The sequence below is a fragment of the Paraburkholderia guartelaensis genome (assembly GCF_004353905.1).
Lineage (GTDB): Bacteria > Pseudomonadota > Gammaproteobacteria > Burkholderiales > Burkholderiaceae > Paraburkholderia > Paraburkholderia guartelaensis.
The window spans coordinates 1-57,208 of record NZ_SMOD01000047.1; the positions used below are offsets into that span (position 1 = coordinate 1).

The 57,208-nt window shown below is 64.3% G+C and carries 53 protein-coding genes and 1 pseudogene (1 of these 54 cut by a window edge); 38 read left to right on the forward strand and 16 right to left on the reverse strand.

The genetic code is table 11. The annotated features are described in order from the left end of the window. On the reverse strand, positions 1-161 hold a 161-nt coding region (locus E1N52_RS36480), incomplete at its 3' end, for a helix-turn-helix domain-containing protein (protein ID WP_246089378.1). Between the two features lie 136 nt (positions 162-297). Here E1N52_RS36480 and E1N52_RS36485 point away from each other — a divergent pair. The 6 genes and pseudogenes from E1N52_RS36485 to E1N52_RS36510 form a co-directional block, all read left to right on the forward strand. Continuing rightward, positions 298-1,461, forward strand: a pseudogene (locus tag E1N52_RS36485) (amino acid permease); the annotation flags it as partial. Positions 1,462-1,522: 61 nt separating this feature from the next. Continuing rightward, positions 1,523-2,773 (forward strand): MalY/PatB family protein, encoded by a 1,251-nt coding sequence (locus tag E1N52_RS36490; RefSeq protein WP_133188985.1) that lies wholly within the window; start codon positions 1,523-1,525, stop codon positions 2,771-2,773. A 12-nt stretch (positions 2,774-2,785) separates the two neighbouring features. Continuing rightward, complete coding sequence (locus tag E1N52_RS36495; protein ID WP_133188987.1) at positions 2,786-3,118, forward strand: carboxymuconolactone decarboxylase family protein; 333 nt, start codon at positions 2,786-2,788, stop codon at positions 3,116-3,118. A gap of 478 nt (positions 3,119-3,596) precedes the next feature. Next, positions 3,597-4,379, forward strand: coding sequence for an H-NS family nucleoid-associated regulatory protein (locus E1N52_RS36500; protein WP_133188989.1), 783 nt, complete (start codon positions 3,597-3,599; stop codon positions 4,377-4,379). A 71-nt stretch (positions 4,380-4,450) separates the two neighbouring features. Beyond that, positions 4,451-5,077, forward strand: a complete 627-nt coding sequence (locus E1N52_RS36505; protein WP_133188991.1) for a DUF429 domain-containing protein — start codon at positions 4,451-4,453, stop codon at positions 5,075-5,077. 83 nt (positions 5,078-5,160) lie between these two features. Further along, the gene (locus E1N52_RS36510; RefSeq protein WP_133188993.1) at positions 5,161-5,676 is read left to right on the forward strand and encodes a gamma-glutamylcyclotransferase family protein; all 516 of its coding nucleotides are present in this window, start codon (positions 5,161-5,163) and stop codon (positions 5,674-5,676) included. 61 nt (positions 5,677-5,737) lie between these two features. Here E1N52_RS36510 and E1N52_RS36515 read toward each other — a convergent pair whose 3' ends face one another. After that, positions 5,738-6,508, reverse strand: a complete 771-nt coding sequence (locus E1N52_RS36515; RefSeq protein ID WP_246089377.1) for a TetR/AcrR family transcriptional regulator — start codon at positions 6,506-6,508, stop codon at positions 5,738-5,740. Positions 6,509-6,604: 96 nt separating this feature from the next. Between E1N52_RS36515 and E1N52_RS36520 the strand changes: the two genes are divergently transcribed. Genes E1N52_RS36520 through E1N52_RS36530 form a run of 3 tightly spaced genes read left to right on the forward strand, consistent with a single transcriptional unit; the run spans position 6,605 to position 9,753 of the window. Continuing rightward, a complete protein-coding gene (locus E1N52_RS36520; protein WP_133188995.1) occupies positions 6,605-7,933 on the forward strand; it encodes an NAD(P)/FAD-dependent oxidoreductase in 1,329 nt (442 codons plus the stop codon). A 30-nt stretch (positions 7,934-7,963) separates the two neighbouring features. Beyond that, entirely contained in the window at positions 7,964-8,335 is a 372-nt protein-coding gene (locus tag E1N52_RS36525) for a hypothetical protein (RefSeq protein WP_281282814.1), read from the forward strand. A gap of 17 nt (positions 8,336-8,352) precedes the next feature. Further along, complete coding sequence (locus E1N52_RS36530) at positions 8,353-9,753, forward strand: amino acid permease (protein WP_133188999.1); 1,401 nt, start codon at positions 8,353-8,355, stop codon at positions 9,751-9,753. A gap of 306 nt (positions 9,754-10,059) precedes the next feature. Here the strand turns inward: E1N52_RS36530 and E1N52_RS36535 are convergent, their stop codons facing one another. The 3 genes from E1N52_RS36535 to E1N52_RS36550 form a co-directional block, all read right to left on the reverse strand. Then, the gene (locus E1N52_RS36535) at positions 10,060-10,776 is read right to left on the reverse strand and encodes a hypothetical protein (RefSeq protein WP_133189001.1); all 717 of its coding nucleotides are present in this window, start codon (positions 10,774-10,776) and stop codon (positions 10,060-10,062) included. An 804-nt stretch (positions 10,777-11,580) separates the two neighbouring features. Beyond that, positions 11,581-12,087: a GNAT family N-acetyltransferase gene (locus E1N52_RS36545; RefSeq protein ID WP_133189003.1), complete on the reverse strand. Its 507-nt coding sequence runs from the start codon at positions 12,085-12,087 to the stop codon at positions 11,581-11,583. 338 nt (positions 12,088-12,425) lie between these two features. Next, entirely contained in the window at positions 12,426-13,211 is a 786-nt protein-coding gene (locus tag E1N52_RS36550) for an IclR family transcriptional regulator (RefSeq protein WP_133189005.1), read from the reverse strand. Between the two features lie 184 nt (positions 13,212-13,395). Here E1N52_RS36550 and E1N52_RS36555 point away from each other — a divergent pair, with 184 nt between their 5' ends. The 14 genes from E1N52_RS36555 to E1N52_RS36620 all read left to right on the forward strand — a co-directional run bounded on the left by E1N52_RS36555 (position 13,396) and on the right by E1N52_RS36620 (position 28,179). Then, positions 13,396-14,679: an MFS transporter gene (locus tag E1N52_RS36555; RefSeq protein WP_133189187.1), complete on the forward strand. Its 1,284-nt coding sequence runs from the start codon at positions 13,396-13,398 to the stop codon at positions 14,677-14,679. Between the two features lie 4 nt (positions 14,680-14,683). Then, on the forward strand, positions 14,684-15,130 hold the full coding sequence (locus E1N52_RS36560; protein WP_133189007.1) for a type II 3-dehydroquinate dehydratase: 447 nt from the start codon (positions 14,684-14,686) through the stop codon (positions 15,128-15,130). Between the two features lie 221 nt (positions 15,131-15,351). Then, the gene (locus E1N52_RS36565; protein ID WP_133189009.1) at positions 15,352-16,770 is read left to right on the forward strand and encodes an MFS transporter; all 1,419 of its coding nucleotides are present in this window, start codon (positions 15,352-15,354) and stop codon (positions 16,768-16,770) included. Next, positions 16,767-18,011, forward strand: coding sequence for a metal-dependent hydrolase family protein (locus E1N52_RS36570; RefSeq protein ID WP_133189011.1), 1,245 nt, complete (start codon positions 16,767-16,769; stop codon positions 18,009-18,011). The genes E1N52_RS36565 and E1N52_RS36570 overlap by 4 nt, the downstream gene beginning before the upstream one ends. Before the next feature lie 84 nt (positions 18,012-18,095). Beyond that, positions 18,096-18,995 (forward strand): LysR family transcriptional regulator, encoded by a 900-nt coding sequence (locus E1N52_RS36575; RefSeq protein WP_133189013.1) that lies wholly within the window; start codon positions 18,096-18,098, stop codon positions 18,993-18,995. A 95-nt stretch (positions 18,996-19,090) separates the two neighbouring features. Continuing rightward, positions 19,091-19,768 carry a histidine phosphatase family protein gene (locus E1N52_RS36580; RefSeq protein ID WP_133189015.1) on the forward strand — a complete coding sequence of 226 codons (678 nt, stop codon included), beginning with the start codon at positions 19,091-19,093 and terminating at the stop codon, positions 19,766-19,768. A gap of 25 nt (positions 19,769-19,793) precedes the next feature. Then, a complete protein-coding gene (locus E1N52_RS36585; protein ID WP_133189017.1) occupies positions 19,794-20,810 on the forward strand; it encodes a phosphotransferase in 1,017 nt (338 codons plus the stop codon). Between the two features lie 46 nt (positions 20,811-20,856). Further along, on the forward strand, positions 20,857-21,621 hold the full coding sequence (locus E1N52_RS36590) for an SDR family oxidoreductase (protein WP_133189019.1): 765 nt from the start codon (positions 20,857-20,859) through the stop codon (positions 21,619-21,621). Positions 21,622-21,684: 63 nt separating this feature from the next. Continuing rightward, the gene (locus E1N52_RS36595; RefSeq protein WP_133189021.1) at positions 21,685-22,929 is read left to right on the forward strand and encodes an acyl-CoA dehydrogenase family protein; all 1,245 of its coding nucleotides are present in this window, start codon (positions 21,685-21,687) and stop codon (positions 22,927-22,929) included. A gap of 133 nt (positions 22,930-23,062) precedes the next feature. After that, positions 23,063-23,923 (forward strand): MurR/RpiR family transcriptional regulator, encoded by an 861-nt coding sequence (locus E1N52_RS36600; RefSeq protein WP_133189023.1) that lies wholly within the window; start codon positions 23,063-23,065, stop codon positions 23,921-23,923. A 221-nt stretch (positions 23,924-24,144) separates the two neighbouring features. Continuing rightward, positions 24,145-25,209, forward strand: coding sequence for a C45 family autoproteolytic acyltransferase/hydrolase (locus tag E1N52_RS36605; RefSeq protein WP_133189189.1), 1,065 nt, complete (start codon positions 24,145-24,147; stop codon positions 25,207-25,209). Between the two features lie 28 nt (positions 25,210-25,237). Next, positions 25,238-26,584, forward strand: coding sequence for an aspartate aminotransferase family protein (locus E1N52_RS36610; protein WP_133189025.1), 1,347 nt, complete (start codon positions 25,238-25,240; stop codon positions 26,582-26,584). Positions 26,585-26,699: 115 nt separating this feature from the next. Next, positions 26,700-27,266 carry a carboxymuconolactone decarboxylase family protein gene (locus tag E1N52_RS36615; RefSeq protein ID WP_133189027.1) on the forward strand — a complete coding sequence of 189 codons (567 nt, stop codon included), beginning with the start codon at positions 26,700-26,702 and terminating at the stop codon, positions 27,264-27,266. Between the two features lie 625 nt (positions 27,267-27,891). After that, the gene (locus E1N52_RS36620) at positions 27,892-28,179 is read left to right on the forward strand and encodes a YodC family protein (protein WP_133189029.1); all 288 of its coding nucleotides are present in this window, start codon (positions 27,892-27,894) and stop codon (positions 28,177-28,179) included. A gap of 93 nt (positions 28,180-28,272) precedes the next feature. On the opposite strand, the gene E1N52_RS36625 is transcribed toward E1N52_RS36620, so the two are convergent. Continuing rightward, positions 28,273-28,905 (reverse strand): LysE family translocator, encoded by a 633-nt coding sequence (locus E1N52_RS36625; protein ID WP_133189031.1) that lies wholly within the window; start codon positions 28,903-28,905, stop codon positions 28,273-28,275. Between the two features lie 210 nt (positions 28,906-29,115). Continuing rightward, positions 29,116-29,436, reverse strand: coding sequence for a superinfection immunity protein (locus E1N52_RS36630; protein ID WP_133189033.1), 321 nt, complete (start codon positions 29,434-29,436; stop codon positions 29,116-29,118). A gap of 172 nt (positions 29,437-29,608) precedes the next feature. Between E1N52_RS36630 and E1N52_RS36635 the strand changes: the two genes are divergently transcribed. Continuing rightward, positions 29,609-31,069, forward strand: coding sequence for a M20 family metallopeptidase (locus tag E1N52_RS36635; RefSeq protein WP_133189035.1), 1,461 nt, complete (start codon positions 29,609-29,611; stop codon positions 31,067-31,069). Between the two features lie 4 nt (positions 31,070-31,073). Here E1N52_RS36635 and E1N52_RS36640 read toward each other — a convergent pair whose 3' ends face one another. Beyond that, positions 31,074-31,559 carry a Cd(II)/Pb(II)-responsive transcriptional regulator gene (locus E1N52_RS36640; protein WP_133189037.1) on the reverse strand — a complete coding sequence of 162 codons (486 nt, stop codon included), beginning with the start codon at positions 31,557-31,559 and terminating at the stop codon, positions 31,074-31,076. Positions 31,560-31,596: 37 nt separating this feature from the next. Continuing rightward, a complete protein-coding gene (locus E1N52_RS45050; RefSeq protein WP_246089379.1) occupies positions 31,597-31,977 on the reverse strand; it encodes a hypothetical protein in 381 nt (126 codons plus the stop codon). 78 nt (positions 31,978-32,055) lie between these two features. On the opposite strand from E1N52_RS45050, the gene E1N52_RS36645 reads away from it, so the two are divergent. Beyond that, positions 32,056-34,239: a heavy metal translocating P-type ATPase gene (locus E1N52_RS36645; protein ID WP_342777940.1), complete on the forward strand. Its 2,184-nt coding sequence runs from the start codon at positions 32,056-32,058 to the stop codon at positions 34,237-34,239. Between the two features lie 51 nt (positions 34,240-34,290). Here E1N52_RS36645 and E1N52_RS36650 read toward each other — a convergent pair whose 3' ends face one another. Next, a complete protein-coding gene (locus tag E1N52_RS36650) occupies positions 34,291-38,901 on the reverse strand; it encodes a DEAD/DEAH box helicase (protein WP_133189041.1) in 4,611 nt (1,536 codons plus the stop codon). A 242-nt stretch (positions 38,902-39,143) separates the two neighbouring features. Between E1N52_RS36650 and E1N52_RS36655 the strand changes: the two genes are divergently transcribed. Continuing rightward, a complete protein-coding gene (locus E1N52_RS36655; RefSeq protein WP_133189043.1) occupies positions 39,144-40,196 on the forward strand; it encodes an aldo/keto reductase in 1,053 nt (350 codons plus the stop codon). 94 nt (positions 40,197-40,290) lie between these two features. Here the strand turns inward: E1N52_RS36655 and E1N52_RS36660 are convergent, their stop codons facing one another. Continuing rightward, positions 40,291-40,638: a BON domain-containing protein gene (locus E1N52_RS36660; protein WP_133189045.1), complete on the reverse strand. Its 348-nt coding sequence runs from the start codon at positions 40,636-40,638 to the stop codon at positions 40,291-40,293. Positions 40,639-40,976: 338 nt separating this feature from the next. Here E1N52_RS36660 and E1N52_RS36665 point away from each other — a divergent pair, with 338 nt between their 5' ends. Next, positions 40,977-42,509, forward strand: a complete 1,533-nt coding sequence (locus E1N52_RS36665) for an RNA polymerase factor sigma-54 (RefSeq protein ID WP_133189047.1) — start codon at positions 40,977-40,979, stop codon at positions 42,507-42,509. 213 nt (positions 42,510-42,722) lie between these two features. Then, a complete protein-coding gene (locus E1N52_RS36670; RefSeq protein ID WP_133189049.1) occupies positions 42,723-43,358 on the forward strand; it encodes a TetR/AcrR family transcriptional regulator in 636 nt (211 codons plus the stop codon). A 51-nt stretch (positions 43,359-43,409) separates the two neighbouring features. Here E1N52_RS36670 and E1N52_RS36675 read toward each other — a convergent pair whose 3' ends face one another. Together E1N52_RS36675 and E1N52_RS36680 are read right to left on the reverse strand one after the other, a co-directional pair. Further along, positions 43,410-44,696 (reverse strand): cation:proton antiporter, encoded by a 1,287-nt coding sequence (locus E1N52_RS36675; RefSeq protein WP_133189051.1) that lies wholly within the window; start codon positions 44,694-44,696, stop codon positions 43,410-43,412. Between the two features lie 177 nt (positions 44,697-44,873). After that, a complete protein-coding gene (locus E1N52_RS36680) occupies positions 44,874-45,701 on the reverse strand; it encodes a DUF72 domain-containing protein (protein WP_133189053.1) in 828 nt (275 codons plus the stop codon). A 184-nt stretch (positions 45,702-45,885) separates the two neighbouring features. Between E1N52_RS36680 and E1N52_RS36685 the strand changes: the two genes are divergently transcribed. Next, entirely contained in the window at positions 45,886-46,290 is a 405-nt protein-coding gene (locus E1N52_RS36685; RefSeq protein WP_165979533.1) for a transposase, read from the forward strand. A 49-nt stretch (positions 46,291-46,339) separates the two neighbouring features. Here E1N52_RS36685 and E1N52_RS36690 read toward each other — a convergent pair whose 3' ends face one another. Then, positions 46,340-48,019, reverse strand: coding sequence for a bifunctional aminoglycoside phosphotransferase/ATP-binding protein (locus E1N52_RS36690; RefSeq protein WP_133189057.1), 1,680 nt, complete (start codon positions 48,017-48,019; stop codon positions 46,340-46,342). A gap of 27 nt (positions 48,020-48,046) precedes the next feature. Next, the gene (locus E1N52_RS36695; RefSeq protein WP_133189059.1) at positions 48,047-48,226 is read right to left on the reverse strand and encodes a hypothetical protein; all 180 of its coding nucleotides are present in this window, start codon (positions 48,224-48,226) and stop codon (positions 48,047-48,049) included. Here E1N52_RS36695 and E1N52_RS36700 point away from each other — a divergent pair. After that, on the forward strand, positions 48,225-49,202 hold the full coding sequence (locus tag E1N52_RS36700) for an acetyltransferase (RefSeq protein ID WP_133189061.1): 978 nt from the start codon (positions 48,225-48,227) through the stop codon (positions 49,200-49,202). The two genes, E1N52_RS36695 and E1N52_RS36700, sit on opposite strands and share 2 nt — an antisense overlap. A 13-nt stretch (positions 49,203-49,215) precedes the next feature. Here the strand turns inward: E1N52_RS36700 and E1N52_RS36705 are convergent, their stop codons facing one another. Further along, on the reverse strand, positions 49,216-51,654 hold the full coding sequence (locus E1N52_RS36705; RefSeq protein WP_133189063.1) for a phosphoketolase family protein: 2,439 nt from the start codon (positions 51,652-51,654) through the stop codon (positions 49,216-49,218). 331 nt (positions 51,655-51,985) lie between these two features. Between E1N52_RS36705 and E1N52_RS36715 the strand changes: the two genes are divergently transcribed. From E1N52_RS36715 to E1N52_RS36745, 8 genes are all read left to right on the forward strand, one after another. Continuing rightward, positions 51,986-52,972, forward strand: a complete 987-nt coding sequence (locus tag E1N52_RS36715) for a zinc-dependent alcohol dehydrogenase family protein (protein ID WP_133189067.1) — start codon at positions 51,986-51,988, stop codon at positions 52,970-52,972. Positions 52,973-53,163: 191 nt separating this feature from the next. Then, a complete protein-coding gene (locus E1N52_RS36720) occupies positions 53,164-53,625 on the forward strand; it encodes a universal stress protein (protein WP_133189191.1) in 462 nt (153 codons plus the stop codon). A gap of 399 nt (positions 53,626-54,024) precedes the next feature. Next, on the forward strand, positions 54,025-54,576 hold the full coding sequence (locus tag E1N52_RS36725) for a hypothetical protein (RefSeq protein WP_133189177.1): 552 nt from the start codon (positions 54,025-54,027) through the stop codon (positions 54,574-54,576). Further along, positions 54,566-55,312, forward strand: coding sequence for an acetoacetyl-CoA reductase (gene phbB / locus E1N52_RS36730; RefSeq protein WP_133189179.1), 747 nt, complete (start codon positions 54,566-54,568; stop codon positions 55,310-55,312). Before E1N52_RS36725 ends, phbB begins: the two co-directional genes overlap by 11 nt. 248 nt (positions 55,313-55,560) lie before the next feature. Further along, a complete protein-coding gene (locus E1N52_RS36735) occupies positions 55,561-55,992 on the forward strand; it encodes an Hsp20/alpha crystallin family protein (protein ID WP_133189193.1) in 432 nt (143 codons plus the stop codon). Positions 55,993-56,227: 235 nt separating this feature from the next. After that, on the forward strand, positions 56,228-56,440 hold the full coding sequence (locus E1N52_RS36740; RefSeq protein ID WP_133189181.1) for a hypothetical protein: 213 nt from the start codon (positions 56,228-56,230) through the stop codon (positions 56,438-56,440). Between the two features lie 159 nt (positions 56,441-56,599). Beyond that, positions 56,600-56,761, forward strand: a complete 162-nt coding sequence (locus E1N52_RS44370; protein WP_165979534.1) for a hypothetical protein — start codon at positions 56,600-56,602, stop codon at positions 56,759-56,761. 187 nt (positions 56,762-56,948) lie between these two features. Beyond that, positions 56,949-57,208, forward strand: partial view of a hypothetical protein gene (locus tag E1N52_RS36745; protein WP_425468194.1) — the beginning only. Its footprint extends 787 nt past the window's final position; 260 of the gene's 1,047 nt are visible here — the first part of the coding sequence; the start codon lies at positions 56,949-56,951; its stop codon lies off the right edge, out of view.

The following is a 57,208-nucleotide window of genomic DNA, read 5'->3' on the forward strand; positions in this document are numbered from 1 at the left end:
GGCACCGTGGGGGAATTTGCCTGCGCCGCCGCGAATTGCTCCTGGTACTTACGGATCGTCTTCCGGTCAACGCCCGTAATCCGGGCGATCTCCCGCTGACGTTTGCCCGCTGCGACGAGCGTGGCGATGGTTGTTTGCAGATGCGGCTTCAAGACATTCACTCCAACAACCCCTCTTCTTCATTCGAGGGGTGCAAGGTAACGTCCTGCCAGACCGCGCCAGCATCATGCTCCGCGTGTCTCTAGGTGGGGGATTTTGAGGTGCCCACAGGTGGGGGAATTTGCCCGCCCATCGGGGTGCTATGCGGAGTTCGCGTCGTCGGTGCCGGTGGCCGGTTCGATCTACACCTACAGCTACGCCACGATGGGCGAACTGGTCGCGTGGATGATCGGTTGGGACCTGATGCTCGAATACGGTCTTGCGAGTTCCGCGGTGTCGGTGGGGTGGTCGGGCTACTTTCAGTCGCTCATCGGCGGGTTTGGCCTCCATCTGCCCGCAGCGTTGTCGGCGGCGCCGGGCGCCATTCCCGGCGTCCAGACATGGTTCAACCTTCCCGCGTTCCTCGTCATGCTGGTGTTGACAGCACTGCTGTCGTTTGGCGTGCGCGAATCGGCCCGGCTCAACAACGTGATGGTCGGGTTGAAGATCGGTGTCGTGTTGCTGTTCATTCTGGTCGGTGTCCGCCATGTTCAACCGGTGAACTGGCATCCGTTCACGCCCTTCGGTTATTCGGGCGTGTTCAGCGCAGCGGCACTCGTATTCTTCGCCTTCATCGGATTCGACGCGGTCACGTCCGCCGCCGAGGAAGTGAAGCGGCCGGCACGCGACCTGCCAATCGGCATCATCGGTTCGCTGGCCGTTTGCGCGGTGTTGTACGTTGTGGTGTCGGCGATTCTGACCGGCATCGTTCCTTACCAGAAATTCCTCGGCGTCGACCACCCGGTATCGCTTGCCCTTCAATACGCAGGCGAGAACTGGGTTGCGGGCTTTGTCGATCTCGGCGCGATTCTCGGCATGACCACTGTCATTCTCGTGATGACCTATGGTCAAACGCGCATCGTCTTCGCGATGTCGCGCGACGGCCTGTTGCCGAAGAAACTGTCGAACGTTCATGCCAGTTTCGGCACGCCGTTTATCGCGACCTGGATCGTCGGCATCCTGTTTGGTCTGGTCGCGGCCGTGGTGCCGCTCAATGTGCTGACCGAACTCATCAACATCGGAACGCTGGCGGCGTTCAGCCTGATTTCCGTCGCCGTTATCGTCCTGCGAAAAACGCGCCCCGATCTGCCGCGCGCCTTCCGCTGCCCAGCCGTGCCGATAGTGCCTCTGCTCGCGATCGCATTCTGCGTGACGCTGACCGTGTTCCTTCAAGCCACGACCTGGATCGCGTTTCTCGTCTGGCTCGCAATTGGGCTCGTCGTGTATTTCACGTACGCGCGCCAGCGCTCGCTCCTCAACTGACTTCGGGACATGGCCGAGGGTCTCGGCCCGGTCCGCTTTTTGACTGAATGACTGAACGCCTATGAGTTACGACTTTGATCGTTTGATTTCCCGCCGCGGCACCAACGCTCTTGCGGAGGACGGGTTCGAAAACTATTTGTTCGGCGTCGATGCGCCCGTGCCCGCGCTCGAGGTGCCGAGGGAAGAATTGATCTCGATGTGGGTGGCGGACATGCAGTTCGCCGCACCGGATGCGGCAATCGATGCGATCGCCGAGCGCCTGAAGCACCCGGTCTTCGGCTACACGATGAACTTCGACGATCAGCTCTATCAGGTTTTCCATGCCTGGTGTGTCGAGCGCTACGACTGGCGTTTCGCCCGAGAGGACATGCTGGTCGCGCTGGGCGTGATACCCGCGCTCTTCGGGCTCGTCGAATATATTTGCCAGCCCGGCGACAAGGTGCTCAGCCTGACGCCGGCCTACGGGTACTTCAAGCACGCGACGGTGCAGCGCGATCGCGAATTCATAACGTCGCGCCTGCTCGCGTCCGAGGATGGGCGCTACACAGTCGACTTCGCCGACTTCGAAGCAAAAGTCAGCGATCCGGCCGTGAAGCTCTTTTTCCTTTGCCATCCGCACAACCCGACCGGCCAGGTCTGGACGGACGACGAACTGCGCGGCATGGGCGAGCTCTGTATCGCCAACGGCGTCAAGATCGTTTCCGACGAGATTCATTGCGATCTGCTCAGAACCGGAAGCCGGCACACGCCGTTGGCCAGGTTGTTCCCGGGCAGCAAGGACGTCATCACCTGCATGGCCGTCAGCAAGACTTTCAATCTGGCGGGGATGATGATCGCGACCGTGATCATCCCCGACCCCGTATTGCGTGCGGAATGGAAACGGCGCCACTACCCGTTCGTGAACCCGCTCAGTCTAGCTGCCGCCACTGGCGCGTATCGGAACGGCGCGCGGTGGCTGGACGCGTTGCGCTCGTATCTGGACGACAACTTCGCGTGGACCCAACAGTTTCTGAACGAACACTTGCCGAAGGCGAGGTTCCGCATTCCCGATGCCACCTATCTCGCTTGGGTCGACCTGCGGGCCTATTTCGACGAGTCGGTCAACCTGACACGGTTCTTTCTGGAAAAGGCCGGCGTCATCCTCGAAGGCGGCGAGATGTTCGTCGAAAACGGCGATTGCCGGCTCCGGCTCAATCTCGCATGCCCGCGAGCGCAGGTGCAGCGGTCGCTGGAAAAGATACGCGATGCGATCGTTGGCTTTCACGAATGCCGAAACATCAGTAGTAGTCACCCCTCCCATCAACTCTCGTAACAAAGGAAATCCATGAACGACTGGAACGAGTATCGCGAGCAACTCACGCTTCGACTGCGCGAATTCTCCAAACTTGCCCCGGAAACCATGAAAGGCATCGCGTCACTCGGTCAAGCAGGGGAGAAGACGAATCATCTCGACGCGAAGACCCGCGAGCTGATCTCTCTTGCCGTCGCCGTGACCACGCGCTGTGATGGATGCATTGCGTTCCACGCGAGTGAGGCGAAGAAGGCGGGCGCGGCAGTGGAAGAACTTTCGGAAGCGCTTGGCGTTGCCATCAACCTGAATGCCGGTGCTGCGCTGGTCTATTCTGCGCGCACGTTGGACGCCTTCAGTAAAGCCTGATTAGTAACGGAAAATTACCTGCGGCAATCCTGGTTGCAGGCGGTGGGACGTGCATTGCCGCGAAGGTAGGAGAATGGCGCCGGGCGCGAGTCGTGCGGCCTTCATTATCCCCATCGGTCACGCAAATCACTGTACGTTTTTACAGTGTCTTGCCGCATGTTCCCGGCCGTGCCGCTAACTTCCTTCAGCAAAAAAAGACGTAGTGTCGTGCCAGGTATCGCGCGGAGCCTGTTGGTATTCTTAGGTCAATTCTTGGACGCACCCGATTTCGGATAACAAGTAAGAACGCGCTGGATTGAAGTGGAGCAGCGAAAAAACGTGATGAAGCGTCCTTGTCGATAGTCAGACAACTTACCGGCTTCGAAATAGACAGTAATGTTTTTCAGTGCCCAGCGCAAACTAATTCGACACCAAATGTTGTATTCGTCGTCCGATGTGGCATAGTGCGAAAAACTAACTTGTTAAAGGAATACCACGAATGGCTACGCTCCAATCGATTCAGGCACGAATCGCAAAGCTGCAGGCTCAAGCAGAATCGCTGGCGTCAACGAAATCGTCGGCGGTGCTCGAGAAGATTCGCGGTCTGATGGACAAGCATGCAGTGACGATCGCCGACATTGAGGCTTTCGTCGGCAAGCGGCGCGGCCGCAAACCGGGAACGACCGTTGCGGCGAAGCAGGGCGCGTCGGCTGCGAAATATCTCGATCCCAAAACGGGCGCGACCTGGACCGGCCATGGTCGTGCACCGGCGTGGATTGCAAATGCCAAGGACCGAAGCAAGTTCCTGATTGCAGGTGCGGCGCCGAAATCGGCTGCTGCCGTGAAGGCGCCTAAGGCAGGTAACTATGTGCGCGGACCGCAGCCGCCGAAGTATCGCGACCCGAAGACCGGCGCGACCTGGTCCGGTCGCGGCACCGCACCGGCGTGGCTCGCCGGCGCGAAGGACCGGTCGAAGTTCCTGATTGAAAAGGCCGAGCCTGCAGCGAAGACGGCCAAGGCGCCGGCAGCGAAGAAGGCCGCTGCCAAAAAGAACACGGCTAAAAAGAACGCTGCAACGGGTAAGGCTGCTGTCAAGAAGGTATCTGCGAAGTCGACTGCGTCGCCGGCGCGCAAAGCTGCATCGAAGAACGGCGCGGCGGCAAAATCGCCTGTCGTTCGAAAAGCCCGTGCGCCGAAGCTGGTCGTGAAATCGACGGCGCCTGTCGAAGTTGCCGCGCCTGCGGCAGCCACGGAAGTTGCGAGCACGGCCGCTGCAGCCTAAGTGACGCACACCGGGCTCCGGAAGCTTGCTTCCAGCCCGGTTCAGCGCTTGTTACTCGTGGCGGGGACCGCTTGAACACTAAGACGGTTGCTGGCATTGACGTAGGCGGTGACAAGAAGGGCTGCCATCTAGTCATTCTGGAAGGCAGTCGAGCTTTTCGGCCAGTCGATACGAAAACCCCGCAGGAGATGCTGCAAGCGTGCCTTGAGTACGGCGTCCAGGCCGTCGGGATCGACGCTCCTTGCCAATGGGGTGTCGAAGGCGAAGGGCGGCGTGCGGAAAGGGAACTTGCGCGTCAACGCATCTTTTCCTTCGCCACACCAACTCGAAAGCGGGCGGATGAAAATCCGGGTCACTTCTACCGGTGGATGTTCAACGGAGAAGCCATTTACCAGGCCTTTTCGTCTGCCTTCCCGCTGCTGACAGCTCGCGATTTCCAGGGTGGGCGTGTTAGCTTCGAAACGTTTCCCCATGCTGTGACCTGTGCTCTGCGGGGCCAGGAGGGAACGTCTGCGAAAGAGAAACGCCGCCAACGACCCGAAGTACTGGAAAACGCGAAGATCGACATCTCAGGCTTGAAATCGATTGACGACTTCGATGCCGCGCTGTGTGCGCTGAGCGCGAGATATCTGGTTGAAGGGCGCACCTACGCATACGGCAACGTGGAAGGCGGCTACATTCATGTGCCGATTCCGTAGTAGCACTTCCAGATGTTATTGTGATTCGGAGCGGGTCGCGCGTATCTTGTTGCGCCGCAGTTGTCACGAGGGCAATAACAGCTATGGACTCGAGCAACGAATTTTCCTATTTCGCGTACGGCTCCAACATGTCGGTACGACGCCTCGTCGCGAGGCTGCCGTCCGCGAAGGTTGTCACCACGGGGTTCGTGACTGGCTACAAACTCGCGTTCGACAAACTGAGCAAAAAGGACGGCTCGGGCAAGTGCGATTGTGAGCACACGGGAAACACCGGTGACAGAGTCTACGGCGTCATTTTCTCGGTGGTGCATCGCGAACGGGAGGCGCTCAACACGTTCGAAGGAGCAGGTAAGGGGTACGAGCCTTTGAGTCTCCGGGTTGAGACCGTCAATGGCGGAATGTATGCACTGACCTACGTCGCTACAAAAAAACAGCCTGGTCTTCAGCCATACCACTGGTACAAGCAGCATGTATTGGTGGGCGCGAAGGAGGCGCACTTGCCTGAAGATTACGTGCGTGCCATCGAAGCGGTCGTCTCCATCGACGATCCGGATTCGATGCGAACCGCGATGGAGCTTCGGGCTTACTCGGCGATGTGATTAACCGGATCGATTCGGTTGAATTCGTTTCTGGGCCGCCGTTTCGCATCGAGAGTTGGGGCTATCTTCGCGCAGCGGCCTTTTTACGCTGACGCTCCGGTTCCGCCGGCGCGTTTGCGGGCATGGAGCAGGCTCGCACGATGGATTCGATGAGCGCCTCTAGCTCCTCGTGCTTTTCTCTGGACGACACGTCGAAGAGTTCAAACACCCCAAAACCACGAAGAGTAGCGAACACCGACGCAGTAAATCCCTTTGGATACGGATGATGCGCGTGGAGTTCGGGGAACGTCTCCATGAATCTCGAGAAGAACTGCTCGTCTTCAAAAGCGCGCTTTGCATCGATGCGGCTGAAGATCGATGGCGTTGCCTTGCAGCCGAAGAACAGGCTCCACGCCGTCAGGTAACTCTGCGCGCCGAATATTTCCTTCCATGCGTGATGCACGAAGCGTTCGGCGCGTTCGCGCAGCGGAAGCGCCGGATCCGGCCACACGCCGCCCTGGTCACCCAGAGGCGCCATGGCTTCGTCGACCAGGCGTTCAATCAGCGCATCGCGACTTTCGAAGTGGTGCTGCAGGGCACCGAGCGAAACATTGGCGCCGCGCGCAATGGCCTGCAGGGTCGCGCTCTTGAAACCTTCTTCGCGCAAAAGGCGTTGCGCAGATTCGATGATCTTGCGCTGGGTGGTCTCGATGCGCTCGCTTTGCGGAGTCCGTGCGCGCGTACGCGGGCTGGTGGTTGCCATGGATGTCACGTCGGTCGTCATATGTAAAACAATAATAAATACTTCTTGTTCGATGGGGAACCGTCGGTTGCGTTCCAGCCCGAATTTCATCCAGGTACAAACACTAACAATAATAAATTATTGTTGTTATATAGTTCGGGTGTCCGCCGCAGCTTCGCGGCGCTTCTCAAGTCACACGGATTTGACATGCCGCGCTTCATCGACCGCCTGCCCAACGATGACCACACAAACGGCTGGAGCACGTTGCTCCCGCCGCGCACTCCACGACTGCCGCTCGCGGGTGAGCACGACTTCGACTGGGTGGTAATCGGCGGCGGCTACGCCGGTCTCGCGGCCGCACGCCGGCTGGCCGAGCTTCGGCCCGACGATTCGATAGCCGTGGTCGAGGGCGGCGAGGTTGGCGAAAACGCCTCGGGGCGCAACTCCGGGTTCGCCATCGACTTGCCGCATGCGCCTTCGACTTCGCCTGCGATGGTCGAACAGGGCCGCCGCGCCATCCGGGTGGGGCGTTTCGCGATCGCGGAACTGGAGCGGCTTATCGTTCAGCACCGGATCGCCTGCGACTGGCAACGCAGCGGGCGCTACCATGCAGCCGTGAGCCCGGGCGTTGCCGAAAAAGTGCTCGAGACCTATGCCGAGAATCTGTGCGCCTGGGGCGAAGCGTTCGAACCGCTTTCGCGCAGCGCATTGGGTGACCGGCTCGGCACGCGCTACTACCACAGCGCCATTTACACACCGGGAACCTGCCTCATGAATCCCGCGGCGCTCGTACGCGGCCTCGCAGACAACCTGCCAGCGCAAGTCGAGCTGTTCGAGAATTCGCCCGTCGTGGAGGTCGAGTTTGACGGTCCTCAGCGCTACGTTCGCACGAAGGGTGGCCGGATTCGCTACGGCAAGCTCATTCTGGCAGTGAACGCCTTTTCACAGTCGTTTGGCGTTTTCCGCGACCGGCAGGTGCCGGTTCTCCTCTTTGCGAGCCTCACGAAACCGCTCACACCTGACCAGCAGGTGAAGCTCGGCACGGACGCCAGTTGGGGAATCACGCCCGCGCATGGCGTGGCGGGTTCGACGCTGAGGCTCACCGCCGACAAGCGCCTGTTGATCCGTGAAGGCTTCGAATATTCCCCGACGCTGAGCACGAACGAGGCGCGGCGCGAGGCCGCGCGGGCCACGCATCGCAAGCTGCTCACTCGGCGCTTCGGCCATCTTGGCGGCAAGCTCGAAATCGAACACTTCTGGATGGGATGGCTTGCCGTCTCGCGCAACCATGCACCCGCTTTTGGCCAGGTCAGCGAGAACGTCTTCGCTGCGGCCTGCTGCAACGGCGCTGGCATCGTGCGCCACACCGCGGCAGGGATGCTGATCACGGAGCTTGCGCTCGGCCGACGCGGCGAACTCGCTGACGACTTTCTGGCCCAAGGCACGGCGAGCTATATCCCGCCGCGGCCGCTGCGCGACATCGGCGTGCATTTCGCGCTGATGCGCGAGCGCGCATCCGGCAGACTCGAACGGTAGCGCGAGCGCCGCTACCGTCGCTGCTTCCTCATTACGCAACACTCATATCGACAGAGACAAGGAGACGAGGCTATGCAATCAGTACGACTGATCAAGGGCGAAGCGATCCGCAACGAAAATCGCGGTGGCGTCGCCGATGGCGTGGCCGAGATCGCGTGGGCGATTTCGGACAAGGAGGGTGCGAAGCTGCCCTGCGGTTTCGGCCGTTGGCACGAAGCGCTGTGCGAACCGAAGACCCTGACCTACGATGAAGTCATTCTCGTGCTGGAAGGTGTCTTCGGCGTCGAGGCGAGCGACGGCGCGCGAGTTGAAGGTCGTCCCGGCGACGTGATTGAGCTTTGCAAGGGGGCCACGGTCAAATACTTCGGCACGCACGCAAAGCTGTTCTTCGTGACCAACTGAGACGTCGGGAGAACGCCATGCAAACCAATTCCACCCACGGACACCTCGAGCGCAAGCTCCGGAACCGGCACATCCAGCTGATCGCGCTCGGCGGCACGATCGGCACCGGCCTCTTTTTGGGCTCCGCCGGCGTCCTCGAGCTTGCCGGACCCTCAATGCTGCTCGGCTACGCAATCGGCGGACTGGTGGCATTTCTTATCATGCGTTTTCTCGGCGAGATGCTGGTCGAGGAACCGATCGCCGGTTCGTTCAGCTACTTCGCAAATCGCTACGGTTCGCGCTTCGCGGGCTTTCTCTCGGGCTGGAATTGTGTCGCGCTGTATGTGCTTGTCGGCATGCTCGAACTGACTGCAGTTGGCAAGTTCGTCCAGTTCTGGTGGCCGGGCATTCCGACATGGGTCACCGCGCTCGTCTTCTTCGTCATTATCAACGGCGTGAACTTCATCAACGTGAAGATTTACGGTGAGGTCGAGTTCTGGTTCGCGCTGATCAAGATCGTCGCGGTGATCGCGATGATCGTGGTGGGCATCTACATGATTGCGAGCCCGGGTCACCGGGGGCAGTCGGTCAGCAATCTCTGGTCGCACGGCGGGTTCTTCCCGCACGGGGTTTCCGGTCTGGTGATGGCGATGGCGTTCATCATGTTTTCGTTCGGTGGCGTCGAAATGCTTGGCTTCACCGCAGCGGAAGCCGACAAGCCGCGTCAGGTCATACCACGGGCGATCAACCAGTTGATCTTCCGCGTGCTGGTGTTCTACATCGGTTCGATGGCGGTGCTGCTCATGCTGTCACCGTGGGACCATTTGCTCGCTCAACTTAAGTCGGGTGGCGGCATCTACAGTAACAGCCCGTTCGTGCTCGTGTTTTCAGGCATCGGCGCAAACCTGGCGGCAAACGTTCTCAACTTTGTGATTCTGACCGCGACGCTGTCTGTCTATAACAGCATGGTGTATTGCAACAGCCGGTTGCTTTACGGCATGGCAAGCGAAGGCAACGCGCCTAAGTCGTTGATGCGGGTGAATCGCCGTGGCGTGCCCGTGCGCGCGATCGTCTATCCCGCCGTCTTTACGGGGCTGTGCATCGTGCTGAACTACGTAGCGCCGGCGAGCGTGATCGAAATCTTGATGTCGCTGATCGTGGCCGCACTCGTCATCACGTGGGTCACTATCATCGTGACGCATCTGCGCTTTCGCAAGGTGCGCATGACGAGTGACGCGAAGTCCGGCTTTTTGGCGCCGTTTGCGCCCGCCACGAATTATCTTTGCCTCGCGTTCATGGCATTGATCATCGGCGTCATGCTGTTGACGCCGGGCATACGGGCTTCCGCGTTTGCGATTCCCGTATGGATCGGCGTTGTGTATTTCGCATACCGATGCGTTCGGGGCCGTCACACCGAACTCGTCGTGGCTTCGTTCTGATCTTGCCGCTCGAAAAGATGCGCTAGGTTCGGCGTTTGCTGCGAAATACAAAAAATATCGTACGCTCGTGTTGTTTGCGCCCTCTGCCTATGATGCCACCAGGGCGTTGACGGCTTCTGATTTGACATGAACGCTACGGGTCAACGCCGGTGGCTAGCTTCGGACAGCCATTGTGTGGGGGCCGTAGCAGGCCTTGGCTGTTTTCAGAATTTCCACCTCGATCCGGCGTAAGTGAAGCTCGAACATGGTCCGACTAATTAGCTTTCCGACCAACAAATCCAGTAGAGCATTCACCTTTTCCGGCACTCACTGATATAGCAAGTCGGTTCGATAGTTACCGCCGGAGGGATAGTTGACGTACAGCCGCCATTGACCACCACGCTTGATACCGAATACGCGTGCCCGGTCGCCGTACTGCTGCGCGCTCAATAGCGTGCCACCGGTGATGCCCGGATGTGAAGCAACAATATCCTGCGCCAGGTTTAGCAGAGTCTGTGTCCGAACATCAGAAACGTGAGCGGCTTCGCGCCGTTGCCGCGCTGCGGCGCTTTCAAAGACCCACTGCATAAAGGTTTGAGGAACAGGTGGGACCTGGACGTTGTGATGAACTACGATTGTCTTACTTGGTGCCTTAAAGACCATGATTCCGCAACCGGTAAGTTCGGCAGTGAAAAACAACTGCGCATCGAAACCCAGATCGACCGCATAGGCGCAATCAGGCGCCCACTGCAGATAATAAGCACGATCCCGCTGATATATGCCGTTCGGCTGATTACGGCTGATCCACACCGCCGATGTAGCCGAAATCCCGGTGTCGTCATAGCGGAGTGTGACTGGTGTTACGCGAGCTGCGGAATATTGGTAATGCAAAGGAACCGCGCCAGGGTTTTGAACCGTTCGGGAAACGCTGTTCGGGATCTCCCGCGTCATATTGCTTTCGAGCCGGATCTGACGTACGTTTCCCAGACTGTTGAGCAAGGCCGCCGGATCGGCAAGAAACTGCCTATATTGCTGTGGATTCATGCTTAGTCTCCGACCAAAGATGAAATGGATACGCTTCCTCATCCGGTAAGGCGATTGGTGTGGTAGCTTTCCGATAGCCCCCGCTACTACCGGGCTACTTAACCAGAACAATTCTCCACGCGATGTTATTCCATGAAGCTCACCGAATTGGTCCTGGCTGCTTTGGTCGTAATGATGGACAAGTCCGCGTGTCCACAATTGCGGGAAGATCCCTGCGGCCCAAGTCGCTGAATTTGAAGAGAAGCGGAGCGAGATCAATCAATGCTGCCCTCCGGATCAAGAGTCATCCGCCTTCAAAGCACAGTGGCTGACAGCACATAGTCATCGCCGGCTAGCCAGCGTCAATTGGTTATGCGCTCTCGGCGCGGGGCATACGATGCGTGTGAAGAAACAGATCGCGAGCCTCGCGCCGAATGTGCGATGCCGCGACTGCGACACCCCGTGAGAACTCACTTTAGTTGCGCGGCTGCGGATCGCAATATTCCCAGATGACCATACCCCACGACGTGCTCTGAGGCCCGGGCATGGGGTCGCCCGCCTCGACGTACACCGAATCCTTCGTCGCCGGACTCTGCCAGTGTCCAGTGCGTGGGCAGGGCTCTCCGGGCAAGGCGCGTGGCTTTGATTGTGCGATGGGCTGTGGGAGGTAGGTGTCTTCCTCAGCGGGGAGACTACCGTCCCGGTAACGTTGGAGGATCTCCTGCCTACGCTGTCATGAAAAAGGCATGCGGCCACCCGAAGCGGCGAATCAAGCGAGCCGGAAGCGGTCGCTCAAACCTTCAGAGGGAGAAGTCGCTATGACACTCAGTCAACGCACTTCCATTCCATTTTCTGCACGCTGATATCGGGCTGATTAGCCAGCGCTTCTCGTTCGGGCAAGAACTGGAAACCATGTCGGCGATAGAGACCTACCGCGCGGGTGTTGTCTGGCGAGACTTTCAACACGACTTTCCGCTGTCCGCGTTCGATCGCGCGCGTCTGGATTGCGTTGACCAGGCGACTTGCAATTCCCAAGCCTCGGCACTTCGAGTGAACCCACATGGCAATCAGGTTGTATTCATGCGAGCGGCTTATCGCGTCGCCGATAAGACCGACTGCTTGCCCTTGCACCATGGCTACCAGATATTGCGGTTGCGTCTGACCTGAAGCGCATTCGCGCCATTGCTGCTCGCTATACGCGGCAGCGGTGGCGTAACGCAGGCCGAACGCCGTTGGGCTGTCAAGCAGCGCGGAAAGGAGGACCGTCTTCAAGATTTGCCAGTCTTCTTCCGCGGTCGGGCGAATGAGAACAGGGCTCGACACTGTGGCCATAAGGATTCTCGGGAGTCGGGGTTCTCCCTTCTAACATTGCAGCTTTCCCCGGATACGTCGGACACTCCGTCCGTACCCGAACATAGGGCGATCACTCTCGCTCTACGGCAACTGAGCGTGAAACTTGAGAGGGCGACTGAACGGCTGCTCCCGGAGTGTCGATGACGCCTGACACGCCCGGCGCAAGCCGATCAGCAGCAGGGATCCGATTAAAGGTCCACTACTGCGGCAAACTCGCGCTCATCGTTGGACGTATCAAAGCGAGTGCCTGGCTGTATTACGGTTGCATTTCAGTGCGACTTTAGATATTTCACTAAAGTCGACTGAACTCCGAGTCCTCATCCCTTCCCGAGTGGCGGCCGACGTGGAAATCCCGCCATATTGCTCAACTGGGCAAGCTCATTGGCCGCCTCGCGTAGCAGTCCAGAGTACTCGTGAATTTTCTCAGTCGTCAGTCGTACCCGAGGACCGGCCAGGCTGATGACGCCGACGCAGCGCGAGCCGCTCACTACGGGCGTCGCCACTGCCGACATCCGCGGGGCGAACACCTCGTCGATCATCGCGTAGCCTCGCACGCGCGCGGCATGGACGAAACCCAACAGCGCTTTCAACGTCGTCGGCGCATTGGGTCCGAACTCATTTGGTTGTCCGAAGCCTTGCTTCAAGACTAGCTCGGCTGCCCGTTCATCGGTCATCGTCATGAGCCATGCGTGTCCGGTCGACGTGCATGAAAGTCGTGCTGCCTGGCCCATGTCGGGGTCGTAGCGGAAGCCGGTGCGCTGTCCGTCCGCCTTCCCAACCCAGATGATCGCTTCGCCATCCACCAGCGACAACCGCGCAAGTTCGCCGGTCTGTGCCGCGACGCGTTCGATGATCGGCTGGGCGATATCTGCGATGCCCGTGAGGCTCAGGAATTCGAGTCCGTTCGACGTCATGCGCATGGTCAGGATGTAGCGGCTGTGATCGGCCAGTTGCCTGACATACCCGCCTTCAACGAGTTCGGTGAGCAGGCGGTGGCACGTGCTGCGCGGCAGGGACAAGGCATCGGCAATGGCCACGAGGCCTGCACCTTCGCCTTGCGACGCCAGCAGATCGAGAATTCTCAGGCCGTTTCTAAGCGACATCTTTCGCTTCCATAATATGAAATGCAATTCCGGTGTGGAACGCCCCGCCTCGGCAGCGCAAACAATAGCACCTGTTCGTCACCAGAAACGAACGTTTCACCAAATCAAGAATTCAGGAGACACCATGTCATTTTTCGCTGATTCGGACCTTGCTGCAGAAGGGCGGTCTGCGCAGGCTCACTTGATGGCGCGTCGGGCAGTAGCTGGGGCAACCGTCGGCACAGCGCTCGAATGGTTCGACTTCGCGCTGTATGGCGTGGTCGCGGCGACGATCTTTCCCAAGCTGTTTTTCCCGTCGCTCGACCCCACCGCCTCGCTGCTCGCGTCACTGGCAAGCTTCTGGGCAGGGTTGGCCGCCCGCCCGCTCGGCGCGGTGATCTGCGGAATGCTCGGTGACCGTTGGGGACGTCGCAAACTGATGCTGATCACCGTGTCGGTGATGGGCGCGTCGTCCTTCCTGATGGGCGTGCTGCCCACCTACGGCCAGGTTGGCATCCTCGCGCCGACGTTGCTGGTGTCGCTGCGCATCATTCAGGGCTTCGCGCTCGGTGGCGAATCGACGGGCGCGCAACTGATGGCGGTCGAGCACGCGTCTGCTAACCGGCGTGGCTGGTATTCGGGCCTGCTCGGCATTTGCTCGCCACTGAGCCAGATTCTCGCCAACTTCTCGCTCTTCACGCTGGCCGCGTTGCTTTCGTCGGACGACTTCGATGCCTGGGGATGGCGCGTCCCGTTTCTCGCGAGCTTTGTTCTGGTGCTGCTGGGCATTTACATCCGCAGAAAGGTTAGCGAGACACCGGCCTTCGAGGCGCTCAAGAAGACTGGCGCACCGACACGCGCGGCCAATCCGCTCGGCACCGTCTTCAAATATCACTGGCGCACCGCGCTTCGCCTGACGCTGTTCTTCTGTGGCCCGGCCGCGTTGTTTTATCTGATCGTGGTTTTCTCGCTGAGCTACCTGACGAAACACCTCGGCGTACCCAGGCAGACCGGTTTCATGCTGCTGATGGTTGCGAATGTCTGCGCTATCGTGGGCGCGCTGGCGGGCGGCTATCTGAGCGATCGGATCGGACGCAAGCGCGCGCTGATGATCGGTTCGTTTTGCACACTAATCTGCTGCCTGATTTACTTTCCGATCCTCAACCAGAACTCAATCGCCATGACGATGGCCGTGATGGGCGCCTTCCTCGGCTTCACACAGTTCCAGAGCGGCATCCAGCCGGTCTGGTTCGCCGAGTCATTCCCGACCGAGGCGCGCTACACGGGGTCCGCACTGTCGTATTCGGGAGCCAACCTGCTCACCGGCGGCCCGATGCCGATCGTCGCCGTGGCGCTGCTCAATGCCTTTCACGGTTCCCCGTGGGCCATCGTAGCGGTTTGCGGCTCGCTGAACCTGATCTCCTTCCTGATGATCGCAATATCCCGGGAAACCAAAGACACGGCCCTGGAACGCACTTCTGCTCATTGACACCATGACTCGCAAACTCTACATCCTCAATGGCTCCAACCTGAACATGCTGGGCGTGAGGGAACCTCATCTTTACGGCAGCACCACCCTTAAGGACATCGAACAGAACTGCCTCACGCTGGCCGACGCCCTCAAGTTCGACTGCGTGTTTCGTCAAACGAACAGCGAAAGCGAGTTGGTCGACTGGATCCAGGAGGCGTTCCTGCAAGACGCAGCGCTGATCATCAATCCGGCCGGCTTTTCGTTCGGTCGGATTCCGGTGCTCGACGCGGTCAAGCTCATCCGCCGGACCGTTGTGGAATTGCATATCACCAACATCCACCAACGCTCGGAGGAATATCGTCACTCGACGATTTCGGTGGCGGCTACCGCGGTAATTTGCGGGGCTGGCGCAAACGGGTACTTGCTGGCGATCCGCGCGATTGACGATCTGTGGGGCAACGAGACGTGAGCCGGTCCTCTATATAGGGGCTACGCGGGCTCCTCGATGGCTTAGGGATCGCCCTGGTGCCATACGCCTGACCGTTGTCGATTCATCAAGTGCAGCGTTGTGCTGCTATGCCGGAATCCGCATGTTCGGTGCGGTTTGCTGTCAAGACGCGTCCATTTCGGCTCCCTATACTCGCCTGACATTGCCCGGCGCCACGCCACTCCCCCTTCTGGAGGCAAGCCATGTCGACGATTCCAGCACGCATAGAACGCATGCCGTATTCGAGCTTTCATCGGCGATTGTTGTGGCTGGGAGGACTGGGATACGTGTTCGATGCGATGGATGCCGCTGTGCTGGCCTTCATGCTGCCGGTGCTGCGCACGCAGTGGCATCTGAGCAGCGTACAGACCGGCGTGCTCGGCAGCGGCACCTTCATTGGGTATTTCTTCGGTGCTGCGATCGCCGGTATCCTCGGCGACGTGATCGGGCGGCGCAAGGTCATGGTGTGGGCGCTGATCATCTACTGCATCGCTTCGCTCATTAGCGCCGTGGCGCAGGATTGGCCGTTCTTCATGGCGATGCGCATCATCGCCGGTGTCGGCACCGGCGCCGAAAGCGCCATCGTGGCGCCGTTTCTCTCCGAGTTCGTGGCGCGCAAGTATCGCGGCACGTTCACCGGCAGTCTGGCGGCGTTCTTTTCGTTCGGCTTCGTCGCGGCCGCGGTGCTCGGTTATCTGGTGATCCCGCTGGCACCCGATGCCTGGCGCGTCGTCTCGGTCATCACCGCGCTCCCCGTCGTCATGCTGCTGTGGTGGCGGCGTGCGCTGCCGGAGTCTCCGCGCTGGCTCGATACGCGCGGCAGAACCGTCGAAGCCGAGGCGATCGTCGACAAAATGGAAGCGGAGGTGCGCGCCAACGGCTTGCAGCTCGAGCCGCTGCAAGCGCACGAGCCGGCCGCCCCGGCAACCGTGGGGCGCGGCACGCCGCTCGGCAACCTCAAGGCGCTCTGGTCGCGCGAACTGGCGAGCATTACCGCGATGGCCTGGCTGATGTGGCTGTCGATCACGTTCAGCTACTACGCATTCTTTACGTGGATTCCCGGCTTGCTGGTGCAAAGCGGCATGACCATCACGCGCAGCTTTTCGTATTCGCTCGTCATGTACCTCGCACAAATCCCCGGTTACTTTTCGGGCGCGTGGCTCAATGAAAAGATCGGCCGCCAGGCCACCATCGCGAGCTACATGGCCCTTGGCGGGCTCTCCGCGCTGGGGCTCGCGCTCACCCATGGCAATGCCGAAATCCTGGCGTCGGGCTTCCTGCTGTCGTTCTTCATGAACGGGACTTACGCCGGCGTCTACGCTTTCACGCCCGAAGTGTTCCCAACTGACGTTCGCGCGACCGGCATGGGCGTCGCTTCGGCAATCGGGCGCCTTGGCGCGATCGCCGCGCCCATCCTGGTTGGCTATCTCTATCCGCGTCTCGGTTTCGGCGGAGTCTTCGGCGCCACGACGCTGGTGCTGATCATCGGTGCGCTCGCTGTTCTGATCATGGGCGTACCCACGCGCGGCCGATCGCTCGAAGAAATTGCCGCCATGCGCATGAAACGCTCACAGTCGGCGCATGGCGAGTTCGCGCGAGACAATCGGAGGAGAAACGTATGAACCGCATCCTGTTCAAGAACGGCGCATTGCTCGATCCGCTGCAAGGCGCATTGCAGCCGGGCCACAATCTGCTCGTGGAGGGCGACACGATCAAGGAAGTGTCGACACAGCCGATTGACGTGCACGACGCGCAGGTCATCGATCTCGCAGGCAAGACCATCATGCCGGGCTTGATCGACCTGCACGCGCACATGGTCGCGACGCAGTTCGACCTGCCGAGCCAGGCAAGAATGCCCAACGTATTCGTCACGCTCAAGGCGGTGCCGATCATGCGCGGCATTTTGCGGCGCGGGTTCACGACAGTGCGCGATGCGGGCGGTGCCGGCCTCGCGCTGAAGCAATCGATCGAAATGGGCCTCGCGCAGGGGCCGCGCCTGTTCATTGCCGGGCGAGCGCTCAGCCAGACCGGCGGCCACGGCGACGTGCGTGCGCGCTCGGACTTCATCGTCGGCGATGCGCCGTGTAATTGCTGCGTGCGCGTCGGGGCCTTGAGCCGGGTCGTCGACGGCGTCGATGCGTTGCGCCGGGCAGTGCGGGAAGAACTGCAGATGGGCGCCGACCAGATCAAGATCATGGCCTCGGGCGGCGTTGCGTCGCCGACCGACCCGGTCGGCGCGCTCGGTTACTCGGAGGACGAGATCCGCGCGGTCGTCGCCGAAGCCCAGGGGCGCGGCACCTACGTGATGGCGCACGCCTATACGCCCGAATCGATGCAGCGTGCGGTGCGCTGCGGTGTGCGCACCATCGAGCACGGCAATCTGATCGACGCGCCGACCGCCGCACTCATGGCCGAGCACGGCGCGTACGCGGTGCCGACGCTGGTGGCCTACGAAGCGTTGCATCTTGAGGGCGTGCGCTACGGCTTGCCCCCCGAGAGCGCGGCCAAGATCGACATCGTGCGCGAGGCCGGGCTGAAGTCGCTGGAAATTTTCAAGCGCGCCGGGGTCAAGATGGGCTTCGGCAGCGATCTGCTCGGCCCGTCGCATCGCATGCAAAGCGACGAGTTCACGATTCGCGCACAAGTCCTGACGCCCGCCGAGATCATCAGCAGCGCCACCACCATCGGCGCCGAAATCCTCGGCATGACGGGCAAGCTGGGACGCCTCGCGCCTGGCGCCTGTGCCGACGTGCTGGTGGTCGATGGCGATCCGCTGCGCGACCTGGCCTGCCTCGGCGGCCAGGGGGATCACATTCCGCTGGTGATGAAGGGCGGACACGTCGAGTTCAACGAGTTGCATTGAACGGGGATACGCCGTCTACGGCGCGGCGGGGTGGCACACGCCCTCGATTGACGGCATTGCGACGGGCCGGTTAGGCTCGGGGCCATGCGCCCATCCAAAGTCGATCTGAATCTCTTCGTCGTGTTCGAAGCCGTCTATCGAACGCGCAACCTCACGCGTGCGGCTGAGATGCTTTTCATCACGCAGCCCGCCGTGAGCAACGCGCTCGCGCGCATGCGCAAGGCATTCGACGATCCGCTGTTCGTGAGCACGCAGGCCGGCATGATGCCCACGCCCGTCTCCGAGAACATCATTGGCCGGGTGCGCGAGGCGCTGCAGTTGCTCGATTCGAGCACCCATGCGGGCGAACGCTTCGATCCGGCTTCGTCGCAGCGAACGTTCCGGCTCAGCATGAACGACCTGTCCGAGGCATTGCTGCTGCCCGCGCTGGAAGAGGTGCTACAACGTCTCGCGCCCGGCATACGCATCGAAAGCTACTTCACGACGCGCCGCGACGTCCCCGAAGCGCTCGCGAGCGGCGCGGTCCATCTCGCGATCGACGCGCCCCTCATCGACGACCCGTACCTCGAACAGGCGCCGCTGAGCCGCGACCGTCACGCGTGCATGGCGCGCAAGGATCACCCCTTCGCGAAGAAGAAGCTCACGATCGACGACTATCTGCGCTTCGGCCATATCCATGTGTCCAGCCGCCGGCAGGGACCCGGTCTTGTCGATACCGAACTCAACAAGCTGGGACTCAGGCGCACCATCCAGACCCGCGTCCAGCACTATCTCGTCGCGCCCCTGATCGCGATGCGCACTGATCTCGTCCTGACCGCACCGCTCAGTTTGCTCAAGCGCTACGACGCGCGCATCTTGGCGCTGCCGTTCGATATTCCCGATCTCGAGACGCATGGTTACTGGCATCGCAGCGTCACGGCGGACCCGGCTCATCGCTGGCTGCGCGAGCAGATAGGCCGTCTGATGCGCAAGCAGACCCCCTAGGTGTCACGATTCGTTATGACGCGGTATCACGAGAATAAATTTCCTGAATACTCCGCGCCCCGGTATCGTTTCAGTCATGTTCAGACGAGGTCGGCATGGCGGAACTCTACCTGGTACGGCACGGGCAGGCGTCTTTCGGCGCTGAGAGCTACGACGAGCTTTCATCTTCCGGCTGCGCCCAGTCGCGCTGGCTGGGCGAATACTACGCGCAGTCTGGCCTGACTTTCGATCGCGTGGTCATCGGCACGATGCGCCGCCACGCGCAAACCGCCGATGCCCTGCTAACCGCAATGGGCAGCAGCAAGCCCGCGGAGATCGTGCAGGACGCGGATCTGAACGAGTACGATTTTCACGCCCTGTTTTCCGCTCTCGCAGAGAGCGGTCTGGCGCCTGGTCACGCGGCCGAAAGCTCGATGAAGGTCTTCTTCAAGGGGCTCAAGCAGGTCTTGCAGCTTTGGTCCGAGGATAAATTGCCCGGGCGCGTTCCCGAGACCTGGGCGCAGTTCCAGGCGCGCATCGAGCGTGCGCGTCTCGCCATTCAGCGCTCGGGCGGCAGGCGCGTTCTGGTCGTGAGCTCGGGCGGCCCGATTGCCGTCTTCGCCCAGCAGGTTCTGCAGGCACCTGCGGCCGCCGCAATCGCGCTCAACATGCAGATCCGCAACAGCAGCGTGAGCCAGTACGTCTTCAACGACAGCGCCATGTCGCTGGTCACCTTCAACACCTTGCCGCATCTCGAACAGGCCGAGAGGCGCGAACTCATCACCTATGGCTGATTCGAATCCGGTTTCCCGCTCCATCATGAATGCAAGCCTCCAGTTCGACGTGGAAACACTCACGCGCTATCTGGCCGCCCACGTGCCCGGTTTTCAGGGACCCATGTCCGTCGAGAAGTTCGCTGGCGGACAGTCGAACCCCACGTTTCTTCTCGATGCGCAGAGCGGCCGCTATGTGCTGCGGCGCCAGCCACCGGGCGAGTTGCTCAAGTCCGCGCATGCCGTGGACCGCGAATTCCGCGTGCTGAGCGCGCTTGGCAACACGCCGGTTCCCGTTGCGCGAGCCTTGCACCTGTGCGAGGACCGTGAGGTGATCGGCAGCCTGTTCTACGTGATGAGCTTTGAAGAGGGCGAAATTAACTGGGATCCCTCTTTGCCCGCGTTGTCTTTTGGCGAGCGCGGTGCCATCTACGACGCGCTGATCGGCACGATGGCGTCTCTGCACGACGTGGATGTCGAGGAGGTCGGTCTGGCCGACTACGGCCGCGCGGGCAACTACTTCTCTCGCCAGATCGACCTGTGGACGAGGCAGTATCGCGCAGCGCAGACCGACGAACTCGAGGCCATGCAAGCGCTGATCGGCTGGCTGCCGGCGCATTGTCCGGTCGAAGCGGGCAAGCCTTCGCTCGTGCACGGCGACTTTCGCATCGACAACCTGATCTTCCACCGTGGCACGCCGAAAGTTCGCGCCGTGCTCGACTGGGAACTTTCCACGCTCGGTAATCCGCTCGCCGACCTCGCATATTTCTGTATGTGCTTGCGGCTTCCGCCCAATGGACATATCGGTGGTCTCGCGGGGCTCGACAGGGCTGCGCTTGGCGTGCCGGACGAGGCCGCGATCGTCGAGCGGTATTGCCGCTTGAGGGGCATTGCATCGATCGAAAACTGGAATTTTTACCTCGCGTTCAGCTTCTTCCGGTTCGCCGCCATTGCGCAGGGCGTGAAAAAGCGCGCGCTAGGCGGCAACGCATCGCACGAAAAGGCGCGCCAGGTCGGCGAGATGGCGGGTGCGCTGGCGAGGATGGGCGTCGGCGTCATTTGACAGCCGGTGTTTGACGCATACATGCAAATACATTGAGGAGACAGTTGTGACTACTAATTTGTTCGATCTGACTGGCAAGATTGCATTGGTTACGGGCGCGAGCCGGGGCATTGGCGAAGAGATTGCGAAGCTGCTCGCCGAACAGGGCGCCCATGTGATCGTGTCGAGCCGCAAGCTCGATGACTGCGAGAGCGTGGCGCGCGGCATCAGGGAGGCGGGCGGCAGTGCCGAAGCGTATCCGTGCCACGTGGGGCGACTCGACGACATTCAAGGCGTGTTCCAGCACATCCGCTCGAAGCATGGACGGCTGGACATACTCGTGAACAACGCGGCGGCGAATCCTTATTTCGGCCACATTCTCGACACCGATATTTCGTCCTTCGAGAAGACGGTGGAGGTCAACTTGCGCGGCTACTTCTTCATGTCGGTCGAGGCGGGCAAGCTGATGCGCGAGCACGGCGGCGGCGCGATCGTCAACACGGCCTCCGTCAATGCGCTGCAGCCCGGCGACAAGCAGGGCATCTACTCGATCACGAAGGCAGCCGTGGTCAACATGACGCGGGCGTTCGCCAAGGAGTGCGGCCCGCTCGGCATCCGCGTGAACGCCTTGCTGCCGGGCCTCACCAAAACAAAATTCGCCGGGGCGTTGTTCGCAGACCAGGCCCTGTACGAAAGCTGGATGACGAAGATTCCGCTGCGCCGCCACGCAGAACCTCGCGAGATGGCCGGCACGGTGCTTTATCTCGTCTCCGATGCGGCGAGCTACACCAACGGCGAGTGCATCGTCGTGGACGGCGGCCAGACGATTTGACGATGGGAGCGGCGCGCGTCGTCGGCGTCGCACGACATTCAACTGGATTCAAGGAAGAGCAAGATGGACTTCGCATATAGCCCGAAAGTCGAAGCGCTGCGCACGCAGGTGCGCGCGTTCATGGACACGCATATCGTGCCGCGCATCCACCAATGGCACGAAGAGGTGAGTGCGGGGCAGTATCCCGTTTCGTTCATGGAGGAGTTGAAGGAAAAGGCGCGCGCGGAGGGCCTCTGGAACCTGTTCCTGCCGCATCTGCGCGACGACGAGCCGGGTACGCGGCTGAGCAACCTCGAGTACGCCCCGCTTGCGGAGATCATGGGGCGCGTTTCCTGGGCATCCGAAGTATTCAACTGCAATGCGCCGGACACGGGCAACATGGAACTGCTCCACATGTTCGCCACGCCGGCGCAACGCAAGAAGTGGCTCGAGCCGCTGCTCGACGGCAAGATCCGCTCGGCGTTTGCGATGACGGAGCCCGCGGTGGCCTCTTCGGACGCGACCAATATCACCACGTCGATTCGACTCGATGGCGACGACTATGTCATCGACGGCCGCAAATGGTTCATCACGAACGCGGCGCACCCGAATTGCCAGTTGTTCATCGTCATGGGCAAAACCGATCCGGACGCGCCTGCGCATGGTCAGCAAAGCATGATTCTCGTGCCGCGCGACACGCCGGGCGTGAAGATCATCCGCAATATCACGGTGGTCAATCACACGGCGCCGGAAGGCCACTGCGAAATCGAATTCAAGGGTGTGCGCGTGCCGCGTTCGAATCTTCTCGGCGAAGAAGGCAGCGGCTTCGCGCTCGCCCAGGCGCGTCTTGGACCGGGTCGCATTCACCATTGCATGCGTTCGATCGGCGCCGCTGAACTGGCGCTCGAACTGATGATCGAGCGCTCGCAGGCGCGCACGGCGTTCGGCAAGAAGCTTTATCAGCATGGCTCCGTTGGCGAATGGATCGCGAAGTCGCGTATCGAAATCGATCAGGCGCGGCTCTTCGTGCTGAAGGCCGCGTGGATGATCGACAACGTGGGCGCGAAGGAAGCGCGCAAGGAAATCGCGATGATCAAGGCGCTCGTGCCGGGCGTGCACACCGCCGTGTGCGAGCGGGCGATCCAGACATTCGGCGCGATGGGTCTGAGCCCCGATACGCCGCTCGCGGATAGCTGGACGTGGGGGCGTGCATTGAAGTTCGCCGATGGCCCGGACGAGGTGCATCTCCAGAGCATTGCGCGCATGGAGATCAAGGCACGGCCGCACGAGCCGGGCCGCGACAATCCCTATCTGGCGCCAACGGTGTAGGGGACGCAGGCGTACCTTGACGTGATTGCGCGGGCGACGTCCGTCGTCCGCCTTTTGGCGAGATCTGGCCCGACTTGCAACATCTGGCAACACGAGTGGTAACATTTGTTGTCACCCACTGCCCGAGCGACGCATGCCAGACAGTTTCGACCAGCTCGCCGCGCTGATCCGCGCGCGTTTCTCCGACTTGAGCCCTCAGTTCCAGACCGGCGCTGCGTTCCTGCTCGACCATCCCGACGAAGTGGCCGTCTCGTCCATGCGCAAGGTGGCCGAGCGCGCCCGCGTGCAGCCGGCTTCGCTCGTGCGGCTTTCCCAGCAACTGGGCTTTCCGGGCTGGAACGAGTTGCGCGACCTGTTCGTCGCGCGCGTACGCACGCGGCCGGAGCCGCTTTCCTCGCGGGCTCGCTCGCTCGTGGCGAGCAACACGAAGGACGGCCTTGCGCGCGACCTGCTCGTGGCGCAACAGCACAATCTGGAGGCGAGCGCCGCGCACAACACCCGTTCGATGGTCGAGGCGGCGCGCGTATTGCGCCGCGCGAAGCATGTGCACGTGGCGGGCTTTCGCTCGTGCTATGCGGTGGCGTTCGGGCTCGTTTACGGTTACCGCCTGTTCCGGCCTTCGGTTTCCTTGCTGGGCGGCGAGGCGGGGACGCTCGAGATGCAGTTGCTCGGCATCGAGCGCGACAGCGCAACGATTGTTGTCAGCTTCGCACCGTATTCGGTCGAGGCGGTGCGCGTGGCCGAGGCCGCGCTCGCCAAAGGCAGCCGCCTGATCGCGATTACCGACAGCGCAGTCTCGCCCATTGCGCTGAACGCCGACAAGGCGCTGATCTTCACGCACGAAAGCCCGTCGTTTTTCCCTTCGCTCGTGGCGGCGACGGCGTTAGCCGAATCGCTCGTCGCCCATCTGCTTGCGCTCGAAGGCTCGGGCGCGATCGCGCAGCTCGAACAGGCCGAGCGTTCCCTGAACGCGCGCGGCGCCTACGTGCCCTGAGCGCGCAGCTCCGGCATATCCACGCTATTTCGCGCTTGTTTCCCCGCTGCTGGATGCCGTTGTGAGACGGCATCCAGCGTTGCTTCATTCGTGTCCATTTCATTTGTTGTAATCGATATTAAAATTGACAACAGATGTTGTTGAGGCGTATAAAGCGCAGTATAGGAAGACCCGTGGATGCCCCATGGAAGACCCATACCGGTAGCGAAGGTAGAACACTGATGCAGGAACTCAAGACATTCCGCGTGACCGGCTCGCCCGAGGCGATCGGCCGGCAGCTAGGCGCACTCGTGAAGCCGATCTTTGCCGACTACATGGCGCAAAGCAGCGCCTGGCAGGCGGTGAGCCGCTGGCGCGGCAGTGCGTTCGCGCAGCAGTTGCGCGCCGCAGCCGCACAGCATTTCCCGGCCTATGTCGCGGAAATCGACGCAATGGCGCTGGCGCTCGACTGGTCCGCAGACGACCTGTTCCTCTGGAATTGCCGCGGCGAGCTGATCCACAACGCGCCGGACGGCTGCACGACGCTTGCGGCACGCACGCCGGGCGCAGGTCTCATCGCGCACAACGAAGACGGCGACCCGTGGTTGCATGGCCGCTGCAGTGTGGTCGAGGTCGAACCCGAAGGGAAGCCCGGCTTCGTGAGCTTCTACTACCCTGGCTCGCTGCCGGGGCATACCTTCGCGGCGACGCGCGCGGGTCTTGCGCAAGCGATCAACAATGTGCGCATCCGCGAGCCGCGCGTAGGCGTGCCGCGCATGATTCTGGCGCGCGCCGTGCTCGATTGCGCGACGCTGGATGAAGCCCTCGCGCTGCTGCGCGACACGCCGCGCGCGAGCGGCTTCCACCACACGATCGGCGGGACGGACGAGGCGGGCGAGGTGCGTGTGGTTAGCGTCGAAGCGACGGCGCAGCGCGCTTCGGTGCACGAAGTGCGCGCGCCCTCGGGGCACGCGAATCACCTCATCCACACGGGCTGCGAGCACGAGGCGCAGATCGTCACCGATTCGTCGCGCGATCGCCAGGCCCGTCTTGCTGATCTGTTGCCCGCGCTCGGCGAGCAGCCCGACGGCGCGGCTTTCGTGCAGGTGCTGCAGGATCGCGCGGGCGCTGGCCTGCCGATCTTCCGCGACGACCCGCACGACCCCGACGACGAAAACACGCTCGCCACTGCCTGCATGCGCGTTGAGCCGCGCGGCGTGGCGTTCGACGTCTGGCAGGGCGGCGAGCGCGTGCTCGGCCTTTTTGTCGATTCGAACGCGCGTCATGCAGACGGCGCGACCCGGTAATCATTCACGGATTTCATCGAGGACACATATGACCAAGGTTTTTCACCGGATGCCGAAGCAAACCTTGCCCGTCGCGGTGGCGGGCGAGGGCATCGAAATCATCGATTCCACCGGCAAGCGCTACATCGACGCAAGCGGCGGCGCCGCTGTCTCATGTCTCGGCCATAGCAACCAGCGCGTGATCGACGCGATCAAGCGTCAGGCGCAACAACTGCCGTACGCGCACACCTCGTTCTTCACCACCGAGGCCTCGGAGCAACTGGCCGATTACCTCATCGCCGCCGCGCCCAAGGGGCTCGACCATGTGTACTTCGTGTCGGGCGGCTCGGAGGCGATCGAGGCCGCGCTCAAGCTCGCGCGTCAGTACTTCGTGGAAAAGGGCGAACTGGCGCGCCGCCACTTCATCGCGCGCCGCCAGAGCTATCACGGCAACACGCTCGGGGCGCTCGCGATCGGTGGCAATGCTTGGCGCCGTGAGCCGTTCCTGCCCATCCTGATCGAATCGCATCACGTGAGCCCTTGCTTTGCGTACCGCGAGCGTCACGAAGGCGAAACCGACGAGGCCTACGCGCAGCGCCTTGCCGATGAGCTCGAGCAGAAGATTCTCGAACTCGGTCCCGATACGGTTGCGGCTTTCGTCGCGGAGACCGTGGTGGGCGCAACGGCCGGCGCGGTGCCGCCCGTGCGCGAGTACTTCCGCAAGATCCGCGCGGTGTGCGACCGCTACGGCGTGCTGCTGATCCTCGACGAGATCATGTCGGGCATGGGCCGCACCGGGTACCTGTTCGCCTGCGAGGAGGACGGCGTTTCGCCGGACCTGCTGACGATTGCGAAGGGTCTGGGCGCAGGCTACCAGCCGATCGGCGCGACGCTCGTGAGCCAGCGCATCTACGAGACGATCGTGGGCGGCAGCGGCTACTTCCAGCACGGCCACACCTATATCGGCCACGCCACGGCCTGCGCGGCGGCGCTCGAAGTGCAGCGCGTGATTGCCGAAGAAAAGCTGCTCGACAACGTGCTTGCGCGCGGCGAACAACTGCGCGCGCGTCTGCGCGAGCGCTATGCGGACCATCCGTATGTGGGCGATGTGCGCGGTCGCGGACTGTTCGTGGGCGTCGAGCTGGTGAAGGACCGCGCCACGAAGGCGACCTTCGACCCGGCGCTCAAGCTGCACGCGGCGATCAAGCGCGAGGCGTTCGCGCGCGGCCTGATTGTCTATCCGATGGGCGGCACCGTGGACGGCCGCAACGGCGACCATGTGCTGCTCGCGCCGCCTTTCATCTGTACGGAGCAGAACATCGACACGATCGTCGAGCGGCTTGCCGCCGCGGTCGAAGGTGCGCTCGACGCAACGGGTCTGGCGCGCGCGGCGTAAGCTTCGCCGTATGGGATTGATGTGCAACTAACTGTCCGCCGCGTGCGGCGACTGCCATCGCGGCGACCGCAAACGGTCGCACGCGAGCAGGCATGACCTCCAACGGAGTCCATCGATGACGCAAAACCCGACCTCGCGGTTTCCCGCATTCGACGCTGCCCAGGCTTCGCCGGAGCAGAAGGCGGTACTGGACGAGATCCTTTCCGGCCCGCGCGGCAACCTCAATGGCCCGTTCCTCGGCTGGATTCACAGCCCGGAACTCGCGCAGCATGCGCAGCGCCTTGGCGCGTTCTGCCGCTACCAGACAGGCCTGTCGCTGCGCCTGTCCGAACTGGCGATACTCGTCACGGCCGCGCGCTGGCAAGCGCAGGCCGAGTGGTACATCCACTATCCCATCGCGCTGGAGGCGGGCGTGCCCGAAGCGCTGGCCGAGCAGATCCGCACGGGCGCCACACCCCAGTTCGACGAACCCGACGACGCGCTGATCTACGCGTTCACGACCGAGCTGTACGACTCGAAACGTGTGTCCGACGCGACCTACGCGCGGGCCGTCGAGCGCTTTGGCCACGAAACCACGATCAACCTGGTCGGGCTCCTTGGCTACTACGCGCTCGTCGCGATGACGCTCAACGTCTTCGGCATGCGCGCCGAAGGCCAGACGACGTTGCCGTTTGCCGAATAAGCGCGGCCTGACCGCGCCCTGGATATGCGCCGCTCCATCCGGTTTTGCCGGATGGGGCTTTTTTTTGCACCGCAGTGCAATTCCATTTAAGTGACAACCGTATTTCAACTGGAAAAGTTTTTGAGGCCGGCCGCTAAAACATGAGGATTCGTGCTCGGCTTATGCAGTTCGTGTGCCGCAAGGGGAATTAATCGAACGGACGGTTTATCGGCGCAGAAAACGTTTCCACCCGCGTCGCTTGGGCTTTCATTTTCCGGACGAAGTGGTTAATCACGAGGCTGCTTTGCCATATTTATTGAAGCTGCAACGCGTCATTTTCTGGCGTTAGGTGCGAAATAATATGACTGTTTGGCCGGGAAGCCTTGCCCGGTAGCTTTTGCCAGCCGTGTATGGCTTTCCGCGTAAATTGTGCGGGACGGGATTAAGCGCTGGTTTCGCCATGCGCCGAATAACAGGGTTTTCAGCAGGTTTAATGGAAATCACTTGCACGCATTAATTCGAGTTGTTAGTCTTGCCGAACTTATTAATGACCGCCCCAATCTCATTATCGAAAGGGCGGTAGGGAGCCGGGGGTGTCAATCCGCCCGGTTTTTTTCTCTGTGCGATTTTTTTAACGGGGAACATCATGCTTGATACGACCATCGACGTAGCCGAAAAGCCGCTCGCTGCCATGGCCGGGATTGGCGACGTTGTCACCCTGAAGTCCGGCGGTCCGCGTATGACCGTCATGTATGCCGGCCCGGTTGGCTTTGCCAGCGGTCACTGGCTGATCTGCCAATGGTTCGACGAACACGGCGAACTGCGTCAGGACATGTTCGCTCAGGACATGGTGCAGATCGAGCCGCGCTCGATTCCCGCGGCATTCGTCAAGATGCGCAGCCCGGCTGGCGGAAGGGCCATCGGCAGGATCTGAAGCACAGACGCATGCAGATCTGCGCACACGCGCCGCAGGCGCGCCAAACACGGATGGAGAAGCGGCCGGGCCCAATGCGCCCGGCCGTTTGCTTTATCGCTGGCCTTCGGCCGCGATGCGCACGGCAAGCCCGGCCAGCACCGTGCCCATGAGCCAGCGCTGAAGCTTGAGCCAGCCGGGTCGATCGCCGAGAAACGTTGCAATCGTGCCTGCCGTCATCGCAACGGCTGCATTCACGCTGATCGACAGCGCGATCTGCACGCTGCCGAGCACGATGGACTGCGCGAGCACGCTGCCATGATGCGGGTCGATGAACTGCGGCAGCAGCGACAAATACATAATGGCGATTTTCGGATTCAGCAGGTTCGTGACGAAGCCCATCAGAAAGAGCTTGCGCGGGCGGTCGGCGGGCAGTTCACGAACCTGGAACGGCGAGCGGCCGCCGGGCTTGAGCGCCTGCCATGCGAGCCAGAACAGGTAGAGTGCGCCGCCCAGGCGCAGCGCGTCGTAGGCGAACGGCACGGCCATGAGCAACGCGGTAATGCCGAAAGCGGCGCACAGCATGTAGAACACGAAGCCGAGCGCGACCCCGCCCAGGGAGATCAAGCCGGCCTTGCGGCCCTGGCAGATCGAGCGCGAGATCAGATAGATCATGTTCGGTCCGGGCGTGAGCGCCATGCCGAGCGCGACGGCGGCAAAGGCGAGCAGCGGGGCGGCATGTGGCATGACTGGGCTCCGTGTTGAGGTTGCTGGGGTTGCTGTCGGGTGTCAGGGTGACTCGGGCGGTGGGCACAGGCCAGTGCGCTTGCGCCTCGTATTGTGCGATTGAAACGGTGCGGCGATCGCAGCTTGATTCCCGGTGATTATTTCATGCAAAGGCGGCACGTGTGCGCCATGGCCTGCAACGTTCGCCAATCGGATATGCCGGAAACGGCCTCAATGCGGGGAACGCTTGCTCTCGGCGGTGCGGGTTTCGCGCGCCTGGACCCGGTCGTCGAGCCGGCGCGAGAAGAGCAGCATGCCCAGCCGGCGGCTACGGACCTTCGTCTGGCCGCCGAGATCCTTCGGCGGATTCGGTTGCAGCGCCCAGAAGAGCGCCAGCAGCCAGCCGAGCAGCGTCCACCCGAGCACGGCATTGAAGACCGCGATGACCAGCAGGTCGTGACGCTGGCGCCTGTCGGCGATCAGCGCTGGGAGAAAGTAGAGCGCGACCACCGCTGCGAGAACGACGATCTCGAAGACGGAACGGCTCACCATATTGTCATTCTCCAGAAAAAAGGGCGGAATATGCTCGATTCGTCATTGTCGCGCGGATTGGCCCGGAGCGCACGCCACGCCTTGGCCGGACGGCCAACACTGCGCGCGAGGGCTGTCGGCGGCCAGGGGTTCGGGTCTATCATCGGGTTTTTCATCGCTGAGAACCCACACCATGATCTCCGACCCGTCCGAGGCCACCCGCCAACTCGACCACGACGAATTGCGCGCCTTCGTCGAACGCAAATGGCATGACGAGATCGTGCCCGCGTTGACCGATTACATCGCGGTGCCTGCCAAGAGTCCGGCATTCGACCCGCAATGGGCGCAGCACGGCTACCTCGAGCGCGTCGTTCAGGAGGCTGCGAAGTGGGCGGAACAGCAGCCCGTGCGCGGCCTGAAGCTGGAGATCGTGCGGCTGCCCAATCGCACGCCGGTGATTTTCTTCGAGGCGCCCGCCACGCGCTCCGGAAGCAGCGAGACGGTCGTGCTCTACGGCCACCTCGACAAGCAGCCGGAATTTGCTGGCTGGCGCAACGACCTCGGCCCCTGGACGCCGAAGCTCGAAGACGGTCGCCTCTACGGCCGCGGCGGCGCTGACGACGGTTACGCGATCTACGCGAGCGTCACGGCGCTCGCCGCGCTCGACGCTCAGGGCATCGAGCGTCCGCGCTGCGTGGGTCTCATCGAAACCTGCGAGGAGTCGGGCAGCTACGACCTGTTGCCGTATGTCGATGCGCTGCGCGAGCGGCTCGGCAACGTCGGTCTCGTCGTTTGTCTCGATTCGGGCGCTGGCAATTACGATCAACTGTGGCTCACCACGTCGCTGCGCGGGCTCGTGGCGGGTGACCTCGAGGTCGAAGTGCTCGAGGAGGGCATTCACTCGGGCTCTTATGGCGGCATCGCGCCGTCCAGCTTCCGCGTGATGCGGCAGCTGTTCGAGCGTCTCGAAGACGCCGCGAGCGGCACGCTGCTGCCCAAGGGTTTCCATTGCGCAATTCCCTCGCAGCGCTTGAGCGAAGCCGAGGCCACGGCGAAGATCCTTGGCGAAAACGTCTGGAAGACCATGCCTTGGGCATGTGGCCAGGACGGCCGGCGCGTGCTGCCCACCACCACCGACCCGCAGCAGGCGCTGCTCGACTCCACATGGCGGCCCTCGCTTTCGGTCACGGGCGCGGCGGGCCTGCCCGCACTCGCCGACGCCGGCAACGTGCTGCGGCCGCGCACGGCGTTCAAGCTCTCGCTGCGTTTGCCGCCGCTAGTCGAAGCTTCAAAGGCCGTAGCCGAGCTGAAGGCGCTGCTCGAACTCGATCCGCCGTACAACGCAAAGGTCACCTTCAAGCCGGACGCGGGCGCGGCCAACGGCTGGAGCGCGCCGGAACTCGCTCCGTGGCTCACTGGCGCACTCAACGCCGCCTCGCGCACGCATTTCGGTGCGGACTGCGCTTATCTCGGCCAGGGCGGCACGATCCCACTCATGAACGTGCTGCAGGCAGGGTTCCCCAAGTCGCAGTTCATGGTGTGCGGCGTGCTCGGCCCGAAGTCCAACGCGCACGGGCCGAACGAGTTCCTCCATGTTCCCTATGCGAAGAAACTCACGGCCACGGTGGCCGAAGTGATCGCCGCCGCGCCTTGAGTGGCTAGTGGCGGTGAGGGGCGGGCGCGCCGTCGGCGGACGGCGCGTCCTGCGTAGCGTGCCCGTCGCCATGGCATGAACAGCTTTCGTCGTCGATGGGCTGTTCGAGGCTCTTCATGATCCCGCATTCCGCGCTGCTGCTCTGGTGGGCATGGCAGCTCTCGCGCAGCGTGCGCAATTGCTGCTCGAGTATGCGCATCGATTCGATCTGCTGATGAATGCGCGCAATCTGGCTGTCGATCAATTCGTTGACTTCGTCGCAGGGCTGGCTCGGGTCGGCCTGGAAGCGACGCAGCATGCGTATGTCCGTGAGCCCGATGCCTAACGATCGGCAATGGCGGATGAAGTTGAGTTGCGCGGCGTGCACGGCCGTGTAGCTGCGGTAACCGTTGGTCTCACGCGCAGGCTCGTCCAGCAGGCCTTCGCGCTCGTAAAAGCGCACCGTTTCGACGTCGCAGTGTGCGCAGCGCGCCAGTTCACCAATTCGCATGGTCGCGGCTCTCCCAAATGACTTGACCCTGTAGCGGCTACAGGCTGTCCAATGATTGTGTCACTTTTGGGAGAAACCGGCTATGAACCAGAGCTACGTGTCGCGGCTCGGCATTGCGCAGCGCCTGCGCGCGCGTGATGAGGAACGGACGGTGGGCGGCGCGTGCGGCGGCCACGGGCATAAGCACGACCACGACCAGGATCAAGGGCACGATCATGATCATGCGCACGGTCACGAGCACGCCCACGACCATGGACATGAGCACGGCCACGATAACGAGCACGTCCGCGGTCACGATCACAACCATGGCCACGGCCATGCCCACGATCACGGCGACGACCACGATCACGACCACGGACAAGCCGAGCCGAAAGCCCACGCGCACGCTCACGCCTGCTGTCACGGCGACGCGGCGCACAGCACGCCGCCGCAAAGCCAACGCAACTCGGCGCCGGCGCCCGAAGGCACGCGCCGCGCGCGCTGGCGCATCGAGAACATGGATTGCCCGACAGAGGAGCGCCTGATTCGCAACCGGCTCGAGCCCATGTCAGGCGTCGTGCGCCTCGACTTCGACCTGCTCGCGCGCGAGTTGACCGTGCATCATCGGCTGGACGATACGCAGCCTGTCGTCGCCGCGCTGCGCGCGCTCGACATGGCGCCGCGTGCGCTGGATGACAGCGCGTCCGCGCAAGACGCCCCGCCCGCGCCGATCGGTCTCGTGCTGCGTCAGAAGCTGCTGCTGGCGGTGAGCGGCGTGGCAGCCGCAGGCGCCGAGGTGCTCGCCTGGAGCACCGGCCGGGAAACCAGCCTGCTTGTACTCGTTTGCGCAGCCATCTCGATCGCGTGCGCGGGTTTGCCCACGCTGCGCAAGGGCTGGATCGCACTGCGCAATTTCACGATCAACATCTATTTCCTGATGTCGCTTGCGTTGATCGGCGCCATTGCGATCGGCAAGTGGCCGGAAGCGGCGATGGTGGTCTTCCTGTTCGCCCTCGCGGAGGAAATCGAGGCGCTGTCGCTCGAACGCGCCCGTCAAGCCATCCGCGCGCTGACCGCGCTCGCGCCTGAAACCGCCGAAGTCTGGCAAGCCGGCGAGGGCGCATCCGGGCAAGGCGAATGGCGCGAGCGCGCTGTGGGCGAAGTGGCGGTCGGCAGCCGTATTCGAGTGCGTACCGGCCAGCGCGTGCCGCTCGACGCGCGTGTGATCGCCGGCCGGGCCGCGCTCGATCAGGCGCCGATCACGGGCGAAAGCATGCCTGTCGACAAGGAGACCGGCGCGGTGCTTTACGCGGGCAGCATCGTTGTCGATGGCGTGGTCGAGGCGCTCGTCACCGCGGCCGCGAAGGACAGCACGCTCGCGCGCATCGCAGCGGCGGTGCAGGAGGCGCAGGCGCAGCGCGCGCCTACGCAGCGCTTCGTCGACCAGTTCGCGCGCTACTACACGCCGGCCGTGGTCGTGCTCGCCGTGGTGTTGGCGCTTGCCGGGCCGCTCGTGTTCGGCGGCGCGTGGAGTGCGTGGCTCTACAAGGCGCTCGTGCTGCTCGTGATCGCCTGTCCGTGCGCGCTCGTCGTCTCGACGCCGGTGACGGTCGTGAGCGGCCTCGCCGCCGCCGCACGTCACGGCATGCTCGTGAAGGGCGGCGTGTGGCTCGAACGCGGCCGGCTACTCAAGGCCGTCGCGCTCGACAAGACCGGCACGCTCACGCGCGGCGAGCCTGTCCTGACCGATGCGCTCGCGGCGCCGGTTCGGGCGCTCGCCACCGCAGGGGAGTCCAGCGAAGCGCCGCTTTCGACGCTAGATGCGCTGCGCATTGCCGCGAGCCTCGACGATGCAAGCACGCACCCTGTCGCCCGCGCGGTGGTCGAAGGCTGGCGGGCGCGTGCGCCGGATGCGCGCCTGCTCGCGGTCGATCAGTTCGCGGTGCTAAACGGTCGCGGTGTGCAAGGCCGCATCGACGGCACGCTCTGGAGCCTCGGCAATCACCGTCTGGTCGAGGAGCTTGGTCTGTGCTCGCCCGAACTCGAAGCGCAACTGGCAGCGCTGGAACTGGCGGGCAAGACGGCGATCGTGCTGTGCGCGCCGCAGGAGGCCGTCGCCGTGTTCGCCGTGGCCGACGCGCTGCGTACGGAAAGCGCACCGGCCGTGCGCGCCTTGCGCGCGCTCGGCGTGACGCCTGTCATGCTGACCGGCGACAACGTGTCGACCGCGCGTGCAATCGCCGATCAACTCGGCATTGACGACGCGCGCGGCAATCTTTTGCCGCAGGACAAGCAGGACGCGATCGCCGCACTCTCGAAGCAGTACGGCATGGCGGCAATGGTCGGCGACGGCGTGAACGACGCGCCCGCACTCGCCCGCGCCGACATCGGCTTCGCGATGGGTGCGGCGGGCACCGCGACCGCGCTCGAAACCGCCGACGTCGCGATCATGGACGACGATCCGCGCAAGATCGCCGCGTTCATCGGTCTCTCGCGCAAGACCGCAGGCGTGCTCAAGCAGAACATCACGCTTGCGCTCGGCATCAAGGCCGTGTTTCTCGTACTCGCGATGGCGGGCGGGGCCACGCTCTGGATGGCCGTGTTCGCCGACGTGGGTGCGAGCCTGCTCGTCGTGGCGAACGGCCTGCGCGTGCGCCGGCATTTCGATGGCGCGCGCAATGTGACGAAGCCTTCGGCGTAGACGACACAACGCAACTAACAGCCATCCCCGCCCGCGCGCGCCCAGCGCGCCTCACCAAGGCTTCGCGAGGCGCGCGCGGAGTTCGGCGCGGGTGCTCTCGTCGAACTCGCCGAGAAAGCCGAAGCGGCCGGCAATCAGGGTGGCGGCCGGCGCGCCGTCGCGGAACACGATGCGGTTGCCGGCGAGCGCGGGCACCTTCTCGCCTGGCAGCAGGGTGCCGAGGAGATTGAGCGGGTCGGCGGCGCTCACGCAGACGAGCGCGCCGCCTTCGCCTTGCGCTGCTGCGCGCCGCCGCACGTCGCGCAGCAGCGCAACGGCTTCGGGCAGCGCGAACTGCTCGCCCGAAATCCCGGTGACGAAGCGTCCGCCTCGCACCTCGCCGCGCGCCTCCATGCGATGCAGCACGCGCAGCAGATCGCGCCAGGGCGGCAGCCACGCGGCCTCGCGTCCGAGCAGGTGCCAACTGATCACGCCGTAACGGCGCAGCAGCACATTGGCGACGTGCTCCAGTAGATCCGGGTCGGCGGGTGGGCGGCGCGCGGTGCCGGCGGTCGTTTGCCTTGCGCGCGCAAGCGCCTGCGAGCGCAGGCCCGTTGCAACGCCCGAAGTCGCTCCAGCCGATCCCGTGGCCACGAGCGCCGCTTCATGGTCCAGTTCCGCGAGCGGAGCGGCCAACGAATTGGCCATCACATCGGCCAACGGATTGGCCAGCTCGACGCGCCGCAGCGTCGCCCAGCGCCCCGCGTCGGCCATGCCGCCCGCGAGCGGCCCGAAGCCGCGCGGCCGGCGTCTGCCGTGATGCGCGCTGCGCTGCGCCGCCGGCTTCACGAGCGCGCGCAGTCCGGCAAAACTATCTGCGTTGACGAGGCCCGCCGCCACCAGTTCGCCGAGCGCATTCTCCAGTTCGACGCCGAGCAGGTGCGCGTCGGCGGCCAGTTCGTCGAAGAACATCGCGCCGTGCCGCAGCAACGCCTCGTAGACGCGCTGCGCGCGCGCCGACAAACCGGCCGTGTCGGTCGTTTCGACGAGCGCCATCCAGCGCGCCAGCTCGCGGCGCGCGAGCAGCACGACCGGCGTGCTGCGTACCGTCGAAGCGGCCGCCGCACGCGCCGGCAGCCGCGCCCAGGCGAGGCGTCCCGAGCGGCACAGCTCGTCGAGCAGCATGGCCGTGTAATCGTCGATGCGCGCCGGCAGGATTTCGTCCTCCCACGCGAGCGCCGAGGCTTCCCAGCCTTCGAGCTGGTCGAGCACGGCGGCCAGCGCGTCGCGGCCCGAGCCGCGCATGCCGGGCGCCATGCGTTGCCATTCGAACAGGAAGCGCATGAAGTCATGGCGCTCGACCGGCTCGATTTCGCGCCGCAGCTTGCGCACCGTGTAGCGGTGGATGCGCGCGAGCAGATGGCGTTCACACCATTCCTCCTGGCCGCCGCTCATCGCTTGCAGCGTGAAGCGTCCGCGCATCACGGTGCCTTCGGTTTCGAGGCGCGTGAGCGCGAGCGCCGCCACGCTCGCCTCCAGCGCGAGCGGCCGCGCCACCTGCGCGACCGTGAGCGGTCCGAAGCCCGACAGGCGTGCGCGCACGATCTCGACGAGCGCCGCGTCCTCGGTCCACGTATCCGCGTATTCAGGTGGCGGCATGAGCGGCGGCTCGCAATGCGCCTGTGGGTAGATGGCCTGTACGCATGCAAGCCGCTCGATGCCCACCCACAACGCGTCGTGGTCCGCGACCGGCAGCCGCGTTGCGCGGCCCGCCGCCGCCAGATCGGCGAGCCATGCGAGCCACTGCGGCGCCTGTTGCGCCTCGCTTTCGGCCAGCGCGCCGAGGCTCGTGAGCGCGTCGTGCATTTCGTCGGCGTCGCGCACTTGCGGCCAGGCCTCTTCGCGCACGCTCGCAATCGCTTCGGGGTCGAGCGCGCCGAGATCGTCGGTGGATTCTGGGTCGCTCCAGCGGCGCGACAGCACGGCCTGAGTACGCCGCTCTTCGATTGGGGCGTCGTCGAGGAACGCATACGGGCGCGCGGTCAGGATTTCGGCCGCGAGCGGCGAGGGCGCGGGCAGTTCGCGCACCACGAGCTTCAGGTCGCCCGCCTCGATTCGTCGCAGGAGCGCGATCCATGCTTCGGTATCCATAGCATCGTGCAGGCAGTCGTCAAGCGTCTGATCAACGAGCGGATGGCGCGGCACTTCGCGCTCGCCCGCGATGTTTTCGACGCACGCCACCTGGTCGGGAAACACGGCCGCGAGCAGGTCTTCGCTGCGCATGCGCTGGATCTGCGGCGGCGTCTTGCGCCCGCCGGTCTGCCGCGGCAGCGCAAGCGACGTGGTCGCATTCCAGCGCCAGCGCACGCCGAAGAGGGGCGCGTCGAGCAGCGCCTGCACGAGCAGGTGCTCTGCGGAATTCGAATGGAGATAGCGCCACACCTCGTCGAGCGCGAAGCTGTGCGCACCGGTGAGCGAGAGGATGATGGCGTCCTCCGTCGCGGCTGCCTGCAGCTCGAAGTTGAACTGGCGGCAAAAACGCTTGCGCAGTGCGAGACCCCACGCGCGGTTCAGGCGGCTGCCGAACGGCGTGTGGATCACGAGCTGCGTGCCGCCCGCTTCGTCGAAAAAACGCTCCATGACGAGCGTGTCCTGGGTGGGCAACACCGTGAGCGCGGCGCGGGCGCGCGCGAGATATTCGACGATCTGTCGTGCCGCGGCATCGTCGATCTCGAGCGAAGCGGCGAGCGCCGCCGTGGCGTGATCGACCACGGCGGGCGACGAGGCGTCGTCCGTCGCGTCAGCGTTTGCGCTCGCGTCGATCAGCGCGGCTTCCACCTGCTTGCGCAGTCGCGAAATCGCGAACGAAAGTTCGTCGCTTCGGCCCGGCGCCTCGCCCAGCCAGAACGGAATGTTGGGCGGCTGCCCCTGGGCGTCTTCCACGCGCACGCGGCCCGCCTCGATGCGCAGGATCCGGTACGAGGCGTTGCCGAGCTGGAACACGTCGCCAGCGAGGCTTTCGACAGCGAAGTCCTCGTTGACGGTGCCGATCTGCACGCCCTGCGGTTCGAGCAGCACCGAGTAGTCGGCGTTGTCGGGAATCGTGCCGCCCGACGTGAGCGCGACGAGCCGGGCACCGCGCCGCGCGCGCAGCGTGTGGCTCACGACGTCGCGATGCAGGTAGGCGGCGCGCGGCCCGTGGCGGCTCGTGTAGCCCTCGGCGAGCATGCGCAGCACGGCGTCGAACTGCGCGCGCTCGAGCGCCGCCCACGGCGTGGCGTGGCGCACGAGCGCATAGAGCGCGTCTTCTTCCCAGGCTTCGCAGGCCACTTCCGCGACGATCTGCTGCGCGAGCACATCGAGCGGTGCTTGCGGCAGCGCGAGGCGGTCGAGTTCGCCGCGCCGCACGCTATCGAGCAGCGCCGCGCATTCGATCAGATCGTCGCGCGACGTGGGGAAGATCCGTCCCTTCGGCACGCCGCCGACCTGGTGGCCCGAGCGCCCGACGCGCTGCAGGAAGCCCGCGATCGAACGCGGCGAGCCGATCTGGCACACGAGATCGACGTCGCCGATATCGATGCCCAGTTCGAGCGACGCCGTCGCCACCAGTACGCGCAGATCGCCGCTCTTGAGCCGCTGCTCAGCGAGAAAACGATGCTCGCGCGCGAGGCTGCCGTGGTGCGCGGCCACGGCTTCGGCGCCCAGGCGGTCAGTGAGATGGCGCGCCACGCGCTCGGCCATGCGGCGCGTGTTGACGAACACGAGCGTCGTGCGGTGCATGGCGACGAGTTCGACCATGCGGTCGTACACGCGCTCCCACACGTCGTTCGCCATCACGGCTTCGAGTGGCACAGGCGGCATTTCTATCGCGAGGTCGCGCTTGCGCGTATGGCCCACATCGACGATCTCGCACGCGGGCGGGTTTGCAGCCGGATCTTGCGTCGCGTCGCCCATGCCCACCAGAAAGCGCGCAACGGTTTCGATCGGCTTTTGCGTAGCCGACAGCCCGATGCGCAGCAGGCGCGCGCCGCACAACGCGTCGAGCCGCTCGAGGCTCAGCGCGAGATGGCAGCCGCGCTTGTTGCCCGCGAGCGCGTGAATCTCGTCGACGATCACGCTGCGCGTGCTTGCCAGCATGCGGCGGCCCGATTCGGAGCCGAGCAGCACGTAGAGCGATTCGGGCGTCGTGACGAGGACGTGCGGCGCGCGTTTTCTGAGCGCTGCGCGCTCGGGCTGCGGCGTATCGCCGGTGCGCACCGCGGTGCGGATGTCGACCGGCGGCAAGCCAAGCCGCGCGAGTTCCTCGCCGATACCTTCGAGCGGCCGTTCGAGATTGAGCCGGATGTCGTTGGACAGCGCCTTGAGCGGCGACACGTAGACGACGAGCGTCGTGTCGGGTAACGCGCCGCCATTCGCGAGCCCTTCGCGCACGAGTTCGTCGAGCGCGGCGAGAAAGGCGGTGAGCGTCTTGCCCGAGCCGGTCGGGGCAGCCACCAGCGTCGCGCGCCGGCTCGCAATTAACGGCCATGCGGCGCGTTGCGCGGCAGTAGGCGCGTCGAAGCTGCGCTGGAACCAGCCGGCCACGGCCGGATGAAAGCGCGCGAGCACGTCGCTTTGCTCGCCGTCTTGGCTGGCGGCGGCTTCCGGGGCGTGCGGATCGGATACGGGCGAAGGCGTTGTCATGCGGGCGATGTGCGGCAAAAAAAGCGGCAGAGGCGGCGGCATTGCACGTCTGCCAGTCTCGCAGCTTTCGTGCGCGTCTGCCTGGCGCGGCGCGATGCGGGTGCGGGCGTTGCAGGGTGTAGGCAGGAATGTACGGCCGCCTTGCGGCGTTTCAAGCCATGGCGGCCGTCCGGCAGGCGCGGCGCGAACGCAGTATCCTCGCCGCGTTGGACTTTCCCTCGAACCCACGACGGAGTCACACCATGCGTTACAACCCACTGGGCCGCACCGGCCTGTTCGTTTCGGAACTCTGCCTCGGCACGATGACCTTCGGCGGCGGCGCCGGCATCTGGAACCAGATCGGCGATCTCCAGCAGTCCGACGCCGAACGGCTCGTTGGCCGTGCGCTCGACGCAGGCGTCAATTTCATCGATACCGCCGACGTCTACTCGCAAGGCGTTTCCGAGCAGATCACCGGCCAGGCGCTCAAGAACCTCAAGATCCCGCGCGAGCAGGTGGTGATCGCGACCAAGGTGTTCGGCGAAATGGGCTCGTCGCCGAACGAGCGCGGCGCCACGCGCTATCACATCATGGACGGCGTGAAGGCGAGCCTGAAGCGCCTGCAACTCGACCACATCGACCTGTATCAGATTCACGCCTTCGACCCCGTCACACCGATCGAGGAAACCGTGCGCGCGCTCGATACGCTCGTGCAGCAGGGGCACGTGCGCTACGCCGGCGTTTCGAACTGGGCCGCATGGCAGATCGTGAAGGCGCTCGGCATTGCACAGCGCGAAGGGCTCGCGCGCTTCGAGTCGCTGCAGGCCTATTACACGATCGCAGGGCGCGATCTGGAACGCGAACTCGTGCCGATGCTGGAAAGCGAGGGGCTCGGACTGATGGTCTGGAGTCCGCTCGCGGGCGGGCTCCTGAGTGGCAAGTACGGGCGCGACCAGCAAGGCGAGTCGGGCAGCCGCCGCACGACCTTCGATTTTCCGCCCGTGAACCGCGAGCGCGCATGGGACTGCGTGGACGCGATGCGGCCCATCGCGCAGGCCAAAGGCGTGTCGGTCGCGCAGATCGCGCTCGCGTGGCTGTTGCATCAAAAGGCGGTGACATCGGTGATCATCGGCGCGAAACGCGTGGACCAGCTCGACGACAACATCGCCGCGACGAAAGTGAAGCTCAGTGTCGAGGAGCTAGGCGTGCTGGGCGAGGCGAGCGGATTGCCCGCCGAGTATCCGGGCTGGATGCTCGCGCGTCAGGGCGAGCAGCGGCGCGCGCTGCTCCGGCAATCGCGGCAGGAAGAGGAATAAAGCGGGAATGAAGCTGGAATGAAAAGCGCCGGCGGTGGAAGCCGCCGGCGCGGTCTGGCCTGAAACTGGGTCGATCCGGTTGCCCGGAGATCGATCAGCTCGCCGCCGAGACCTTCAGATGGTTCTTCACCGAGGTCACACCCGAGACGCCTTCCACGACCTGCTTGGCGTTGTCGCGGTCCTCGGCGCTCGGCACGGTGCCGGTGAGCGAGACCACGCCCTTACGCGTCTTCACGTGGATGTGCTCTGACTTCACGTTCTTCGCGCCGAGCAGTTCGGCCTTGACCTTGGTCGTGATGGTTGCGTCGTCCACATGCTGGCCAACGGATTCCGAACTGCCCGCAGGCGCGGAGCTGTTCGTCGTGGTCTGCGCACCGGCCATCAGTGCGAACGTCATGCAGGCGGCGCCAGCCGCGGTCTTGAGGATCAGGATGCGCTTCATGGCTACTCCCTTTCTGGTTGTGGTCGCAGCTTCCCTCCGCAAGGTGCGTGCCTCGCCGCGTCCGCGCTCGCTGTGCGCGCCGTTGAAAGCCTGCTGGAAGCCGCGTGCGCAGCTCACTATGCGCGATCGTGGGCGATTCGCGTGGCCACGGTTTCCCCGACCGGCAGGCGCAAAAATTTTTCCGCACCTTTGTAAAAATCTCCACAGCGGGGTCGGAAAAGAGGCTCGCGTAGTATGCGTTGCAAGTGCCGATCCCGTTTCAAAACAGTGCGTTGTAAAAACTGGCATGGCTGTTGCATGAGGGGGCTTACCACTCAATTCAACAAAACGGGATTGCCATGCCTTCCATCGCGTTACACGCGCGCCAGCATCTGGCGCTCACGCCGCGTCTTCAGCAGGCGGTGAGGCTGCTGCAACTGTCCTCGCTCGAATTCCAGCAGGAGCTGCGCGAAGCGCTCGACACCAATCCGTTCCTCGAATATGTTCCGCCCGCCTCGGAGACCGGCGAGGCCGCCGAAGCGGCCAACGGCGCGGCGGGCATCGGCTCCGCTGCGTCGCCCACGGCCGAAGCCCCCGTCATGGCGACGGAAGGCGCGGGCGAGTCCGGCCTCGATGCCGGCATGGGGCAGGAGACCTCTCCCTACGCCGAGACCTCTTACGCCGACGCCGGCTACAGCGACGAAGGCTCGGGCTATACCGCCGAGATGCCAACGCCTGGCGCGTTGCGCACGTCGAGCTATCGCGGCGGCGAGGACGGCGATTCCGAGGCATCCGACTGGGTGCGCGTGCCCGTCACGCTGCGCGAGCAGTTGCATGAGGCGCTGCGCCTCTTGCCGCTCGACGACCTCGACCGCATCGCAACGCAGGTCGTGATCGAGGCGCTCGACGACGACGGCTACCTGCGCCAGGACCTCGCCGACCTCGCCGACGAGGAGGGTGCGGGCGACACGCTCGACGAGGACCGTCTGCGGGTGGCCCTGCGCGTGGTGCAGACGCTCGATCGCCCCGGCATCGGTGCGCGTTCGCTCTCCGAATGCCTCGTGCTGCAGCTCGAGGCGATGCCGCATGACACCCCGCATCGCGAACTGGCCTTGCAGATCGTCTCGCAGCATCTCGAACGCCTCGCGCGCCGCGAGCACGGGGAGCTGCAGCGCCAGCTCGGCTGCGACGCCGCCTCGCTGCAGGCCGCGAGTGCGCTCGTGCGCCGTCTCGATCCGAAACCGGGCAACCACTATGGGCGCGCGGACGGCGGCTACGTCATTCCCGACGTGATCGTGCGCCAGGTGCGCGGCAAGTGGGTGGTGAGCGTGAACCCGGCTATCGAGCCGCGGGCGCGCATTCACAAACTCTATGCGGAGATGTTCGCGCGCTCGGATCAGACGAGCCGCTCGCCGCTCGCCCAGCAACTGCAGGAAGCGCGCTGGCTGATCCGCAACGCGCACAAGCGCTGCGAGACGATCCTGCGCGTGGGCGAGTGCATCGTCGCGCGTCAGAAGGCGTTTTTCCAGTACGGCGAAATCGCGCTCCGACCCATGCTGCTGCGCGACGTCGCTGACGAACTGGGCCTGCACGAGTCGACCGTCTCGCGCGCCACAGGCAACAAGTACATGGCCACGCCGCGCGGCATCTTCGAGTTCAAGCGCTTCTTCCCGCGCGAGCTTGAGACGCGCACGGGCGGCACGTGCTCGGCGGCGGCGGTGCGCGCGCTCATCAAGGAAATGATCGACGCCGAAGATCCGCGGGACCCGCTTTCCGATGTCATCCTCACGCAGGAACTCGAAAAGCAGGGCGTGCAGGTGGCACGCCGCACGGTCACGAAGTATCGGCAGATGATGAAGCTGCCGGCGGCTGAAATGCGCCGGCAGATTTGAGGCACGCGGTTTCATCCGCGTGCCGGAAGACGGGGGGGAGGTCAGCGGCGCGTGACCGGCGTAACGAGACGTGGACCGCACGTTGCGTTACGCGCGCCGCTTCAATGCCACACTTCAAGGCGATACTTCAAGGCGATGTCTGACGGGCGCGCCGAGGGCGGATAAAATACGAGCCATTGCTCACATTAGATGCCCGCTGCGCATTTCCCCGCCATGACCCAGACGCCCCGCGGCCGAAGCCGCCCTGCGCCGCTCGATGCGCGCAAGCGGCCCGTGCAGCGCCGTTCCGCCGCCACAGTTGACGCGATCCTCGAAGCCGCTGCCCGCATTCTCGAAAGCGCGGGCCTGGCCGGCTACACCACGAACGCTATCGCGGCGCGCGCGGGGGTGAGCGTCGGCTCGCTCTATCAATATTTTCCGAACCGCGACGCGCTGACCGCCGCCTTGATCGAGCGCGAGAGCGCGCCGCTGCTTGCCGAAGTCGAGGCCGCCGCTGCGGCGTCGAGCTGCGAGGCGGCGTTGCTCAGACTGATTCGCGCGGCGGTCGCGCACCAGATGCGACGCCCGGAACTGGCGCGACTGCTCGATTTCGAGGAGCGGCGCCTGCCGCTTGACGAGCGCGACGCGCGCGTGGGCGAGCGCATCCACGCGGTGCTCCTCGGCGCGTTCGGACTCGCCGACGCGCCGGCCATCGACGACCTGCAGACCGCCGCGCTCGACGTGATCGCGATCGTGCGCGGCATGGTCGACGCGGCGGGCGCGCGCGGCGAAACCGATGCTCAGGCGCTGGAGGCGCGCGTCACGCGTGCGGCGATCGGCTATTTGTGGCGCACCGAGCGCGGCGAGTAGCGTACGCGGCGTGGCTTGCCTGCGCCAGCGGTCGGGGCGAAGCGCTGCGCGTTAGCCGGAGGTGTGTCGCGCGATGCCGAGCCATCGCGCAACACGCCCCAACGTAAGCCCGTTGCAGAGCAGATTCAGCAGCACGAAGGCAGCGGCCATGGCGGCTGCGAACGCGCGGGTGTCGGTCGAAAGCGCGTCGTTGCGCGCGACGCAAATCGCGAGCGTGAGCGTGACGGGCCCGCGCACGCCGCCCCATGCGATCAGCCATTGATGCGTGCGCGGCAGCGGCTTGCAGATGCCAAGGCGGCTCAGCAGCGGCAGGAAGATCGTGAGGATGCCGAAGCGGCTCAGGGTGGCGGCCACCAGCGCGAGACCGAGAGGGAGGGCGTCGCGCAGATGCAGCTTGTGCACCAGACCGGGCACGCGCGCCGACGCGAGCAGAAAGACAGCGGCGGAGGCGATGCCGGCCTGGTAAGCCCAGAGCTGGCGAAACAGCCCCTGGCTCGCGGCGGGCCGGCGTGTTCGCATGAGCTGGCTGGCCGCGAGACCCGCGCACACCACGGCGGCCACGCCGGAAACGTGAAGCCCGTGTTCCGCGGCCGGATAGAGCAGCGTGGGCAGCGCGAGTGAGAGTGCGTACTCGGAAAAAGGCAGACTGCGCAGCGCGCTCGACGTGGCGACGAAGAGCGCTCCCGCGAGCGCCCCGAACATGCAGCCGCCGACGAGCGAAACGAGGAACGATGCGAGCGGATAGCCGCGCGTATGCGTAGCGGACGGCGCCAGCACGAGTGCGCTGGTGAGGAGCGTGGAGATGGCGATGGCGGCGGCATCGTTGAGCAGGCTTTCGCCTTCGATCAGCCGGATCAGGCGTTCGGGCGCGCCGCTGTTGCGAAAGAGCGCGATCACGGTGGAAGGATCCGTTGTGCTGACGATTGCGCCGAGCAGCAGGCACACGATCAGGCTCTCGCTGCTGCTGATCCACGTGGCGAGGCCAACGCCTCCCGCGGCGGCCACCACTGCGCCGATCGCGAGCAAAAGGATGGGCGCGAGATCGGCGAGAAGACCGCGCGTATCGACCTGCAACGCCGCTTCGAAGAGGATGGGCGGCAGGAATATCCAGAGATACGCCTCGGGCGGAAGCGATGGCGTGAGCAAGGGAACGACGGTCGCCGCGGTGAAGGTGGGCGCGAACTGTTGCAAGGCGAGGTAACCCGCGCCGAGCAGCACGCCGGCGCCGGTCAGGCCGAATGAATCAGAGAGGCGAAAGCGCTGTGCAGCGGCATGGCAGAGCGCAATGATGAGTAGCAGGACACCGGCGCGGATGGCGAATTCGATTGCAGTTTGCAAAGGCAGGACACTCCGTGGTGCGGTTGGGCGGCGGGAGCGGCAGAACCCGCAACGCATCGATTCAGTATCTCGCTGCGTTGCAACTTTGCATGTTGACCGATATCAACTCGCTGCTGACCAGGTCATGACGGCGGCATTACGGTCTTTTACGTGTCGGATGAGATTCGCCGTGCGCGGCTAGCTTGTGCCGAGGCGCTCGATCAGCGCCATGGCGGCCGCCGGATTGCGTTCCTTGAAGCCGCTGATGACGTAGAGATACACGTCCCGGCCGGCCTTCGCGGCGAGCGGCTTCGCGTAGGTGGCGAGGTCGTCGGGCGTTTCGCCGCGCGACCAGGCGAGCGCGCGCGTCGCCCAAAGGTCGAGGTCCGCGGGAGCATAGCCCTGCGGGTGATCCTGCGCGGTTCCCATGATGCGGGCATAGACGAACGGTGCGCTCGTATCGCCGATCAGCGGATAGTCCGAATCGCCGCTGATGACGATCGCCGCCTTGTGCTTGCGCGCGAGTGCGACGAATTCCGGCGTGCAAAAACTCTCGTCGCGCACTTCGAGCGCGTGGCGAAGCGGGCGGCCTTCGGCCTCGGCCGGCAGCAGTTCGAGAAATCGTGCGTAGTCCTCGGGATCGAAGCGCTTGCCCGGCGTGATCTGCCAGTTGATCGGCCCGAGCTTGTCGCGCAGGTTCAGCACGCCGCCGCTCAGGAAGCGCTCGATCGTGGCCCCGGCTTCGGCCAGCACACGGCGATTCATCGCGAAGCGCGGGGCTTTCAGCGAGAACACGAAGTCTTCGGGGGTTTCATCGTGCCAGCGCGTGAAGCTTTCGGGGCGCTGCGCGCCGTAATACGTGCTGTTGATTTCCAGCGTCGAGAGATGACGGCTCGCATATTCCAGCTCGCGGCGCTGCGCAAGGCCGTCGGGATAGAACGCGCCACGCCACGGCGCATAGATCCAGCCGCCCACGCCAACGCGAATCCGGCCGTGCCGGGATTTTGAACTGGATGAGGGTGCCATCGGAAATCCGTCATCGAAGCCGGGATGGCGCAGTGTAGCGCAGCACTGGCCACGGCCGCTGGTTAGCGTGCCGGCTCCGAACCGGCGAATTCATCTCGATTTTTAGGCATAGTCCGATATTTTCTTGTGGGATGTGAGGCTACTTTAGTCCTGTTGTGTCAGATAACCTCACATGGACCATCAGATGTCTTCCCGCATATCTCCAGAACTCACCGATGCGCAGTGGCGCAACATCGCGCCCATGTTTCACGAAATCCGCGTTGACGGCCGTCGTCGCGGGCGCCCGGCTCACAATCCGCGTCACGTTTTCGCGGGCATTCTTTGGGTACTGGCCACCGGTTCGGTCTGGTCGAAGCTGCCCGAGCAGTATCCCGATTTCCGCACCTGCCATCGCCGTTTCAAGCTGTGGTTCGACGCCGGTCTCGTGCATCACGCCATGGAGCGTCTGCACGGCGAGGAAGGTCTCGCCCTGTGCACGGCCATGGCCGCACGCATGCAGCCGTGGCGCGGGCCAGTTGGCCGCAAGCCGCGATTTCCGGTGTCGTCCACGCTGCGCTGGCCGCTCGCGCGGCCTTTCGTGGAGCGCTGAGCCTGCAGGGCGCCGGGCTGCGGCGGCGGACCGTGAGTGCGCCGCGGAGTCAGATTTCCCCATCCTCCGCACGCATGCGTGCGAACAGCGGCGCCCACCATGGCTCGCGCGAGAATGCCCCGATTTCCACGTCGGTGTCGAGATCAACGGTGCGCTGGCGCTCGCGCGCATCGAGTGGATCCGCTTGCGCGACCTGGGCGGCGAGCACTTCGGCGCCGGCGTCGGAAGCGTCGCGCGGCCCGCGCGCACGAGCGTTCACACGCTCGGCGAGCCGCGCTTGCGGCGCGTGGAAGTTCAGGATCAGTATCGGCCGGTTCAGCTCACGCGCGAGCGCCGCGAAGCGCGCGCGATGCGTTGCCTTGAGGAACGTCGCATCGACTAGCGCCGTGTAGCCCGCGTTCAGCACGTCGCGCACATGAGCGACGAGGCGTTCGTAATGCGCGTCGAGCGCGGCTTGCGTGTAGGCGCTTGCCGGCAGCGCGTCGAGGGTGGGCGGCGCGAAGGGTTCGAGCCGCTTGCGTTCGAGATCGCTCGACACGCGGATCGCTCCGCTCAAGTCGGCGAGCGCGCGGCTTGCCACCGACTTTCCCGACCCCGAAAAGCCGTGGCACAGCAGGAGCCAGGGCGCGGGTTCGCGCATGGCGCGCGCCTCGGTGGCCGCGAGCGCCAGGTAGCGTGAGGCGGCGCCCGCGCTCGCTTGCGCGTCGGGCCGCGCAGGCGACCCCGCCTTGAGCATCGCGACCAATGCCCGCACCAGCGCGCGATAGGCGACATAAAGCCGTAACGCGGCGAGCCCCGCGAAATCGCCCGTCGCTTCGAGGTAGCGGTTGAGCATGCGGTGGGCATACGCTGCCTGGCCGTGCGCGCGCAAGTCCATCAGCAGGAACGCAAGATCGCAGGTCACGTCGATCCAGCGCAGTTCGTCGCTGAATTCGATGCAATCGAACATCAGCGCGTGCCGCCCGTACCGCACGATGTTGTCGAGATGCAAGTCGCCGTGGCAGGCGCGCACGAATCCGTTCGCGCGGCGGGCGTCGAGGTGCCGCGCGAGGCGTGCGAGTTCGCTTTCGCAAATCGCGCGCAACGCGGCGCTTTCCACAGCGTGCGCCGTGCGCGGATCCGCTTCGAGGGGCCCGAGCGCCGCGAGCACCTGTTCGCGCAGCAGCGCGGCCGAGCCCAGGCGCGCCGCGGGCGCCTTCGGCCCGCGTCCGGCCCGGCGCGCATGCCGATGGTTTGCGGCGAGCCTGGTTGCGGCCGCATCGATATCGACCGTGCTCAGTTCGCCGTGCGATAGCAGGTTTGAAAACAGCAGACGCTGGTCGAAGCGGCGCATACGAACCGCGTAGTCGATGACGCTACCGTTGCCGCGCACGCCGCGCCTGAGCCTGAGCCTAAGTTTGCAGCGCCGACCGTCAAAAAACAGCTCGCCTGTGTCGCGATAAATCGGTCCCGCGAAGGGCGCATTCAGACGAATCTCAGCTTCGCAGCAGCGGAGCCGGGCATCGAGCCGCACAAAATTGACAAAGCCGAAGTCGACGGGCTTCATGATCTTGTACGCGTACCGGCCGCTGAGATACACCACCGAAATATGCGTTTCGATGCGCACGATGCGCCCGGCCGGATGCGCATACGTTGAGGCGCGCGAGAGTGCAGCGTCAACGAGGCGGCTGTGGCGGCGCGCCGCGCGCTGACGGTTGAGGACATGGCGTGAGATTGGCGTGTCGGACATCGGCGTGCCTATCGTGGGAATAGAGGGCTACAGGGCGACAAGCGCCGGAACCAGCATACCGCGAGCCAGCGCGGGAAGGCCGTTGCGCGGCATGTCGAGGCCTTGGTCGAAGCGGTCTGCATGGGCATCGGCGTCTTGTACCTTTTGTGCAAGCCGGGGAGGCTGCGCGATACTGTCAAGTTCAACCCAACGGAATTCCGGATACATGGCGCATTTCGACGTATTCAACGGCGACGCAGACGGCATCTGCGCGCTGCATCAACTGCGGCTCGCAAGGCCGCGCGAGGCAACGCTCATCACCGGCGTGAAGCGTGACATCGCACTCGTCGAGCGCGTGGCCGCCGAGCCGGGCGATTCGCTAACGGTTCTCGACATTTCGTTCGACGTGAATCGCAAGGCGCTCACCGCGCTGCTCGCGAAAGACGTCACGGTCGAATATTTCGACCATCACCACGCGGGCGACCTGCCTATGAACAGGAATCTCGTCGCGCACATCGACACGACGGCGCAGGTCTGCACAAGCGTGCTCGTCGACCGGCATCTCGCCGGCCGCTACCGGCCGTGGGCGATCGCGGCGGCCTGGGGCGACAACCTGCCCGACACGGCGCAAGCGCTTGCCCAGCAGGCCGGGCTCGACGCCGCGCAGGCCGATCAGCTGCGCGAGCTGGGCGAGTCGATCAACTACAACGCTTACGGCGACTGCGTCGAAGATCTCGTGATTGCACCGCTCGATCTGTATGCCGCGATGAAGCCTTATGCCGACCCGTTCGATTTCATCGCCTCGGAGCCCATCGTCGGGCAACTCGCCCGTTGCCGTCACGACGATCTCGAACTGGCCCAGGCCATCGCGCCGCTCATCGCGCTCCAGTACGGCAGCGTTTGCGTGCTGCCCGACGAGCCGTGGGCGCGCCGCGTGCGCGGCGTGTTCGCCAACGTGCTCGCAAACGAGGAGCCCTCGCGCGCGCACGCGGTGCTGAGCGTGAACGCGGACGGCAACTACGCCGTGAGCGTGCGCGCGCCGCTCACGGAACCGCGCGGCGCGGATGAACTCTGCCGCGCGTTCCCCGGCGGAAACGGCCGGGTAGGCGCGGCGGGCATCGACTGTCTCGAATCGAACCGGCTCGACGCGTTCGTCACCGCATTCGCACGCGTATTCGGGCGCGCGAAGCCGGCTTCGGCCTGAGCGATACAAGGCGTCACTGAGCCGTTTCGCCCGGGCCGTGCGCGGCGTGTGCCGCCGGCCAGCGCCAGTTGCGGATTTCGGGCATGTCGTCGCCGTACTCGTCCACGTAGCGGCGGTGCGCGGCCAGCTTGTCGTGCAGTGTCTGGCGCAGGTGCGCCGCGCGCTGCGCGAGTCCGTCCACCCGGTCGATTACGGCTTCGCACAGGTGGAAGCGGTCGAGCCGGTTGAGCACCGTCATGTCGAACGGCGTGGTCGTCGTGCCTTCCTCGATGAAGCCGTGCACGTGAATGTTCGCGTGATTGGCGCGCCGGTAGGTGAGCTTGTGGATCAGCGTCGGATAGCTGTGGTGCGCGAAGATCACCGGCTTGTCGGTCGTGAATAGCGCATTGAAATCGGCGTCGGGCAGACCGTGCGGGTGACGGTCGGCGGGTTGGAGCGTCATCAGGTCCACCACGTTCACCACGCGGATCTTCAGGTCGGGCAGGCAGGAGCGCAGCAGATCCACGGCGGCTAGCGTCTCCATGGTCGGCACGTCGCCGGCGCAGGCCATGACCACGTCGGGCTCGCCGTCGTCGTCGTTGCTCGCCCATTGCCAGATGCCGATGCCGTCCGCGCAGTGGCGAATGGCGGCGTCCATGTCGAGCCATTGCGCCTGCGGCTGCTTGCCCGCCACGATGATGTTGATGCGGTTCCAGGTGCGCAGCACATGGTCGGTCACGGCGAGCAGCGTATTGGCGTCGGGCGGCAGATACACGCGCACCGTGTCCGACTTCTTGTTCACCGCATAGTCGATGAAGCCCGGGTCCTGATGGCTGAAGCCGTTATGGTCCTGGCGCCACACGTGCGAGGTGAGCAGATAGTTGAGCGAGGGCAGCGGGCGCCGCCACGGAATCTCGCGGATCACCTGCAGCCACTTCGCGTGCTGGTTGAACATCGAATCGATGATGTGGATGAACGCCTCGTAGCACGACATGAAACCGTGGCGGCCCGTGAGCAGATAGCCTTCCAGCCAGCCCTGGCAGGTGTGCTCGGAGAGGATTTCCATCACGCGGCCGTTGGTGGCGAGCTGGATGTCGTCGGGCGTGACCTCCGCGAGCCAGGTGCGCGACGTCACGTCGAATACGTCGCTCCAGCGGTTCGATGCGGTTTCGTCGGGCCCGAAGATGCGGAAGTTGCGCGTGGCGTCGTTCACGCGCATCACTTCGCGCAGGAACGCGCCCATCACGCGCGTGGCTTCGGCGTCCACCTGGCCCGGTGCGGGCACGTCCACGGCGTGGTGCTCGAAGGGCGGCACGCGCAGTTCGCGCACGCGGCCGCCGCCGTTCGAGCGCGGGTTCGCGCTCATGCGCTTCTCGCCTTGCGGCGCGAGCGCGGCGATGTCGGGCACGAGGCGGCCTTGCGCGTCGAAGAGTTCTTCGGGCTTGTAGCTGAGCATCCAGCTTTCCAGCAGCGCGAGATGCCCCGGCTTGGAGATGTTGGCGAGCGGCACCTGATGCGAGCGCCACGAGCCTTCGGTTTTCTGGCCATCCACGGTCTTCGGGCCTGTCCAGCCCTTGGGCGTGCGCATGACGATCATCGGCCAGCGCGGGCGCACATAGCCGTGCGGCAGGTTGCCGTGTTCGTCCGCGAGTTCGCGCGCGCTCTTCTGGATGCGCGCGATTTCGTCGAACGCCGTGTCGAACGCGGTGGCCATGAGGCGATGCGCAACGTCAGGCTCCTCTGCCTCCACGAAGATCGGCTCGTGGCCATAGCCCTTCATGAGCGAGGCGAGTTCGTCGTCGCCGATACGCGCGAGCACGGTCGGCCCCGCGATCTTGTAGCCGTTCAAATGGAGGATGGGCAGCACCGCGCCGTCGGTGGCGGGATTGAGGAACTTGTTCGAGTGCCAGGCGGTGGCGAGCGGGCCTGTTTCGGCTTCGCCGTCACCCACCACGCAGGCGACGATCAGGTCCGGGTTGTCGAACACCGCGCCGTAGGCGTGCGAGAGCGCATAGCCGAGTTCGCCGCCTTCGTGGATCGACCCCGGTGTTTGCGGCGCGACGTGGCTCGGGATGCCGCCCGGAAAGCTGAACTGCTTGAAGAGCGCGGCCATGCCTTCGACATCGAGCGGCACGTTCGGCCAGGTTTCGCTGTAGGTGCCTTCGAGCCACGTATTCGCGACGACGGCAGGGCCGCCGTGGCCCGGCCCCGCGAGAAACAGCACGTCGAGATCGCGTGCGTTGATGATGCGGTTCAGGTGCGTGTAGAGGAAGTTCAGGCCCGGCGTCGTGCCCCAGTGGCCGAGCAGGCGCGGCTTCACGTGCGCGAGTTGCAGCGGCTCGCGCAAGAGCGGATTGGCGAGCAGATAAATCTGGCCAACCGAGAGATAGTTGGCCGCGCGCCACCAGGCGTCCATGCGGCGCAGCAGGTCGTCGGAAAGCGGCGGGTAGGCAGGGGTGTCGGTAGCGTTCATGCGGGGCTCCGGTTGCGCGGCGGCGGAAGGCGGACCGAGGCGGACTGCGTGCGCGGCGCGGCGGCGCGCGTGGCGCGAGCCTGCGGCCCGCACGGCGGACGGACTCCGCGCGCGAGGCCGGGCGGCGGCCCTCGTGGTCCTGTGGGATTCGTCTTATGGTGCCACGATCGCGCGGCGCGCCACGCGTGGATGTCCTGTGGCAGCGAGTCGCATCGGGCCGCGTAGTTGCGCCGCAGCGCGCAATGCACGACAGCGCGCGGCCCGATTGCATAACATGGTTTTATGGTGATCGATGCGGCGCGTCAGCCGCGTTTTGGCGAGGAGGATAGCAATGCGGGTAATGCTGTTCGACGGCGAGAATCCGCGGCTGCGCGAAGCCGATTTGCCCGACCCGGCGCCGGGCGCAGGCGAACTGCTGATCGATGTGCGCGCGTGCGGCGTGTGTCGGACCGACCTGCACGTCGTGGACGGCGATCTCGATCACCCGAAAAGGCCCGTCATTCCCGGCCACGAGATCGTCGGCACGGTAGCGGCGTTCGGGGCAGGCGTGACCGGTTTTGCGCCCGGCGACCGCGTGGGCGTGCCGTGGCTCGGCCATACCTGCGGCCATTGCCGTTTCTGCGCCGACGGGCGCGAGAACCTCTGCGACACGCCCGGCTTCACCGGCTACACGATCGACGGCGGCTATGCCACGCGCACCGTCGCCGACGCCCGCTACTGTTTCCATCTGCCGCGCCAGTACAGCGACGTCGAGGCCGCGCCGCTCCTCTGCGCGGGACTCATCGGCTATCGCTCGCTCGCGATGGCGGGCGATGCACAGCGCATCGGCATCTACGGCTTCGGTGCGGCGGCGCATATCGTCGCGCAGGTCGCTCGCCACCAGGGGCGCACGGTCTACGCGTTCACGCGTCCGGGCGATGCCGCGGCGCAGCAGTTCGCGCGGCGCCTCGGTGCATCGTGGGCCGGCGGCAGCGACGAGCGCGCGCCCGAGGAACTCGACGCGGCACTGCTGTTCGCGCCGGTCGGCGCGCTCGTGCCCGCCGCGTTGCGGGCGCTGACGAAGGGCGGCACGGTCGTGTGCGGCGGCATCCACATGAGCGACATTCCCTCGTTTCCTTACGCATGGCTTTGGGAAGAGCGGCGCATTGTCTCGGTGGCGAATCTCACGCGCGAGGACGGCGCGACCTTCATGGCGATCGCCGCGCGGCACAAGCTCGAAATCGAGACCACACCGTACCCGCTCGCGCGCGCGAACGAGGCGCTGGCTGATTTGCGCGAGGGACGGCTCACGGGCGCGGCGGTGTTGACGATGGGCTGAGCGCGCCTGCGATCAGGCGAATCACGATGCCGAAGCAGTGGAGACAACGGGTCGCACTGTTCAGAGGGCGCATCCGTACCTAAATGCGATACAACGATCTTTAGATAGATAGCGCGCGCCGGGAGCCGGTGCGCGCCTCGCAACGGCCGGCTAACCGCCGTGCAACGTGGGCAAGGCCCAGGAGGTCCATGATGTACAAGCAGATTCTGGTAGCGGTCGATGGCAGCCGCAGCGGCCGGCGCGCGCTCGAGGAGGCCGTGAAGGTCGCGAAAGCGACTGGCGCCGCCGTTCAGGCGCTGTATGTCGTGCGGCATCCGGCGCGGCTCGTGGACGTGAGTACGGGCTTCGCCGAGGAACAGGCGCGCCACTCGGCGGAAAACGATGCAGCAACGGCGGCGCTCGAAGAAGCGAGACTGGTGTTCGCGCAGGCTCAGGTGCCGGGCTCCACGCGCGCGGCCGATGCGAGCGGCGAGGAGATTGCCGCGGTGATCTCGCGCATCGCCGCCGAGGACGGCGCGGACCTCGTCGTGATGGGCACGCGCGGCTTGTCGGGCATGAAGCGCATCTTGCTCGGCAGCGTGGCCGAATCGTTCCTGCGCATGGCGGACCGGCCAGTCATGCTGGTGCGCGAAGAAGAGGCGCCCACCGCCTGACTGGGGCGTGCCGTTCCACCGGCCGGTGAGCGGCGAGCGCGCGATCGGCCGGGCAGCGCCTTGTCCCGCTCCTTTCATTACGATCCGTCGCGAAATACCCGCAACAGCAAGCCGGCTTTTGACTCGCTGCGCATGAGTTATCTTGAAATGTGACATCGATCAAGCGACAAATCGCCCATTCGTCGCGCGAGAGCTCATCTTCCTGCCTATGATGTTGGCTTGAGCCTGCCGTCTTGCGAACACACGGCACTCCGAAACATCCCGTTCCCCATCGTCGCGCGTGACGCGCTTTCATTTCGCTCGCCGCAGCCCGCGTCCCGTCGCGGTCCACCGCGGTCTCTTTGGCAGCAAACGCATCCGGCCGCGCCGGGCGAAAGCTACATAAGGAGGAGATTGATTATGGCTACCGCTTCCCGTCCCTCATTCGACGCCGCCTCGCTCGGTAACGCGGTGGGCGCCTCATTCGACACGTATCGTGCCAACACGTCGGCTGCGCTGCGCTTGCTCGTCGGGCAGCAGCAATGGCGCGAGCAGCTGTTGAAGCTGGAGCAGCGCCGCATCGAGCGCGACCGCGAGGCGGTCCAGGGCCTGCTCGAATCGCTGCGCACCGCGCGCGACTGGACCGATTTCGCGGTCGCCACGCAATCGGTCTGGCGCGACTATCTCGGCGCGAGCACCACGCTCTGGCAAGAAAGCGTCGCGGCGGCGATGCAGGGCGCGAGCACATGGTCCGACAGCGCGCGCGACTTCACGCAGCAGTGGCAAGAGGCCTGCGCCGGCGCGCAAGCGGGCGCGTCCAAGGTGCCGGGCGCGCTGCCGATGCGCGAGTGGATGAACGCCTTCGAGCGTGCGATGAGCAGCGCCGCCAATGGTGCAGCGCATCCGGGCAAGGCGGCGGGCGCAGGCCGTGGGCAGGGCGCGAGCGCGGGTGGAGGCCAGCATGGGCACTAAGCGCGTTGCTTTCGTCACGGGCGGCATGGGCGGACTGGGCGAGGCGATCAGCCGCCGCCTGCACGACGCGGGCATGACCGTCGCCGTCTCGTGCTCGGCGGCGAACATGCGCGCCGACGCCTGGCTTGCCGCCGAACGCGCGGCCGGCCGCGACTTCGGCTGCCACCAGATGAACGTCGCCGACTGCGATGCCTGCGAGCGTGCGGCGCAGCAAGCGCTCGACGATCTCGGCCAGGTGGACGTGCTCATCAACAATGCGGGTATTACGTGCGACCGCAGCTTCGTGAAGATGTCGAAAGCCGATTGGGACTCTGTGCTGCGCACCGACCTCGACGCGCTCTTCAACGTGACGAAGCCGTTCTTGCCCGGCATGATCGAGCGCGGCTTCGGGCGCATCATCAATATCGGCTCGGTCAACGGCTCGCGCGGCGCTTTCGGGCAGACCAACTATTCGGCGGCGAAAGCGGGCATGCATGGCTTCACGAAGGCGCTCGCCCTGGAAGTGGCGAAGAAGGGCGTGACGGTGAACACCGTGTCGCCGGGCTACCTCGCCACGCAAATGGTGGAAGCCGTGCCGAAAGACGTGCTGGACGCGCGCATCCTACCGCAAATTCCGGTAGGCCGTCTCGGCCAGCCGAACGAGGTCGCGGCGCTGGTGGCGTTCCTTTGCTCGGACGACGCGGCGTTCATCACCGGCGCCGATATCGCGATCAACGGCGGCATGCACATGCAATGACGCGCCGCGCTGCGACACGAAAATTTCGCGCGCGGAAAAAAAAGGGGCTTGCAAACGCGCGAGGCGCCTTCATCTTGGAACGGTAAGCGGCACCGACCGCGCCGCGCGAGCGGCGCGCATCGTTGCGAGCGATTCTCCTTCGTTGGCGGCAGAGGCGGCGTGCAGATGCGCCAACTGTCGGGGAATTTAGGATTCCGATGCAACATCATCGTTGCGTGGATAAAAACGTTCAGCCCATGGAGGCATCAATGAGCAATACCTCGCGTTACGATCCGTTTTCGATGGAAAGTGTGCCCGATCTGTTTCACGGGTTGTTCCGGCCGTTGCGAGCCACGAGCGGCGTGGAAGGGCAGGCCGCCAGTATCCGGATCGACGTGACGGAAGACGAGGTGGGTTTCACGGTGAAGGCCGAAATGCCCGGCGTCGATCGGAAAGACATTGATGTGAAAATCGATGGCAATCTCGTTTCGATTGCTGCGAAAGTTGAGCGGGGCGGCGAGCTGAAGGAAGGCGAGCGCGTCGTGCGTCGCGAGCGTTATGCGGGCAGCGTGAGCCGTGCGTTCACCCTCGCCGTGGAAATCGACGATGAAAAGGCGGGCGCGCAATATAAGGATGGCGTGCTGACGCTGACACTACCTAAGCGGGCTGCAAGCGCCAGTAAGCGCCTCGAAATCAACTAAGGGCGAGAGGCTGTGAGCGGGCGGCGCGCAGACTGCATATCGTGCAGCTGCGCGCCGCTTTTTTGCTTGAGACACCGATACGTAACATAGCGAAACACGACTGTAGCGAAACTGTACGATTGACTCGCTATGCTGGTCAGACTCAAGCCCACTGCCACTCGGCCGATTGTTTTTTCGGGCATGTGGCTGGAATCAGCGCTTACGCCTGACTCCGGCCAACAACTGGAGAGACCTGATGCTCAGCCACCACGAACTAGCGACATTGCTGCTGATCCGTGATGCGGACGCGCCGATTCAGACGCTCGATTCCGATTTCCTGGCGCTTCAGCGCTATCGTCTCGTCGAAATGGACGAGGCGGGCGGCGACGCCACGTTGCGCCTCACCACGCGAGGCCGCGAACTGTTGCGGCGCCTCACGCATGAAGGGGACGGCGAGCGCACTATTTGAGACGACGACGCGACCCGGTCTTGTGCGGCAATGCGTGTCAAGAGCGTTTCATCGAGCGCTACGCCCGTTACATCCATGTAATACGACGCGGAACACTCTGCGATACAGTGCTGGCTTTTCGTTCCAACCCACGCTGTTTTCACACGCAAGAGCCAAGTCATGAACGTCGTTGTCAAGCCCGCTGTCCGCCTGTTCGCCCTGATTTCCTGCGCCGCGCTTTTCGCGCCGCTCGCTGCTGTCGCCGCGCCGTATCACCACGAGGTGTGCCACATCGAGCACATTCACCATCACGCTGAGCGCGTTTGCCATCACGTGCACTGAAATTGCGCCGATTGCAGAATTGATGTAGATCAAAACGCCGCACTTTTGTGCGGCGTTTCTTTTTATATCTCGTAATTAGGATCGCGAAATAATAATCAAAGATTTGTGCAGCGATATCTCGTAATTAATTGAAAGAGTGAGTTTACACAAGAAATATCACGACACGGTATGCTCCGCGTTTCGTTGCATACATTTCCCTTGCAGCGAGTCTCGCTATTCAAACCGCAAGGCGCCCACGCACGCAATGAAAAAAATCACGTCGCTCGCCGCATCCAGTGCTGTCGCCGGCGCGCTCGCCATGGCTTCGGGGTCGATTTGCGCACAGGAATTCACGCTTTACACAGGGCCGCTCAAAAGCGGCGCCGATCATACCTATTCGTGGCAAATGGATTACACGGAGGGTTTCGGCCAGTATTTTGCCGGCAGCATTGCGTGGTTGAACGAAGG

Coding starts and splice junctions, on each gene's coding strand:
- E1N52_RS36580 (WP_133189015.1), top strand. CDS start 19,091: ATGGCGGAACTCTACCTGGTACGGCACGGGCAGGCGTCTTTCGGCGCT.
- E1N52_RS36610 (WP_133189025.1), top strand. CDS start 25,238: ATGACCAAGGTTTTTCACCGGATGCCGAAGCAAACCTTGCCCGTCGCG.
- E1N52_RS36650 (WP_133189041.1), bottom strand. CDS start 38,901: ATGACAACGCCTTCGCCCGTATCCGATCCGCACGCCCCGGAAGCCGCC.
- E1N52_RS36665 (WP_133189047.1), top strand. CDS start 40,977: ATGCCTTCCATCGCGTTACACGCGCGCCAGCATCTGGCGCTCACGCCG.
- E1N52_RS36530 (WP_133188999.1), top strand. CDS start 8,353: ATGCAAACCAATTCCACCCACGGACACCTCGAGCGCAAGCTCCGGAAC.
- E1N52_RS36715 (WP_133189067.1), top strand. CDS start 51,986: ATGCGGGTAATGCTGTTCGACGGCGAGAATCCGCGGCTGCGCGAAGCC.
- E1N52_RS36740 (WP_133189181.1), top strand. CDS start 56,228: ATGCTCAGCCACCACGAACTAGCGACATTGCTGCTGATCCGTGATGCG.
- E1N52_RS36520 (WP_133188995.1), top strand. CDS start 6,605: ATGCCGCGCTTCATCGACCGCCTGCCCAACGATGACCACACAAACGGC.
- E1N52_RS36565 (WP_133189009.1), top strand. CDS start 15,352: ATGTCGACGATTCCAGCACGCATAGAACGCATGCCGTATTCGAGCTTT.
- E1N52_RS36560 (WP_133189007.1), top strand. CDS start 14,684: ATGACTCGCAAACTCTACATCCTCAATGGCTCCAACCTGAACATGCTG.
- E1N52_RS36695 (WP_133189059.1), bottom strand. CDS start 48,226: ATGTATCCGGAATTCCGTTGGGTTGAACTTGACAGTATCGCGCAGCCT.
- E1N52_RS36630 (WP_133189033.1), bottom strand. CDS start 29,436: ATGGTGAGCCGTTCCGTCTTCGAGATCGTCGTTCTCGCAGCGGTGGTC.
- E1N52_RS36575 (WP_133189013.1), top strand. CDS start 18,096: ATGCGCCCATCCAAAGTCGATCTGAATCTCTTCGTCGTGTTCGAAGCC.
- E1N52_RS36720 (WP_133189191.1), top strand. CDS start 53,164: ATGTACAAGCAGATTCTGGTAGCGGTCGATGGCAGCCGCAGCGGCCGG.
- E1N52_RS36585 (WP_133189017.1), top strand. CDS start 19,794: ATGAATGCAAGCCTCCAGTTCGACGTGGAAACACTCACGCGCTATCTG.
- E1N52_RS36660 (WP_133189045.1), bottom strand. CDS start 40,638: ATGAAGCGCATCCTGATCCTCAAGACCGCGGCTGGCGCCGCCTGCATG.
- E1N52_RS36640 (WP_133189037.1), bottom strand. CDS start 31,559: ATGCGAATTGGTGAACTGGCGCGCTGCGCACACTGCGACGTCGAAACG.
- E1N52_RS36545 (WP_133189003.1), bottom strand. CDS start 12,087: ATGGCCACAGTGTCGAGCCCTGTTCTCATTCGCCCGACCGCGGAAGAA.
- E1N52_RS44370 (WP_165979534.1), top strand. CDS start 56,600: ATGAACGTCGTTGTCAAGCCCGCTGTCCGCCTGTTCGCCCTGATTTCC.
- E1N52_RS36570 (WP_133189011.1), top strand. CDS start 16,767: ATGAACCGCATCCTGTTCAAGAACGGCGCATTGCTCGATCCGCTGCAA.
- phbB (WP_133189179.1), top strand. CDS start 54,566: ATGGGCACTAAGCGCGTTGCTTTCGTCACGGGCGGCATGGGCGGACTG.
- E1N52_RS36555 (WP_133189187.1), top strand. CDS start 13,396: ATGGCGCGTCGGGCAGTAGCTGGGGCAACCGTCGGCACAGCGCTCGAA.
- E1N52_RS36700 (WP_133189061.1), top strand. CDS start 48,225: ATGGCGCATTTCGACGTATTCAACGGCGACGCAGACGGCATCTGCGCG.
- E1N52_RS36670 (WP_133189049.1), top strand. CDS start 42,723: ATGACCCAGACGCCCCGCGGCCGAAGCCGCCCTGCGCCGCTCGATGCG.
- E1N52_RS36600 (WP_133189023.1), top strand. CDS start 23,063: ATGCCAGACAGTTTCGACCAGCTCGCCGCGCTGATCCGCGCGCGTTTC.
- E1N52_RS36535 (WP_133189001.1), bottom strand. CDS start 10,776: ATGAATCCACAGCAATATAGGCAGTTTCTTGCCGATCCGGCGGCCTTG.
- E1N52_RS36735 (WP_133189193.1), top strand. CDS start 55,561: ATGAGCAATACCTCGCGTTACGATCCGTTTTCGATGGAAAGTGTGCCC.
- E1N52_RS36685 (WP_165979533.1), top strand. CDS start 45,886: ATGTCTTCCCGCATATCTCCAGAACTCACCGATGCGCAGTGGCGCAAC.
- E1N52_RS36550 (WP_133189005.1), bottom strand. CDS start 13,211: ATGTCGCTTAGAAACGGCCTGAGAATTCTCGATCTGCTGGCGTCGCAA.
- E1N52_RS36645 (WP_342777940.1), top strand. CDS start 32,056: ATGGATTGCCCGACAGAGGAGCGCCTGATTCGCAACCGGCTCGAGCCC.
- E1N52_RS36635 (WP_133189035.1), top strand. CDS start 29,609: ATGATCTCCGACCCGTCCGAGGCCACCCGCCAACTCGACCACGACGAA.
- E1N52_RS36515 (WP_246089377.1), bottom strand. CDS start 6,508: ATGAAATTCGGGCTGGAACGCAACCGACGGTTCCCCATCGAACAAGAA.
- E1N52_RS36495 (WP_133188987.1), top strand. CDS start 2,786: ATGAACGACTGGAACGAGTATCGCGAGCAACTCACGCTTCGACTGCGC.
- E1N52_RS36625 (WP_133189031.1), bottom strand. CDS start 28,905: ATGCCACATGCCGCCCCGCTGCTCGCCTTTGCCGCCGTCGCGCTCGGC.
- E1N52_RS36690 (WP_133189057.1), bottom strand. CDS start 48,019: ATGTCCGACACGCCAATCTCACGCCATGTCCTCAACCGTCAGCGCGCG.
- E1N52_RS36605 (WP_133189189.1), top strand. CDS start 24,145: ATGCAGGAACTCAAGACATTCCGCGTGACCGGCTCGCCCGAGGCGATC.
- E1N52_RS36490 (WP_133188985.1), top strand. CDS start 1,523: ATGAGTTACGACTTTGATCGTTTGATTTCCCGCCGCGGCACCAACGCT.
- E1N52_RS36680 (WP_133189053.1), bottom strand. CDS start 45,701: ATGGCACCCTCATCCAGTTCAAAATCCCGGCACGGCCGGATTCGCGTT.
- E1N52_RS36615 (WP_133189027.1), top strand. CDS start 26,700: ATGACGCAAAACCCGACCTCGCGGTTTCCCGCATTCGACGCTGCCCAG.
- E1N52_RS36500 (WP_133188989.1), top strand. CDS start 3,597: ATGGCTACGCTCCAATCGATTCAGGCACGAATCGCAAAGCTGCAGGCT.
- E1N52_RS36595 (WP_133189021.1), top strand. CDS start 21,685: ATGGACTTCGCATATAGCCCGAAAGTCGAAGCGCTGCGCACGCAGGTG.
- E1N52_RS36510 (WP_133188993.1), top strand. CDS start 5,161: ATGGACTCGAGCAACGAATTTTCCTATTTCGCGTACGGCTCCAACATG.
- E1N52_RS36725 (WP_133189177.1), top strand. CDS start 54,025: ATGGCTACCGCTTCCCGTCCCTCATTCGACGCCGCCTCGCTCGGTAAC.
- E1N52_RS36620 (WP_133189029.1), top strand. CDS start 27,892: ATGCTTGATACGACCATCGACGTAGCCGAAAAGCCGCTCGCTGCCATG.
- E1N52_RS36655 (WP_133189043.1), top strand. CDS start 39,144: ATGCGTTACAACCCACTGGGCCGCACCGGCCTGTTCGTTTCGGAACTC.
- E1N52_RS36705 (WP_133189063.1), bottom strand. CDS start 51,654: ATGAACGCTACCGACACCCCTGCCTACCCGCCGCTTTCCGACGACCTG.